The 51,254-nt window shown below is 67.3% G+C and carries 48 protein-coding genes and 3 pseudogenes; 23 read left to right on the top strand and 28 right to left on the bottom strand.

Going from position 1 to position 51,254, the window contains the following annotated elements:
• The first annotated feature begins 342 nt into the window (after positions 1–342).
• From F8M74_RS27845 to F8M74_RS38140, 3 genes are all read left to right on the top strand, one after another.
• Positions 343–684 carry a hypothetical protein gene (locus F8M74_RS27845; protein ID WP_162295122.1) on the top strand — a complete coding sequence of 114 codons (342 nt, stop codon included), beginning with the start codon at positions 343–345 and terminating at the stop codon, positions 682–684.
• Between the two features lie 217 nt (positions 685–901).
• On the top strand, positions 902–1,447 hold the full coding sequence (locus F8M74_RS38145; protein WP_228560744.1) for a GAF domain-containing protein: 546 nt from the start codon (positions 902–904) through the stop codon (positions 1,445–1,447).
• A gap of 12 nt (positions 1,448–1,459) precedes the next feature.
• On the top strand, positions 1,460–2,254 hold the full coding sequence (locus F8M74_RS38140; protein ID WP_228560742.1) for a sensor histidine kinase KdpD: 795 nt from the start codon (positions 1,460–1,462) through the stop codon (positions 2,252–2,254).
• Positions 2,255–2,269: 15 nt separating this feature from the next.
• Here F8M74_RS38140 and F8M74_RS27835 read toward each other — a convergent pair whose 3' ends face one another.
• The 9 genes and pseudogenes from F8M74_RS27835 to F8M74_RS27800 all read right to left on the bottom strand — a co-directional run bounded on the left by F8M74_RS27835 (position 2,270) and on the right by F8M74_RS27800 (position 13,400).
• On the bottom strand, positions 2,270–2,794 hold the full coding sequence (locus tag F8M74_RS27835; RefSeq protein ID WP_203330834.1) for a Mov34/MPN/PAD-1 family protein: 525 nt from the start codon (positions 2,792–2,794) through the stop codon (positions 2,270–2,272).
• Entirely contained in the window at positions 2,776–3,903 is a 1,128-nt protein-coding gene (locus tag F8M74_RS38135) for a ThiF family adenylyltransferase (protein ID WP_228560740.1), read from the bottom strand. Before F8M74_RS38135 ends, F8M74_RS27835 begins: the two co-directional genes overlap by 19 nt.
• 231 nt (positions 3,904–4,134) lie before the next feature.
• Positions 4,135–4,368, bottom strand: a pseudogene (locus tag F8M74_RS38700) (hypothetical protein); the annotation flags it as partial.
• A 166-nt stretch (positions 4,369–4,534) separates the two neighbouring features.
• The gene (locus F8M74_RS27825) at positions 4,535–5,602 is read right to left on the bottom strand and encodes a nucleotidyltransferase (protein ID WP_141257661.1); all 1,068 of its coding nucleotides are present in this window, start codon (positions 5,600–5,602) and stop codon (positions 4,535–4,537) included.
• 31 nt (positions 5,603–5,633) lie between these two features.
• Positions 5,634–7,616, bottom strand: a complete 1,983-nt coding sequence (locus F8M74_RS27820) for an SAVED domain-containing protein (RefSeq protein WP_141257660.1) — start codon at positions 7,614–7,616, stop codon at positions 5,634–5,636.
• A gap of 26 nt (positions 7,617–7,642) precedes the next feature.
• The gene (locus F8M74_RS27815; RefSeq protein ID WP_141257659.1) at positions 7,643–9,106 is read right to left on the bottom strand and encodes a hypothetical protein; all 1,464 of its coding nucleotides are present in this window, start codon (positions 9,104–9,106) and stop codon (positions 7,643–7,645) included.
• Positions 9,107–9,116: 10 nt separating this feature from the next.
• Positions 9,117–9,782 carry a hypothetical protein gene (locus tag F8M74_RS27810; protein WP_141257658.1) on the bottom strand — a complete coding sequence of 222 codons (666 nt, stop codon included), beginning with the start codon at positions 9,780–9,782 and terminating at the stop codon, positions 9,117–9,119.
• Between the two features lie 94 nt (positions 9,783–9,876).
• The gene (locus F8M74_RS27805; RefSeq protein WP_141257666.1) at positions 9,877–12,873 is read right to left on the bottom strand and encodes a CHAT domain-containing protein; all 2,997 of its coding nucleotides are present in this window, start codon (positions 12,871–12,873) and stop codon (positions 9,877–9,879) included.
• Complete coding sequence (locus F8M74_RS27800) at positions 12,873–13,400, bottom strand: RNA polymerase sigma factor (RefSeq protein WP_162295123.1); 528 nt, start codon at positions 13,398–13,400, stop codon at positions 12,873–12,875. Before F8M74_RS27800 ends, F8M74_RS27805 begins: the two co-directional genes overlap by 1 nt.
• 421 nt (positions 13,401–13,821) lie before the next feature.
• Between F8M74_RS27800 and F8M74_RS27795 the strand changes: the two genes are divergently transcribed.
• Together F8M74_RS27795 and F8M74_RS27790 are read left to right on the top strand one after the other, a co-directional pair.
• Positions 13,822–13,992 (top strand): hypothetical protein, encoded by a 171-nt coding sequence (locus tag F8M74_RS27795; RefSeq protein ID WP_153881057.1) that lies wholly within the window; start codon positions 13,822–13,824, stop codon positions 13,990–13,992.
• Between the two features lie 103 nt (positions 13,993–14,095).
• A complete protein-coding gene (locus F8M74_RS27790) occupies positions 14,096–15,274 on the top strand; it encodes an IS256 family transposase (protein WP_141257656.1) in 1,179 nt (392 codons plus the stop codon).
• Between the two features lie 425 nt (positions 15,275–15,699).
• Here the strand turns inward: F8M74_RS27790 and F8M74_RS27785 are convergent, their stop codons facing one another.
• Complete coding sequence (locus tag F8M74_RS27785; protein WP_141257655.1) at positions 15,700–16,944, bottom strand: cytochrome P450; 1,245 nt, start codon at positions 16,942–16,944, stop codon at positions 15,700–15,702.
• Positions 16,945–17,002: 58 nt separating this feature from the next.
• The gene (locus F8M74_RS27780; RefSeq protein WP_141257654.1) at positions 17,003–18,640 is read right to left on the bottom strand and encodes an FAD-dependent oxidoreductase; all 1,638 of its coding nucleotides are present in this window, start codon (positions 18,638–18,640) and stop codon (positions 17,003–17,005) included.
• Positions 18,641–18,900: 260 nt separating this feature from the next.
• On the opposite strand from F8M74_RS27780, the gene F8M74_RS27775 reads away from it, so the two are divergent.
• The 4 genes and pseudogenes from F8M74_RS27775 to F8M74_RS27760 form a co-directional block, all read left to right on the top strand.
• Positions 18,901–19,203: an IS66 family insertion sequence element accessory protein TnpB gene (locus F8M74_RS27775; RefSeq protein ID WP_162295141.1), complete on the top strand. Its 303-nt coding sequence runs from the start codon at positions 18,901–18,903 to the stop codon at positions 19,201–19,203.
• A 3-nt stretch (positions 19,204–19,206) separates the two neighbouring features.
• Positions 19,207–19,572: an IS66 family insertion sequence element accessory protein TnpB gene (tnpB, locus tag F8M74_RS27770; protein WP_141257652.1), complete on the top strand. Its 366-nt coding sequence runs from the start codon at positions 19,207–19,209 to the stop codon at positions 19,570–19,572.
• A 46-nt stretch (positions 19,573–19,618) separates the two neighbouring features.
• Positions 19,619–19,852, top strand: a complete 234-nt coding sequence (locus F8M74_RS27765; RefSeq protein WP_141257651.1) for a hypothetical protein — start codon at positions 19,619–19,621, stop codon at positions 19,850–19,852.
• 44 nt (positions 19,853–19,896) lie between these two features.
• Positions 19,897–20,145: pseudogene (locus tag F8M74_RS27760) on the top strand (efflux RND transporter permease subunit); the annotation flags it as partial.
• An 82-nt stretch (positions 20,146–20,227) separates the two neighbouring features.
• On the opposite strand, the gene F8M74_RS27755 reads toward F8M74_RS27760, so the two are convergent.
• Positions 20,228–21,244 (bottom strand): nitrous oxide reductase family maturation protein NosD, encoded by a 1,017-nt coding sequence (locus F8M74_RS27755; protein WP_141257650.1) that lies wholly within the window; start codon positions 21,242–21,244, stop codon positions 20,228–20,230.
• A gap of 209 nt (positions 21,245–21,453) precedes the next feature.
• Between F8M74_RS27755 and F8M74_RS27750 the strand changes: the two genes are divergently transcribed.
• The gene (locus F8M74_RS27750; protein ID WP_141257649.1) at positions 21,454–22,017 is read left to right on the top strand and encodes an amidohydrolase family protein; all 564 of its coding nucleotides are present in this window, start codon (positions 21,454–21,456) and stop codon (positions 22,015–22,017) included.
• 550 nt (positions 22,018–22,567) lie between these two features.
• On the opposite strand, the gene F8M74_RS27745 is transcribed toward F8M74_RS27750, so the two are convergent.
• The 3 genes from F8M74_RS27745 to F8M74_RS27735 form a co-directional block, all read right to left on the bottom strand.
• The gene (locus tag F8M74_RS27745; RefSeq protein WP_141257647.1) at positions 22,568–23,992 is read right to left on the bottom strand and encodes a DUF1552 domain-containing protein; all 1,425 of its coding nucleotides are present in this window, start codon (positions 23,990–23,992) and stop codon (positions 22,568–22,570) included.
• Complete coding sequence (locus F8M74_RS27740; protein ID WP_228565839.1) at positions 23,989–25,704, bottom strand: DUF1592 domain-containing protein; 1,716 nt, start codon at positions 25,702–25,704, stop codon at positions 23,989–23,991. Before F8M74_RS27740 ends, F8M74_RS27745 begins: the two co-directional genes overlap by 4 nt.
• A 229-nt stretch (positions 25,705–25,933) precedes the next feature.
• A complete protein-coding gene (locus tag F8M74_RS27735; RefSeq protein WP_141259170.1) occupies positions 25,934–27,304 on the bottom strand; it encodes a hypothetical protein in 1,371 nt (456 codons plus the stop codon).
• 282 nt (positions 27,305–27,586) lie between these two features.
• On the opposite strand from F8M74_RS27735, the pseudogene F8M74_RS38695 reads away from it, so the two are divergent.
• The 3 genes and pseudogenes from F8M74_RS38695 to F8M74_RS27720 form a co-directional block, all read left to right on the top strand.
• Positions 27,587–27,658, top strand: a pseudogene (locus F8M74_RS38695) (hypothetical protein); the annotation flags it as partial.
• Between the two features lie 9 nt (positions 27,659–27,667).
• The gene (locus tag F8M74_RS27725) at positions 27,668–28,228 is read left to right on the top strand and encodes a dihydrofolate reductase family protein (RefSeq protein ID WP_141259112.1); all 561 of its coding nucleotides are present in this window, start codon (positions 27,668–27,670) and stop codon (positions 28,226–28,228) included.
• Positions 28,229–28,449: 221 nt separating this feature from the next.
• A complete protein-coding gene (locus tag F8M74_RS27720; RefSeq protein WP_228560767.1) occupies positions 28,450–29,229 on the top strand; it encodes an SDR family NAD(P)-dependent oxidoreductase in 780 nt (259 codons plus the stop codon).
• On the opposite strand, the gene F8M74_RS27715 is transcribed toward F8M74_RS27720, so the two are convergent.
• Positions 29,196–29,843 (bottom strand): RsmE family RNA methyltransferase, encoded by a 648-nt coding sequence (locus tag F8M74_RS27715; protein WP_228560769.1) that lies wholly within the window; start codon positions 29,841–29,843, stop codon positions 29,196–29,198. The genes F8M74_RS27720 and F8M74_RS27715 overlap by 34 nt on opposite strands.
• A gap of 17 nt (positions 29,844–29,860) precedes the next feature.
• Positions 29,861–30,568, bottom strand: coding sequence for a hypothetical protein (locus tag F8M74_RS27710; RefSeq protein ID WP_228560771.1), 708 nt, complete (start codon positions 30,566–30,568; stop codon positions 29,861–29,863).
• Positions 30,569–30,611: 43 nt separating this feature from the next.
• On the opposite strand from F8M74_RS27710, the gene F8M74_RS27705 reads away from it, so the two are divergent.
• Complete coding sequence (locus F8M74_RS27705; protein WP_153881058.1) at positions 30,612–30,785, top strand: hypothetical protein; 174 nt, start codon at positions 30,612–30,614, stop codon at positions 30,783–30,785.
• A 111-nt stretch (positions 30,786–30,896) separates the two neighbouring features.
• On the opposite strand, the gene F8M74_RS27700 is transcribed toward F8M74_RS27705, so the two are convergent.
• From F8M74_RS27700 to F8M74_RS27670, 7 genes are all read right to left on the bottom strand, one after another.
• The gene (locus F8M74_RS27700) at positions 30,897–31,433 is read right to left on the bottom strand and encodes an AAA family ATPase (RefSeq protein ID WP_141258394.1); all 537 of its coding nucleotides are present in this window, start codon (positions 31,431–31,433) and stop codon (positions 30,897–30,899) included.
• A 191-nt stretch (positions 31,434–31,624) separates the two neighbouring features.
• Positions 31,625–32,563, bottom strand: coding sequence for a pirin family protein (locus tag F8M74_RS27695; protein WP_141258396.1), 939 nt, complete (start codon positions 32,561–32,563; stop codon positions 31,625–31,627).
• A gap of 60 nt (positions 32,564–32,623) precedes the next feature.
• The gene (locus F8M74_RS27690) at positions 32,624–33,559 is read right to left on the bottom strand and encodes a LysR family transcriptional regulator (protein ID WP_141258398.1); all 936 of its coding nucleotides are present in this window, start codon (positions 33,557–33,559) and stop codon (positions 32,624–32,626) included.
• 50 nt (positions 33,560–33,609) lie between these two features.
• Positions 33,610–33,789, bottom strand: a complete 180-nt coding sequence (locus F8M74_RS27685; RefSeq protein ID WP_141258400.1) for a hypothetical protein — start codon at positions 33,787–33,789, stop codon at positions 33,610–33,612.
• Between the two features lie 45 nt (positions 33,790–33,834).
• The gene (locus tag F8M74_RS27680) at positions 33,835–35,232 is read right to left on the bottom strand and encodes a DUF1552 domain-containing protein (RefSeq protein WP_141258402.1); all 1,398 of its coding nucleotides are present in this window, start codon (positions 35,230–35,232) and stop codon (positions 33,835–33,837) included.
• Positions 35,233–35,237: 5 nt separating this feature from the next.
• Positions 35,238–37,565, bottom strand: a complete 2,328-nt coding sequence (locus tag F8M74_RS27675) for a DUF1588 domain-containing protein (RefSeq protein ID WP_141258404.1) — start codon at positions 37,563–37,565, stop codon at positions 35,238–35,240.
• 493 nt (positions 37,566–38,058) lie between these two features.
• A complete protein-coding gene (locus F8M74_RS27670) occupies positions 38,059–39,723 on the bottom strand; it encodes an Ig-like domain-containing protein (protein WP_141258406.1) in 1,665 nt (554 codons plus the stop codon).
• A gap of 436 nt (positions 39,724–40,159) precedes the next feature.
• Between F8M74_RS27670 and F8M74_RS27665 the strand changes: the two genes are divergently transcribed.
• Both F8M74_RS27665 and F8M74_RS27660 read left to right on the top strand, forming a co-directional pair.
• Positions 40,160–40,426 carry a hypothetical protein gene (locus F8M74_RS27665; protein WP_225887742.1) on the top strand — a complete coding sequence of 89 codons (267 nt, stop codon included), beginning with the start codon at positions 40,160–40,162 and terminating at the stop codon, positions 40,424–40,426.
• 118 nt (positions 40,427–40,544) lie between these two features.
• A complete protein-coding gene (locus F8M74_RS27660) occupies positions 40,545–41,198 on the top strand; it encodes a hypothetical protein (protein WP_141258410.1) in 654 nt (217 codons plus the stop codon).
• Positions 41,199–41,275: 77 nt separating this feature from the next.
• On the opposite strand, the gene F8M74_RS27655 is transcribed toward F8M74_RS27660, so the two are convergent.
• The 3 genes from F8M74_RS27655 to F8M74_RS27645 are packed head-to-tail and all read right to left on the bottom strand — an operon-like array spanning position 41,276 to position 44,110.
• Positions 41,276–42,388: a hypothetical protein gene (locus tag F8M74_RS27655; protein ID WP_141258412.1), complete on the bottom strand. Its 1,113-nt coding sequence runs from the start codon at positions 42,386–42,388 to the stop codon at positions 41,276–41,278.
• Between the two features lies 1 nt (position 42,389).
• Positions 42,390–43,226, bottom strand: coding sequence for an ABC transporter permease subunit (locus F8M74_RS27650; protein ID WP_011554109.1), 837 nt, complete (start codon positions 43,224–43,226; stop codon positions 42,390–42,392).
• Positions 43,223–44,110 (bottom strand): ABC transporter ATP-binding protein, encoded by an 888-nt coding sequence (locus tag F8M74_RS27645; protein ID WP_141258418.1) that lies wholly within the window; start codon positions 44,108–44,110, stop codon positions 43,223–43,225. Before F8M74_RS27645 ends, F8M74_RS27650 begins: the two co-directional genes overlap by 4 nt.
• 299 nt (positions 44,111–44,409) lie before the next feature.
• Between F8M74_RS27645 and F8M74_RS27640 the strand changes: the two genes are divergently transcribed.
• From F8M74_RS27640 to F8M74_RS27610, 7 genes are all read left to right on the top strand, one after another.
• Positions 44,410–44,619 (top strand): hypothetical protein, encoded by a 210-nt coding sequence (locus F8M74_RS27640; protein ID WP_043613047.1) that lies wholly within the window; start codon positions 44,410–44,412, stop codon positions 44,617–44,619.
• 64 nt (positions 44,620–44,683) lie between these two features.
• Positions 44,684–45,652, top strand: coding sequence for a porphobilinogen synthase (gene hemB, locus F8M74_RS27635; protein ID WP_186817788.1), 969 nt, complete (start codon positions 44,684–44,686; stop codon positions 45,650–45,652).
• A gap of 192 nt (positions 45,653–45,844) precedes the next feature.
• Positions 45,845–46,234 (top strand): hypothetical protein, encoded by a 390-nt coding sequence (locus F8M74_RS27630; RefSeq protein ID WP_228560775.1) that lies wholly within the window; start codon positions 45,845–45,847, stop codon positions 46,232–46,234.
• Complete coding sequence (locus F8M74_RS27625; RefSeq protein ID WP_141616941.1) at positions 46,231–46,875, top strand: RDD family protein; 645 nt, start codon at positions 46,231–46,233, stop codon at positions 46,873–46,875. Before F8M74_RS27630 ends, F8M74_RS27625 begins: the two co-directional genes overlap by 4 nt.
• The gene (locus tag F8M74_RS27620) at positions 46,860–49,049 is read left to right on the top strand and encodes an ATP-grasp domain-containing protein (protein WP_141259066.1); all 2,190 of its coding nucleotides are present in this window, start codon (positions 46,860–46,862) and stop codon (positions 49,047–49,049) included. Before F8M74_RS27625 ends, F8M74_RS27620 begins: the two co-directional genes overlap by 16 nt.
• 110 nt (positions 49,050–49,159) lie before the next feature.
• The gene (locus F8M74_RS27615) at positions 49,160–50,512 is read left to right on the top strand and encodes a P1 family peptidase (RefSeq protein WP_141259067.1); all 1,353 of its coding nucleotides are present in this window, start codon (positions 49,160–49,162) and stop codon (positions 50,510–50,512) included.
• A 42-nt stretch (positions 50,513–50,554) separates the two neighbouring features.
• Complete coding sequence (locus F8M74_RS27610) at positions 50,555–50,674, top strand: hypothetical protein (protein WP_002636551.1); 120 nt, start codon at positions 50,555–50,557, stop codon at positions 50,672–50,674.
• A 31-nt stretch (positions 50,675–50,705) separates the two neighbouring features.
• Here the strand turns inward: F8M74_RS27610 and F8M74_RS27605 are convergent, their stop codons facing one another.
• A complete protein-coding gene (locus F8M74_RS27605) occupies positions 50,706–51,179 on the bottom strand; it encodes a hypothetical protein (protein ID WP_141259068.1) in 474 nt (157 codons plus the stop codon).
• Between the last annotated feature and the right edge of the window lie 75 nt (positions 51,180–51,254).

Here is a 51,254-nt window from a genome sequence, read left to right as displayed (position 1 = left end):
AGCGCCGCTCCAAAGACGATGAGCAGCAACAGTTCGAGCGGGAAGACCACTTTGTGCGCGTGCCGCCTCGGGTCCTCCACCGCCGCAAAACGCGCAAAGAGCAGCAGGGACATCCCATCACTCGAGGCCGTCTCTTCCGTTCTGGTCATGGCAAGGGGGCAACCAATTCCACCTGCCACCTTATGCCCACCCTTGCTCCCGCTGTCCCTAACGATTCCGATCACCTATCGTGCGGGTGCCCTGCCTCTTGGCGTGAGGGGCCTGAGCCAAAACCCGGCGGAGGACCTACCCCGGCGTGTTCCGCTCGAGCTCCAGCCGGGACCCGGTGAGACGCTGGATTTGATGTGTGGCGGCAGGGTGCAGGTGGGACGCAAGGACATCACCGGGCTGGAGCTCCAGCCGCGCCTGTTCTCCCTGGCCGAGCGAAACGTGTATCGCAACCGCTGTGAGCGCGAGGTGTACCTGGTGCAGGGAGATCTGCGCCGAGTGGGGACGCAGTTCGCTGCGGGCAGGTTCGCGCATGTACTGTGCAATCCACCGTACCGGACGCGGGCTTCGGGGCGTAGCAGCGTGTCCATGGAGAAGGCCATTGCGCGGCATGAGCTGGCTTGTGAGCTCCAGGACGTGGTGCGCGCGGCGGACCAGTGCGAGGTTGGCCCCGGCACGAGGGCCACCCCAGGCTGAGTGGTGTTGAGGCGCAAGACAGCCACCACGCCGGCGGCCCCTGCCACGCACCTGATGGGAGCGCAGCCTGGGCAGGCGTGTACCCCAAGGGGGTTCAGGCGTTCTGTCCACCGGCCGGGAGCATCGCTCGGGAGGCCCCGTCAGCGGCCCTCCTCGGCCCCTCCGCTCCAGCCCTCACCCTCAACAGGGCCCCTATCCCGCCTATACGTTCATCGGATTGTCCTTCGCTCGGCCGCGCACCTTCTCGGAGATGGACCGGGCCTTCTTCACGGCGCTGGCGCATGCGTGCGCGCAGGCGTTGGACCGGGTGCACCTCACGGCGGAGGAGCGCCGGGCCCATGCACAGGCCCGCGCCGCCGCCGCCCACCTGCAGCTGCTGGCGGAGGCCTCCAACGCCTTCGACGCGACGAACCGCGACCTGGCGGTGTTGTTGGACACCATCACCCGGCAGGTGGCGCGTTTCATGGCGGATGCCTGCACGCTGTGCCTGTTGTTCGATGATGGCACCCGCCTGGAGGTCGCGGCCCGTCACGCCGTGCTCACGCTCGCGGATGCGCGGCCCTTGCTTCCGGGTGAAGCGCTGAGCGACTTCGTGCTCCAGAGGGGCCGGCCCCTGCTCATCCCCGAGCTGTCCGCGGAGCAGCGGCAGGAGCTGGTGGGGCAGGCGCCATCCGAGGGGGATCCGGCGTACAGCCTCCTCTGCGTGCCCTTGCGCACGCAGGGGCGTGTGGTGGGCACGCTGTCGGTGGGGCGCGCGGGATAGGGGCGGAGCTTCATGCTGGAGGACCAGGAGCTGGTGGAGGAACTGGCGGCGAAGGCGGCGCTCTCCATCGAGAACGCGCGCCTGTTCGCCGAGCAGCAGCGCTCCCAGGAGGAGCTGCGCCGCCGCGCCGAGTTCGAGCAGCAGTTGGTGGGCATCGTCTCGCACGACCTGCGCAATCCGCTGGCGGCCATCTCCATGTCGGCGGGGCTGCTGGAGAAGAAGGGCGTGCTGACGGATTCGCAGAAGCGCATGGTGTGGCGCATTGGTCAGGCCACCGAGCGCGCGGCGCGGATGATTCGCGACCTGCTGGACTTCACCAAGGCGCGGCTGGGCGGCGGCATTGCCTTGCACCGCCAGCCCACGGACCTGCGGGACGTGGTGAGCCAGGTGGTGGACGAGCTGATGGTGGCGAACCCGGAGCGGCGGGTGGAGGTCGACATCCAGGGCGAGGTCCGGGGCGAATGGGATTCGGACCGCATCGCGCAGGTGCTCACGAACCTGCTGGGCAACGCCCTGGCCTACAGCCCCGCGGACGCGCCGGTGCGCGTGGGCACGCGCCTGGAAGGCGAGGCCGCTATGCTCTCCGTCTTCAACGGCGGTGACCCCATTCCGCGCGAGCTGCTACCCCGGCTCTTCGAGCCGCTGACACGGGGCGCGCTGAAGGAAGGCCAGTCCACGCGGAGCATCGGCCTGGGGCTCTACATCGTGCAGGACATCGTGCGAGGCCACGGCGGCGGCGTGGAGGTGGTGTCCTCCGAGCAGCTCGGCACCACGTTCACCGTGCGCCTGCCTCGCGCCGCGGGTTGAGCCGACAGGGCACGTTCATGGGGCGGTGGGGGCCAGTGGTTGCCACCGAGGAAGCGGTACGATTCGCCGCGCGTGCCGGAGTCCCTCCCAGGCATTCATTCCATCCATCCCGATGATGAGGAAGAGGAGCGAATCGCCCTCGAACGAGTCTTCGTTCAGTCGGCGGCGCCAGTCATTGATGTCGACCCCTGAAGGACTCGGCCATGGCTCGGGATGGGTATGCCACTCTCCCAGGTAGAGACAGGTTCCGCCGGATGCGGTCCAGCGCGCATCCATGACCGCTTGATGTCGCTGGGACGCACGATGAAACGAGAAGCGCCCCCGCCGATCTCCCGGTAAGGGGGACGTCACCTCGTCGATGACCGTGTCATTGCAGTCCAGGAGATGACGGCCGAGCATGACGCCGCCCGCCTCCTCTTGATGCGGGGCCATCTGGCGAAAACGCAGGAACTGGGAGTGGGCCTCTGGGCCGACTTTGACTCTGCCGCCGCAGGGGCGCTGGAACACGAGCGTGTCCAGGGTCATGGCGTCCCGCAGCACGCACAGTCCATCCGACGGAAGTCCGTCACTCCCGAAGCCATCTCGAAGTAGGGCGTCACGGAGTATCCCGCGCTCTCGAATGCGCGCCTGTCTCCCTTCCAAGAGATGAGGGTTGCATCCGTATGCTCCTTGCTCAGCACTTGTAAGGCGAGGCGGGATGCCATCTCCGCGGTACGCTGGGCATCGAGGTCGGAGAAGGGCATGTACCGGTTGCCACACCCCAGCGTATCTCGCGTGTAGGTGATGCCAGGCGTCGCGAAGGCCGTGCGGTTTTCAATCGGCCCGCCATCATATGGGCGCGAATGGAGGCACTCCATACAGCCAGGGCTGGAGCTTCCATGGCTTGGAGCATGCGTGAGGAGCGCATGTCCTCCCAATCCGAGCGGCTCCAGCCATGTGAAGAGCACGGGTGGGTGCGCGGAGCTCGACCAGCTCCACGCATTCAGGTCCAACTCCGCGGTGGGATGACCCATCGCGGAGATGATGAGGTCATGCTCCTTGGCCCAGGACTCTCTTTTGCGAAGGAGACTGCCGAGCTCCTCGGCGTGCTCCGTCACGGAGACATAAGGGACGTTGCGCTCGATTTCAGCCTTCAACCCCTGCACCTTGGGTTGGAACAGAGTCCCCATGCCACAGACATGCCGGTACACGTTGTCGGGGCTGAAGGTGTCTTCATCGGCCAATGAAAGATGCCCGATGCCTGCTCGGGCGAGCGCGAACGCGATGTATCCGCCAACCGCCCCGCATCCAGCGAGGAGCACCCGGCGCCGCTGGAGTCCCGTGCTCGCGCCTCCTCTTCGTTCAAGGTATGCACGGTCCATGCGTAACAGCGTGTAGGGCACCACCGCCGCCGTGGCCTTGTTGTCCGTGAGCGGGTGGCCACCGCGCATCGCGCTGAGGCGAACCCCGATGAGGGCGTGCTCCGCCTCGGGTCGTCTCAAGGCGAGCACGACGAAGTTATCGGGCTGAGACCCATGGGATGTGACGAAGTTGGCGATGACCTTCCGATGATTCTCCGGCAGCGCGCGTACGTACTTCTGGAGTCCTTTGACGGAGGACAGGTCCACCAGCCGGAAGTTCGGGTCCACGGAGATCGGATCGAGAGGCACGTAAAGCGCGCTGCCACTGCGCAGTCCTTTGGCATCTCGATGAGGTCGGAGCCGGGCGCAGGTCGCAGCGTCGTCCGCGACGGCTACAGAGGCAGTGCCGGTATAGAAGATGCTGAGCTCTCGAGGTGTGTCACTGATGGTGACTGAACAGAGCGCGGAGCGAATTCGAGAGACCGACTCCCAGTAGGCAAAGGCCTCGCGCAAGTACTCCTGGGGCCGGTTCACCTCGAGCATGCGCTCCAGATGCGCCCGGACGAGCATGAGGCACTCGTCGAGGATTCGTTCAGGACTTCTCAAGTCGAGAAGATTGGCATCGGACGTGAAACACAGTTCGTTACCTCTGACGAGGTGTGGGAGGTCGAGCGGAGGCTCGACTTCCTTCACCAGACGGACCACGGGAAGGCAACGCGGGAACGCTGCTGGCAAGCGTACTTCCAGCGTGAAGACATGCGCTCCCACCGTCATGGACCCTGTGACAGCGGGTTCAAGCCGCGCCTCCGCGCGTCTTTCCGGAGGAGGCGCCAGGCAGACCACCCGGCCGCACGCGTCGAGCAGGCGGCCATCGTAGAGCCGTTCCAGGAAGGCTATCTTCGCCTCGTGGGAGATATCGGTGGGAAAGGGCATGGCTGAATCAGGCTGAAACCGCGCTAGAGACGATGGCGGGGCCGCCTTTGCGGCCCGAGCTGTCCTTCTCGGGGACGGGGAACTCGTCACCGAACTGGTCGCGCATCCGCTTGCATGCCTCGACGACGTCCACCTCGTTCTTGACTTGGTCCAGGCAGTCCCTGAGTTGGATGAGCCGCTCGCGGAAGGTGGTCATCTGGCCCTCGGTCATTTTCGTAAAGATGTCCGCTCCCGGTGCGACAGGAAGTGGAACGGAAAGCCGGTACAACGCGGAGCCGTCCGACTTGGTGCTGGTCATGGTGAATTGGTTCACCAACGTCCCGACGAAGTCCCGCATCGCCTTGAGATCGTCGAAAGTGGTCCCCCTGAGAGCGTCGACGGTGACTTGAGGCTTGAACCAATGGCCTGCCGCGACCGTGAGCCCGATGCCGGATGGCGCATTCTGTCCATCGGTCGCGAATTTCTTGGTCTTCCACCGCTTCAGGGCCCGAATGACGCGGAGAAATTGCGTTTGTTGTTGCGCAGAACTGAACCGTTCCGCGACCCACGCGGTGAGCTTCCTGGGCTCAGACTCTTCCCAGTGGCGATCCTTCTCTCCGGAGCCTCTTTTCCCCTTGGCGATGAACATCCGCCGTGTGGGGCTGTCAGGGTTGTCGTATGCGTAGATGGCGAGGTCGACGTGGAATGCCAGTTCGCCATCCTTCTGGTAACTTACGGTAACGCACGAGCGGCGGACCTCGGAGCCCAACTGGGTATGCCCCTTGAGCGCGTCGTCGACCAGGAGCTTCAAGTCGACGGGGTTGAGGTACTTCGTCGTCGCGCAGTTGAAGGCGAGCCCCACGTCGATGTCGTAGTCCCCCTTCTCCGGATGGATGCCCGTCCCCATTTCGTAGCTGCCCTGGTTGAAACTTTCGAACGTGGGGACGTCCTTCTTCTCAGCCCGCAGGGCTTCGAACTTTTTTCGGAGCTTTTCGATGATGATGTCACGCTTCTCTCGAAGCTCCTTGTTCTCGTCGAATCGCTTGAGACGGATCGCTTCATCGAACTGAATCATCTGAGTTTGGACGACGGCCATGTTGATTCAACTCCTGGATGGGGACAGGGGATCACAACGAGAACAACTTGATTGCGGAACGGCCCTCGCCAGCGGCTTGGAGATGCATGCACCACTTGTAGCGAGGGGGGTCGCGAGCGTCGAAGTTGTAGATGAAGCAATCAGGGAGGCCGGTGAAAGCCAATGCCTGCCCCAGGTGGAACGCGACACTCACGGGCACTGCGGCGAAGACGTGAATGCTGTCGATGCCGCTGTTTCCTGCGATGTGAAAGTCGACGGCCCTACGAATGACGTTCACATACTCCCGAAGTTGAGACGCCCGGCGAACGATGCCGCGCTGGGCCTGTTCCAGAAAAAAGTGAAGGTCCAAGTTCACGTTCGAGGCGGGCAGCACGCGCTCGCACTCCTCCTGCTGAACGATGGCGGAGATGGAAATTCTTACTTGGGCAGCGGTGCCCGAGGCGTGTGAGATGGCCTCAGTCTTGAGCGGAGGCACAGGTTCCTGCTCGTCCTGATGCCACATGAATCGTCCGCTGGACCGGTCATACTCGAGTACATCGACGTGGCGGTTTTTGGCCAAATAGCCCACAAACGCCGCGAACGAGACGTATGGAAACCCAAAGTAGACGATATCCGTGTCCGGCTCTTCGAGCGTTCGCCGGAGCACTCCGTCACGTGCCGCCAGCTTCGCGACCTCTGGCTCCAGATTCTCCCACCTGCGCTCGGAAACCATTGGAGCTTGATTGATACTGACGACCGGCCGAACGCGCTTTCCTGCGAAGAGCGCTGGCGTGTCCTGTGGCGTGGGAGTTCCATGCGCGGTGCTGTAGGCGCTATGCCGGATGAGGACCAGTTCTCGTGGTGGGGCATCATCGAAGCTGGGGGACGGCGGTGCGCTGAAGGGCAGCAGGGCCCGGGCGTCTCCCGCTCTCGCATACAGTTGAATCGAAATCGCGTCGTGAGAAGGCTCTTTGCGCGCGAGTTCGCTCCGCGCCGATGCGAGCGCTGTTCGCATGTTCTCCTGGCAGACGAGCAGCTTTTGGTAGAGGGTCTTGGTGAAGGTGATGGAGCCCCGGCATGTCAAAGGCAGCCGAGATGCAAGCACGGCAGGTATGCCCTGTCGGTGGAGCATCCGGGCGTTGCTCTCCAGCGCGAGTCCTGGAGTGCCCGCGTCTCCCCCTTGGCAGGCGCAGATGGTGACGAGCCGAAGCGCTCTGGAGTCGCAGGACTCGAACAGCAGATGCCGCAGGGCAGCGGCATCTACGAAGTCTGACTCGCTGTCGTCGTCTCGCTTTGGATCGAAGATAAGTCCATGGTACTTCGCGCCGTCTTCATTCCTGCTGCCTCCATGACAAAGCAGGTGGAGTGCCGTAACTGGGCGCGACGCATCTGCCATCTTGGCTGCAAGTCGGCTTTGGTTGACGTGGGGGATGACATCCTGGTCCGGGTCGAAGTACAGACCTGCATCTCGGCAGGTGCCCTCAAGGGCAGTCATGTGCTCGCTGAATGGGACGTTTCCTCCGGCTTCTGAGTAGGCAAAGAGGATTCTGCCGGTGGGCGGTATTTGCAATGCGCTATGAAAATCGGTAGCACATTCGTATTGAATGAGACAGCTCGCCAGTGTTCCCAGTCTGCGTCCCCCTGTCAGATTCAGAAGTTCCCAGGGGAGATGGAAAATCTCGTCGGCACGGTCGGAATAGAGCGTGAGGTGGACGGGCCTGCCTTCAGCCAGGGCCTCGATAACTTTGCTTTCGAGGCGAGGCCAGACCGTGGGCACCAGAATTTGACGGAGCTCCAATCCAAACTGCTCAAGCAGGACGGCCCCTGATGCTCCCGTGCTGAGTGCTTCGAGTTGATGCTGGAGGCGGTCCCATGGGATTTCGATTGAGCTGAGAACTCCACCCGTGTGCTTGAATGAGTACTTCTTGGGGCTCCAGGTAAACGGTTCCTCGTCTCCAAGGAACTCCAACCTGACTTCAAAGGGGGCTTTCGAGGGGTTCACAATCGAGGTCCTCTCCACGAAACGACCGTTCATGGAGAGGACGCACGAGGCGGGTTTTATTACCTTGCGCTTCGATGAGGCTGCGAGCCGAGGTATTTCGATGGAGGCTTTGACACCAAAGGCAACCGAACTGCGGGGTCTCCCAGCAGGACGTAGCTGGCGAGGTCGTGGTACTTGAGCCAGCGGAAGGCCCAGTCCGCTGGGCTTTCCCGTGGGCGCCTCTTCTCATCTTGGGTCACGCGCGCTTGATGAGCGTTCGCGCTCAACCAGCGCCCGAGCTCATTGGCGGCGTCGAGTAGCGGCCTCATCGCGGCCCCGGCACGAACCTGGTGGCCCAGTTGTTCGATGACCTGGTTGAACCGGGCGTACCTGAGGCGTCCCTGGTCGTTGAAGCCAAGCGTCCAGGCCAGGTCCATGTGCCCCACCACGGCCAGGGGGCCGTCTGGATTCGCCAGCGCTGCTTGGGGAAGCGCGGCGACGAAGGGGCGTTCGCCAGGGGCCGGTAGGGCCGTCAGCGGACTTGCTCTCGCGGCCTGGAGCGAAGGCAGGTCTCGTAGCCAGGGTGCATAGGCACTGCGGGCAGGTGTACCCGCGCTGAAGCACGCCAGACCGAACCAGATGCCACCAGGGAGGAAAGGCCGTGACGCGACATCGTCCGCGGTGAGCAGTTGTTCGCGCGTCAGCAGGAGCGAACCCTGTCGCGCTCGTTGCTTTTCCTGGGACTCCCATCGTCCACGCGGAGGTGGACCCAAACCGTGACTCAGGGACAGCAACACAGAGGGGCCTGCCTGGGAGGCAAAGCCTAGGAATCGTGCTACCGCGGAGTCCTTTCTGGTCCCTGTCTCCTCCATCGACAGGGGCGGCTGGGTTTGAATTGCGCACTCGCGATGACGCTGATTCAAGCAGTCGATGCATGGCTGCATCAACAGGTCATGTCCCTGGTTCGTCGCGGAGCTGCCATCCCTGGCAGTGTAGAAGAGCAGGTTCGCGCGCTGCGCGGTTGAAGGCCTGTTCGTCCAGCGCAGAACCTTGTCGACATAGGCCCGGTAGCCTTCGTCCGTGGGGAACGTAAGTCGGCCCACCAGGGAGTCGGTCGCGAGGGCTTGCTGGAGCTCCAGCGAGGTTTCATCCAGGTCCCCCAGGATGAGGAGATAGGAAGGACGGTCCTCTTCGTTCACCTTCTCGGGCCCGAAGGTCCGGTCCTTCCAGGCATGGGCCTCATCAATCGCCATCCCGCCAGCAGGGCGGTAGATCTGGACAGGATGCCCTCCTTGTTCCCGTTGACGCAGCTCCTGGAGTGGCTCGATGAGCTTCAGCAGCCTGTCTCCCACTGGGCCTTTGGGGGCGACGACCCCCCAGCGCTGCACGGCGAGGTCATTTGGACTCGCGAATGAGGAGCGAAGATAATTCGGGGACCCGTTTTCAGCCGGAACGGGAACATCCGGGAGACTCTCCAGGTCGAGTCCCTGGCCCCAAACGGGTTGATGGCTGTCTTCGTGAGACAGCAGCAGTTCGGCGCGCATGGGTGGGGCTCTAGGACGCCGGGGTCAGGTAGCGCGCCAGAATTTCGGGAGCCAGCGGCGGATTCGCGTGCATCTCCACGAAAGACTGCTCTCGCAGGACGTGCGCGATGAGCGATCCCAGGTCTTCGACGATGGAACCCCGGGTCGCGAAGACCACATTGGTGGAAGGCGGCGCGATAACGCCGAGTGCCAGGAACTGTGACGGGTCGCTCAGCGGCGAGAGATAGGTGTGACGCGAGGCGATGTCTCCTCGCGTCCAAAGCGTCGAGTCCCGCAACCGTGAGTAGGGCTCCACGCTGGCATCGGCCGACATTCCACGAACGGGCGTCCCGGGCGGCGCTTCGTACTCATACCCTTCATAGGGAGGCACCGAAGCGTACTGGTCCACGAGCGACCGAGGGAGCGGAGGATAGACGCACAGTTCGACGACGGCCTCCTCGCGCACCATGCGTTCGACGAAGGCGCCCAGGTGCTCCTCGAGATTTCCCTTTGCGACGAAGAGGGCTTCCACCAGGTCCGCTGGCGAGGGCCAAAGCGCCCCAAATGCCACGAAGGACGAGGGCTGAGAGACCGGGACGATGAAGACGCGTCGCGAGGTTGCGTCGCCTTTCGTCCCGAACGACGCCTCCAGTGCGTCCTCGAGTTCATACACCGGAAGTTGCGGGGGCGTGCTCACGTGGGGCTCCTTTCGGGGGATGTCCATTCATCCTTCACCCACCCGAAAGGACGGCCTGACCCCGATTTATTACCTGGGGCCGGAAGCGGTGAACTCACTCGAACAACAAGACACTTTCCAACCAGCTCGTGCCTCTGTCCTTCGACAGCCACGCCTGCCGCTCGTCTCGGAGTGCAATGGCGGGGGCCGTCCCGTTGCGCATGCGCGCGCGGACGTTGTTGAAGAACTCATTGGCATCCACATCCAGGATGTCCGTGGTCGCGGCGAGCACGCCCCGGGCTCCCTGGTCGAAGAGCGCAGCCGGGAAGCTGAGTGGTTCGTGGACGGCATATGTCGTATGCGCGGCCCGACACGCGGCCAACACCACGAAGGGAGCTCCTCTCAGCCGGATGCTTCGGACCAGGGACATCGTCAGCTCCGAGCCCCCCAACTCGGGTGCCATCAGGAGATAGGGGCTGCTGATGACGCTGTTGATATCGCCGTGGGTCACCAGGTCGATTTCCGAGGCGTGTTCCATGGCGCTGAGCACCCGGCTGGGAGTCGCTTGGTTCCCCTTGAGGAGCACGGGCTCTTCGTCCGGTCCAACGTCCGTGAGCCAGGGGTTGAGCCGCGGAGCATTGGGATCGGCGACCGCGACGTCCGAGACGACCAGGTGGCGCTTGATGGACGGCTTCGAAGCCACTCGTTCCGCGGAGCGCCGCGTCAGGTAACTCCACGCGAACTCGGGAGGGAGCAACCCCGCGCGTCCATGCAAGGGAGGCCGTGCGAGTGCTTCCACCTGCTCACAGGCGCGCAGCGGCGCCAGGAGCGACTCTTTCTTCACCAGCCCACCGAGCTGCGCGCCCAGTTGGCTGCGTCGTGAATCGTCGTAGTCGCCCAGGAGGCTCCCATCCGCTCCTCGGACCAGGAGCAGCGTACGTTCCGAGTCCACGGTCGCCAGCAGGAGGCACCGGTCCGGCAAGGCCGCGCCCCGCTCCCGCCTGGCCAGGTCGAGTACCTCGTTGTACGCGCCCCGCTTTCCTGCCTCAAACATCAAGGACGTGAAGTTGTATGTCCGCACGCGCCGCGCCGTGGGGGTGTCCACCGTCGCGTTCGCCACGGACGTGATGAGGTCCTCCAGCATGCGGCGGCCTCGCGCGACATCGCTTTCGATGAAGAACCGGCCGAGTGCATGGTCTGCCAGAAGCCGTTCATCGGGCTTCGTGGCCGAGTCTCTCGCCCGCAGCAGGTGTGCCTCGTCTTCAGGGTGGCGCTTGAGCCGAGCCAGGTCCGACAGGGTGAATGCCCCGCTGCCGGGGAGGGGGCGTCCCGTGGCCAGCGCGGTGTCAATGGACCGGCGTGCTCCATCGATGTTCAGCTTGTTCCACTCGATGTCCGCGAGGTGTTGGTTCACGGCGCGGTGGACTTCAAGGTCCGTTGGGCCAAACGCCAGAAACTCCATGAAGCGGGCGCGTGCCAGGTGCGCCGAGTCGTTCGCGAACTTCGCGGCCTGGGCGAGTTGCCACAGATTGGCGCGTTCCAACTCCCCTTCGCCACCGGAGCGTGCATTCCTCCAGCCGCGTCCGGCATGGTGGAGCGCCTCGGCGAGTTGATGGCGCTGCAGATAGAGGCCTGAAAGCTCGATGTCGAGCTGGATGCAGCGGTACTCCAGGCCCGCCGTCTGGCAGCCGCGTCGATAGGCATCGAGCAGCGTCCGGATGGCTTCGCCACCAGTTTGCTGGGCCATGTCCGCCGCGCGCCTCTGCGCGAGCAGGAGTTCAAACCAGGGATCCTCGGCGGCGGCGCGTTCGAAAAGCGCGTAATCCTCCTGGGTTCTGCCCAGGAGGACCAGCGCGCCGAGTAAAATATCGGGCTCCTGCGCGGAACGGAGTCTGCTCAAGAAATCCGCTTGCCACTGTTTCGAAAGCGCGGCGCGTGGTGCTGGATTCGATGGGGAAGGAGTGGAGAGTTCTCCGTAGGCCTTGGCGAGCTGGGCATAGTCTTGGGCCAGCGGCGCCCGCCGGGAGAAGTCGGTTGTCGCTACCCGGTGCACGTAGTCCTGGAGGATGCTTCCCCTGCCTGCCCTGGCATCCAGTTTCGCCGCTAGCCCCAGCAAGGTCAGGACTCGTTCCGGAGTGGAGGCTGCCCGTACCGCGTCGTAGAAGTAGATACGCGCGCTTGGGGCCTGGATGAAGTCTTCCGGAAGGTTCTGGGGCGGTCCGTCGAGCAGCGCCATTCCCGATGCCTTGAGTACACGCGAATGCGCGTCGCCTCTTTGGACCGAGGTCTCCAGTTCCGCCGCGTTGTTCGCGGCCTCTTCGGCCCAGCCAGGCTCCCCGAGTTCCACCACGTCGCGGAAGGCTTGTGCGGCCACTCTCGCATGTTGCAGTTCGCGCAAGGCCAGGGCCCGGTTCCATAGTGCCTGAGGCATTCGGGGATTCAGGGACAGGGCTGCATCGGCTGCCTGAAGCGCTTGGTCATACTGGCGAAGCACCAGTAGCGCCGCGGACCTGCTCACCTCCCGCTCTGCTGAGGGGGCGAGGCCCTCCAGCATTCCGAGGGCAATCTTCGCGAGCGCCTCGTCGTTCTGGGCAATGAGAAGGGCGGTCCCTTCCTGCGTCTGCGTGGGAGCCGCCAGCGCGTTGAGCTGGCCCTGAAGTCCGGCCAGAGGACCGCTGGTGCCGCCGGACATGGTCCTGTTGACGCGAGCACGCGGCCGATGGATGTCAGCGGCGGCCAGCGGCAACCGGGCTTCCAGTTTGCGCTCGTGCCCTTGCACGAACTGCGTTGGGGATGGCTGTGGGGTATCTCGGGGGAGGAGCTGTACGACAGCCACCATGACCAGGATGCCCGCGGCGAAGGATGCCGCCATTCTCACGCCAGGCCGCACCCAGAACGGTGGCGGTGTGAACGTCCGCTGAGCATCCGCATCGTCGGAATGGGCCCCGAGCGCATTGAGCGCTTCGTTGCCCAGGTACTTGAGCTCCATCAGGGTGGAGAGTTCGTGCTGACACTGCTCGCAATCCGGCAGGTGCTGGCGGAAGGACTCGGCCGCGTCGGGAGGGAGTTCTCCGTCGACGAACAGTTCGACATTGTCACAAGGGAGGGCCATTAGTTTCCCCTCGAGGAGAGCGCCTTGCGCAGCTTCAAACGAATGTCATGCAGTCGCTTGCCCACGGTGCTGACCGGAATGCCGCAGTCGTTGGCAATCTCCTTGTAGGGCTTGCCTTCGGCCATGAGCTTGTAGGTTTTCTGCATCTTCGGACTCAATGCCTGGAGGGCCTCGGTGACCGCCTCGATGGTGATTGCCTCTGACAGGAGAGGAGGCTCGGCGTCCGATACGGAGTGGCTGCGCTCCGGCAAGAGCGGGTCCAACGCATTCCGTTCGCGGACCCGGTTCCGACGGAGCTGGTCCTTGAACGCATTGACGAGCGTTCGCGTCAGGATCCGTCCACTGGCTTCGCGATCTGGAAGAGGCCGCCCATCCCTGTACTGCTTGATGAAGCGAGCGCAGGTCTCCTGGACAAGGTCCTCTGCGTCGTGCGGATTCCCACATAACTTCTTGGCGTGGATGCGAAGCCACTTCCGGTGCTGTTCCGCGAGGTCACCCGCGCTCTGCCCACTTCTCATGGTGCTCATCGAATGTGGGCGTCCCTCCTGCCGCCGCGAATGGCGTTCCAGCATAGGAACAGGTGCCTCAGGGATGCGAGCCTCCAGCTCGGTGGCCCTGCTTTCGGATGGCTGCTCATCCATCGGGTTGAATGCGCAGGGCAGAGAAATGTCGGATGGGGGCATAGAACCTTCTGTCTGCCCCTCTGACGGCCTTCCGCTGATTTGTTACCTGGAAATCGGGCACCCCGTTTGACGAGGCCGTGGGCTCGCAGGGTACGGGGCGGATAAGCCCCAGTCGCTGGAACTGAAGCGTAACTTTTCCGCTGTGCGGTTCAGTCCAAGTGCGTCCGACGGTGGCGCACCCCTGTTGCATCCTGGCTTTTCTATTCTCCGCGCCACTATGGTCTGCCTTCTGAGGTCTTGATTTACCCAGAGGGGGATTCTCAACATGACCGCGTTGTCGACAGCCGCTGTGCTGTTTCTCCTGAAGGCGGGGGCCGCGCCGGCGCCCACCACGACCATCGACTTCCTGTACTCCGTCAGCCCTTATCCCGCGCCGGAGGCGAAGTACGTCGCCTGTGACACGCCCGAGGCTCGGCTCGGGGTCGTGTCCCTATAGGTGTGTAGATGGCGAGGAGGGACGAGCGGAGAAGAGGGAAGCTCCTCGGTGAAACCAACCGAGACGGTCTCCCCCTGGCAGGGGAGCCGAGGAGTTCCCCGACGTGGACGTTAGCGAGTTTGAGTCTCCCGCGCACGAAGAGGTGCAGACCGACCTGCGGGCGCTGTTCCGCGGAGCCATCCGGATGACGCTGGAGGCGCTGCTGGAGGAAGAGGTACGGGAACTGGTAGGGGCTGGCTGGTGGCAGCGGATGGTGGGCGGGGTGGACGTGCGCAATGGCAGCTACCTGCGCACGCTGGTGACGACGGCGGGGGCCGTGGACGTGGCAGTGCCACGCACCCGGCACAGTGGTAGCGCGGGGGAAGTGCTGGGCCGCTACAAGCGTCGCAGCGGGGAGCTCGACGAGGCGATTACCAGCGCGTACGTGCAGGGCGTCTCCACGAGGAAGATGGGCAAGGTGACGCGGGCCCTCATGGGGGAGGCCGTCTCGCGCTCGACGGTGAGCCGGGTGACACGGACGCTGGAAGAGAAGGTGGAGGGATTGCGCACCCAGCCCCTCACCCAGTCCTTCCCCTACCTCTACCTGGACGCCACCTTCCTGGACGCCAGGTGGGCACGCACGGTGCAGAACGTCTCGGCCCTGGTGGCCAACGGAGTGGGCGAGGATGGGCACCGGCACCTGTTGGCCGTGACGCTGGGGGGCAGCGAGTCGCAGGACTCGTGGTTGGAGCTGCTTCGCCAGTTGCTTGAGCGCGGGCTGAGGGGCGTGCGGCTTGTCATCGCCGACGGACATGCGGGGCTGGCCGCCGCGGCCCGACAGGCGCTGCCCGAGGCACAGCTGCAGCGCTGCACGGTGCACCTCACCCGGAATGTCCTCGCCAAGGCCCCTTGGCGGCTTCGTGGACGGCTGGGCAAGGAGACGTCGGCCATTTTCGAGGCCCCCCACCTCAAGGACGCCAGGAAGCGACTGGAGGCGCTCCAGGCCGGCCTGGGCCGCCAGGTCCCCGAGGCCATGGACTGCCTGCGCGAGGGCTTCGCTGCCGCCACCTGCTTCTTCGCCTTCCCCAAGGCCCACTGGAAACGGCTTCGCAGCACCAACGGCCTGGAGCGTCTCCACGGCGAGGTGAAACGCCGCATCCGCTCCGTCGGAGCCTTCCCGGACCGCGCCAGTGCGCTGCGCCTCATCATCGCCGTCGCACTTGAAGTCACCGGCATCTGGGACGACCGCCGCTATCTCGACATGACTCTGCTGAATTCAACTCCAGACACCACCGCTGCTTAACCCCGCCAAGGAGCCTTCCTCCCCCGAACCCCCTCCGGACCAACTACACACGATTCGGGACTTGACCACGCGATGTTGATGTGAATGAAGGACGCAGGGGCGCACCTGCTCGGCCGTCCACGGCTCTTCAAGCGTGCCCTGGCTGGCAAGATATTGAGCGGAGGCAGCGCAGATTTTCATGCCGGAGCCTGTTAGCAACCAGCCTCCGCCGGTGAGAGTTGGAGGCGGCGGGAATCGAACCCGCGCCGGGCGGTGCGAAACCTCTAGCAGAATCGCGCCCTTACCTCGTAACCGCCCGGAATGCTTAGGAGTCGGTATCCCGCCGCGTCCCGTCTCGTCCTGTTCCAGCCCATTCCGCACGTTCCTGCGACATACGTGCAACATGGCGAAGCCCGTCGCCTTTGGTCAGTGAGCCGGGGCAGACGCTATCGCACGCCCGCCGCCCGGATGCCGTCGACCTCGACGAGGAGGTGGAGGGGACCTCGCAAGGTCGGGTTGGGCCGGTAGGGGGGCGGGTCGGCAACGAGCCTGGGGTGCTCAAGGCGGCAGGCGAGTTCGGTCAAGGCAATCTGTGCCTCCAACCGGGCAAGCGGTGCACCAAAGCAGTAGTGAATGCCACTGCCGAAGCCCAGGTGCGAGTTGTTGGGCCGGTCGGGCATGAAGCGGTCGGGGTCGTCGAAGCGCTCTGGGTCGCGGCTGCCCGCAGCGAGCATCAGCACGAGCGGCGAGCCCTGGGGAATGGTGGTGCCGGCAATGTCGATGTCGGCCAGAGTGACGCGGTCAGGCAGGAACTGCACCGGTGGTTCATAGCGCAGCAGCTCCTCGACCAGCGGGATGCTCAGCTCGGGCTCACGGCGCAGCCGCTCGAACACGCCGGGGTGGCGCAGCAGGGTGAGCATGCCATTGGCGATGAGGTTGACGGTGGTCTCATGGCCAGCGACGAGCAGCAACGCGGCGGTGCTCAACACCTCTTCCCGCGACATCCGCCCGTCGGGGCCGTTATCCGTCAGGAACCCGGAGAGCAGGTCGCCGCCGGGCTGGCGCAGGTGGGCATCGGCGAGCGCAGCGAGGTACTGCCCCAACTCCGCGTTCGTCCGGTCGCGCTTGGCCTTTCGCTGCTCGAGCGTCCCTGTGGTGGGGTCAAGGGTCTCGATGCCCGCGTCGGCCAACTCGTGAAAGCGCGCTTCGTCCTCACGAGGGACTCCCAGCAGCTTGCAGATGACAGTCACAGGGAATGGGTAGGCCACGTCGCCGACGATATCGACCTGGTTCTTGCCCGCGAGCGCGTCAAGCAGGCCCGTGGTGGTCTCGACCAGCCAGGGCCGAAGGGCATCAATGCGTCTGGGGGTGTGCGGCGGCCCGAAGGGCCTCATCGCCAGCTTCCGGAGCCGGTCGTGGTCGGGAGGGTCGCGCCGGATGAAGGGCTCTGGCAGCCCTGGAGGGCCCTCCTGGGGGGAGGGCGTGGCACCGGCCTGCCGGACGAGGTTGCGTATGTCGGAGCTGACCCGTGGGTCGTGGAGCAACGCGACAATCTCATCGTAGGTGCTGACGATGTACGTGCCGTCGGCCTCGCGCGCCACGGGAGTCTTCCGCAACTCGGCGTAGAGCGGGTAGGGGTTGGCCCGGTTGGCCGGGTCGAGGATCTGCTCGAAGATGCTGGCCTGTGCCATGAAGCGGTCTCCTTGAGTCCGTTGGAGGGGTGGGGTGACGCGGCTGCCGACACTCGGCTCAAAGGTGCCGGTACACCCACCGGACCCGCCGCTCGTAGGGTTCACGGCCGGTGACCATGACGGTGGCCTCGTGCTCGGACACGGCCCGTTTCGGAAATTCGGGAGGGACGGGCCGCATCTCAGCGGGCTGATGGACGGTGCGGAAGGCGGGCGGGAACGGCGCGGCCGCATCGATTAAGCCCTGGTAGAACTCCAGCCATTTGGGCTGGTCGAAAGCGACCGCGGCGGTGACACGCCCCTTGTAGCCGTAGACGGCGACGAATCGGCGCTCGGCGAGTGAGCCCTGGGTGATGACGAGCGCGTCCGAGAAGGTCGGCACACCCACCGATTTGATGCTGACGCCGAATTGTGTGGACCAGAAGGTGGGGATGGCCAGGTGTGGCCAGCGGTCCGCTTCCGGGCTGAGCATGTTGTGGGCCGCAATTTTAGCCTGGGTGACCGCGTTGCCCCAGTGCTCGAGGGACAGGAACTGGTAGTCGTAAATCGGGTGAGGGCAGCGGGCCACGTCCCCGGCGACGAAGATGTTCCCGGTCACCAGGCCGTTGATGTCGAACGCGTGGCAGGCCGCATCACAGGCCACCCCCCATCGAGTCACCGCCAGCCCCGAGCCGCGCAGCCACTCCACGTTGCGGATCGCCCCTAGCGCGACCACGGCCACGTCGACGTTCAGTGTCGAGCCGTCGGAGAAGTGGGCGCGCCGCAGCCTCCCGTTTGCATCCCCCTCCAGCCGCGTGACGGTGACGCCGCAGCGCAGGTCGACGCCATGGTCGCGTTGCAAGGCGGCTGCGACCGCCCCGACAACCCCGCCGAGCGCCCCCACCAGTGGAGTGGCCCCCCGCTCCGTGACGGTCACCGGCAGACCCAGCTCGCGGCACGCGGAGGCGACCTCCGAGCCGGTGAACCCGCCGCCGATGACCAGAACCCGGCCGGGTCTGGCGGCCAGACGGCGCTGCAGCCGGGCCGCATCGTCGCGGGTGCGCACCACCTCTACGCCCTCCAGCGACGCCTCCGCGTCGTTGGGCCACGGCCGGGCACGCGCCCCCGTCGCAATCAGCAACCGGTCGAACTGGACCCTGTTCCCATCAGCAAGGAGGACCTGCCTGCCGGCCAGGTCCAGTCCCATGGCACGGACTCCCAGGTGCCAGTCCGCATCGAGCTCGTCGCTGTAAGGCAATAGGGTGTGGTCTGCCCTCACCCAACCTGTCAGGACCTGCTTGGAGAGCGGCGGCCGGTCGTACGGGTCGTAGGCCTCATCCCCGATGAGGGTCAACGACCCAGCAAAGCCTTGGGTGCGGAGCATGAGGGCGGCAGTCAACCCGGCCAGGGATGCGCCGACGATAACGATGCGGCCACCGCGCTTGAACGCCGCTTCCGCGTCGGTGAGACGCACGGGCCCCCTGGGCTTCCGTCGCTGTGCAGGCTCTTTCTGCATCGCCGCCAGGGTGCCCATCCCGCCAATGTGGATGGCCTGGACGGGGCACGCCGCAGCGGCTCGCTTGATCTGCTCACGAAGGGCGTCGTCGGGGTTGGAGTCGTACAGCAGCGCATCCCCGCTCTGCATCCTGAACACGCTCGGCGCAAGGAAGGCGCACTGCGCATACCCCTGGCAGCGGGTGAGGTCGACGACGACTCTCATGGGCACACGGCCTCCTCAAAGGGGTGGCATTTCGCATGGGAGGCGCACGGGAGGAATGGGCCGGAAGTTCGAAGGGAATGGCCGGTGGTGTCCAGCGAGCGGCGTATGAATGCAATCTCCTCGCGCGTGAGCAGCCTGCTCTCCGCGTGTTTCCAAGTGGACCCGCACCTCTACTGGCAGCAGGTCGATCCGTATCCGTCCGGCCAAGGACGTGCTGAGAGACGTTGAGTGAGGAGTCGGCGCCGTGGACCCTGGCGTGCATGTCGAAGCTGGAATGGTGGCGGGGGGCTGAGGCCTTCGAGGCGAGCGGACTGACGCAAAAGGTATTCTCCGCGCAGCGAGGCGTGCGGCTGAGCACGCTGCAGTCGTGGGGGTATCGGCGGCGACGTCAGCAGACTGAGCATGCTGAGACGGTGCGCCTGCTGCTGGTGGAGGTGGCTGGCGTGTCGCAGCCGAGCACGGCGCTGCTGGAGGTGGAGCTGGCCAGCGGTGCGCGCCTGCGATTCGCCTCCGGCACCGACGTGGAGTACGTGGCCCGCCTCGTCGCGGCGCTGGGGCGGTGAGGAATGTTCGCCCTGCCTGCCTCGGTGCGCGTGGTGCTGGCGACTGGGCTGGTGGACATGCGCAAGTCGATAGACGGCCTCATGGCGCTGGTGCGCGCCGCGTGGGGCGAGGACGTCTACTCGGGCCACCTCTTCGCCTTCGTCTCGCGCAAGGGCGACAGAGTCAAAGTGTTGACGTGGAGCCGAGGCGGCTTCGTGCTGCAGTACAAGCGACTGGAGGCGGGGAGATTCCGGCTGCCGCCGGTGGACGCGGGCGCGCAGACGGTGCACCTGGACGCGACGCAGTTGGCGATGCTGCTGGACGGCATTGACCTGGCCCAGGTGCGGCGTCAGCCCGCCTGGACGCCTCCCGGGCGCACGGGGACCTGACAGGCCTGGTCCGGGACGAGGTGCGGCGGCGGCGTGTTGAGGCTGCGTGCCGCGCGAGTTACCTCAAGAGCACTTCTGCCCCTGGCGCGAGGAGGCGGAGGAACTCAAGGAGCGCCTGACGTCGCTGGAAGCGAAGATGGCGACGCTGGAGCGCCACGTCTTCGGCCGCAGGGCGGAGAAGTTGCCGACGGTGTCCGCTGAGCTGCGAGGGGATGCGGTGTCGACGGCGGCCCGGGCCGAGGCCGCGAAGCAGAAGCGCCAGCAGCGGGCGGCCCGGTAAGCCGAGGAGGCCCCGGCGCGAGAGATTCGCCACGCGGTTCAAGCGTTCTGGCCACCGCGACGATGATGGCGGCGCTGGCGCTGGGCGCGGAGACGCGCGCGCCCATGTCCATCGCCGTGCTCGGCGGCCTGTCCGTGTCCACCGTGCTCAGCCTGCTGGTGGTGCCCGCCTTCTACGTCATCGCGGACCGGATGAAGACGCGGGTGGGAGCGAGGCTGGGGAAGAAGCCGGATGCCGAGTCGGGCCCGCACCCGCCTCGCACCAACGAGCCCCGGCCGGCGACGCACGGCTGAGAGGCGGAACGGAGCTTCCGTTCCACGCACGCCGCCAGCGCCCCCGTGAGTCCAACCGGGTGGGGCTGGCGGCGTCCTCGTCTCAGGGGGCCACGAGCCCCAGGCCCTCGAAGGTGACGTCGACGTCACCCAGGCAGTCGGCGAGCTTCAGCGGCGAGTCGGGGCGGAGGCGGAAGTCGCCCGCGTCGGCGTCCCTGAAGAGCGGCTCCAGCACCACGTTGCCGTTCTCACCCAGGACGACGCGCGGCGGGACGGCGTGGGTCTCCGCGACGTGCTGGTCATTCTGGAAGAAGACGTTGCAGCGGATGTCCCCCGTCTGCATGTACATGTGGCTGAGGCCCACGGCCGAGCCGGCGATGACGTTGCGCCGGATGTCGACCTGGCCCGCCTGCACGCCGAGGGCGAGCGAGGTGTTCTTCCAGAAGATGTTCTCTTCGACGACCGCCGCGTCCTGGAGGTGGTTGAAGGCGAGCGCGTAGTCATTCCTCCAGAAGAGGTTGCGGCGCACGTCCGCGAGCGCGTGGAAGTAGAGCAGCACCCCGGTGCCGTTGCCCTCGAAGATGTTGTTCGTCACGAGCGCGGACGTCGTCGCGTCATGGCCGTCCGCGAAGATGGCGGAGGCGTACCAGTTGCCGCCGCACCAGCGGTCCAGGTCGGACGTCATCGTGCACCACGTGTCGGAGCCCACGTTCCGGAAGGTGAAGCCGGAGATCTCCACGTCGCTGGCGCCGGAGTAGTCGATGAGGTTGAAGGGCTCGCCCAGGCCGTCCCAGAGGGTGATGGGCGCGCCCGCGCCGATGAGCCGGATGCCGCTCTTGAGGACGACGTGCTCGGAGTAGACGCCCGGCGCGACGTACACCGTGTCCCCGTGCTGTGCGGCGTCGATGGCGGCCTGGATGGTGTCGTAGTGCTTGGGCACCACGAGGGTGCGCGGCCCGCGGGGCTCGGGCTGCTCCGGGGCCGCTCCTGCGGGCTGCTGCACGTCAGGTGTGTCGAGTGCCGCGCCCTCGGCGTGGAGAGACTCGTTGCCCGTGGGGCTTCCACAGGCGGCCAGGCAGAGCGTGAGCAGCGTGAGTGAGCCAGGGTGCTTCCAGGACATGGTTCCCCCTCCCAATGGAGTCACGAGACAGCCGGCCCCTGTCGCACCACGAAGTGTTACCCGAATCCGAAGCGGAATGGCTCCTCGAAGATCTGAGGCTCGCGGCCGTTGAACCCTCAGAGTTCTGAGAGAGTGTGTCGTGTCCTGAACGCGCCGCACGCTACGCTGCGCCGCGTCCCTGATTCCCTTCGGAGGCTTCGTGAAGCGGCTTGCCCCTGGAGAACGAGGGCAGCGGCTTCGCCGACGTGGCCCTGCGCGACGCCATCCGCCAGGGGCTCGTGGAGGGGCCTCGCATGCTGGTGGCCACCCGTGGCATCGCGACGGTGGGCGCCTACCACCCGTTTGGCACCTCTCCCGACGTGAAGGACCTGCCCACGGGAGCGCAGTTCGTCAGCGGGGTGGAGGAGGCCCGCCGCGCCGCACGTGAGCAATTGGGGCAGGGCGTGGACTTGCTGAAGGTCTACGCGGACTGGGCCACGCCCACGCTCACCGTCGACGAGCTGCGCGTCATCATCGGCGAGGTGCACAAGGCGAAGCGCAAGGTGGCCGTCCACGCGATGACGCCCGAGGGCATCCGCAATGCACTCGCCGCGGGCGCGGACTCCATCGAGCATGGCCACAACGCGGACCGCGCGGCCCTGGAGCTCATCCGCCAGAAGGGTGTCTTCCTGGTGCCCACGGTCGGCATCCTCGAAGCCCTGGTGGATCGCGCCCCAGACGCGGCCATGCGGACCCGCTTCGTGGCGCGCCTGGCTGGGGCCGGAAGACGGTAGCGCTCGCGCATCAGCTGGCATACGTGAAGGGGGCCCCCGGGTTCTGGAGCACCTGGGCTTGCCCACGGCCTGTGCGAGGTTGGCCCCGGCACGAGGGCCACCCCAAGCCGCGTGGTGTTGAGGTGCAAGATAGCCACCAGGCTGGCGGCTCCTGCCACGCACCTGATGGGAGCGCGGCCTGGGCAGGCGTGTACCCCAAGGGGTTCCTGTCCACCGGCCAGGGGCATCGCACGGGAGGCCCCGTCAGCGGCCCTCCTCGGCCCCTCCGCTCCAGCCCTCACCCTCAACAGGGCCTCTATCCCGCCTATACGTCGTCCGCCATGTCTCCCCTGAATCCGGTCGCTGCGTCACGAGCGCATCAGCCGCATGACGCTACTGGGCCGGGCGTGCGGTCCGGGCTGAGGTGATGCTGAATCGCTCCTCCGAAGATTCGTAACGCTTCGCCGTGCTCTGTCCCGGTGCGCTTGCCCCAACTCCACGGACAGCGTGGTCACGCTGCCTGAACGACCTGCTCCAGCGCAGGACACTGGAGCAGGTCGCAATCGTCCACTCAGGCGATGAGCTCGGAGAGCACGCCCTTGGTCAGCGACGGGTCGCCGAAGTCGTCCAGGTTCCCGCCGGCCGCGTTCCTCAGCCCCACGGCGGTGCCAATCGTGTTCAGCATCCGGTTGTGGTTGGGATTGCCGCCGCCCGACGCCTCGACGTAGACGCCCTGCTTGAAGAAGCCATTGCAGCTCCCCGCCAGGACGAAGGGCACATTGCGCGCCGAGTGAGCCGGCCCGTTGCCCAGGTCGTTGTACCAGACAGCCACGCCGTGCTCGATGAGTCGCTTTCCGTCCGGCATCTGGTAGGCCACCAACCGGTCCAGGAGGTGCTTGAAGGCGCTCGCGAACTGCACGTCCACGTGGTGGTGCAGCAGGTCCGAACCCGTGATGATGCCGCCGCTGGAGTCGTGCGACGAGCGACGGTGGGACACGTAATGGAAGTTCTCCATCAATTGCCCCGTGTCCGGGTTGCGGTAGCGCGTGTCGCCGTCGTTGCCATTGCCCACCTGGATGACGGCCGCGCGGTTGGTGCCGCACGCCATCGCCATCACGGCGATGTCCATGTGCAGCCTGGCGGTGGCGAGCACCTCGGTACCGTCCGTGCTGTCATAGCCGGGCGACTGCTGCTGGAGGATGAGCTCCTGGTCCGCGCGCATGCGGCAGCTCAGGGCGACCTCCAGGTCCCGGACGTTGGACAGGTGCAGGTCCAAGCGCTCATGGTCGGACGCGCTCAGCTCGGGACGCTGCTGGAGCGCCTGGAGCTGGGCCTTCACCAGGTCGTTCACGCTGCGCTGCCGGACGAGGAGCTGCTCGCGAGCCTCGGGAGTCAGTCCTCCCGGGCCGCCAATCATCGTCTGGTACGCATTCCACGGGTCATGCAGCGCGGCCCGGCGCACGTTGCTGCTCCGGTAGGAGAGGCAGGGCCCCCCGAGCCAGCCGCCACGCCGGCCCGCGTAGAAGACGAGCGAGTCACGCTGCTGCGGATTGAGCTCGCGGCCGATGCGGTGGTCGATGGACTCGCCCGCGGACTCGGAGCCGCCGCCCGCGCCCTCCACCACGGGGCCCTGCGCCGTCAGCCCCTGCATGGCGCCGCGGGCGTGGCCGTCCCCGTAGTTGTAGTCCTTCATGTTGACGTTGCGCACCAGCAGCAGGCGCGCGCGGTGGTCATCGAGCACGCCCACGGCCCGCCCGGCCATGCTCTCCGCGGTGAGCGCACCCAGGGTGCGCGGCCAGAAGCGCTCCGGCTCTGCGCCGAGCTCCGACGTCGTCTGGGCCGAGGCGACGCCGTTGGCCTGCCGGAAGAAGATGGCGTACGGCAGCCCCCCCGAGTCCGCCGCGCGGGCGGTCCTCGGCATCAGCCCCTCGAGAAACGGCAGGCTCAGCATCGTCCCGCCCAGGCCCTTCAACACCATCCGGCGACTCAGCTTCATGGCAGCTCCCCCGGGTGGCGATTCACGAAGCCCTCGCTGGTGACGACCTCCACGACGAGGTCGACGATGGACAGGTTGCCCGCCTTCGACAGCTTTCCGAGCCGCTCCACCAGCGGCACATCCTCGTGGGCGGACGGGCGCCCGTGGAGGTACTCCACCCAGTGCTTCGCGTAGCACGCATGCACCGCTTCATTGGCCGCGAGTGCGTCCGCCAGGTCGAGCGCGTCGCGCACCGACACCGTCTCTCCGTTGATGTTGGGAGACGCGCTGGCGTCCACCGGATGTCCGTTGTCCGTGGTGCGGTAGCCGCCGATGGCGTCGAAGTTCTCGAAGGGGAAGCCGAGCGGGTTGATGAGGTTCGAGTGGCAGCTGGCGCACGCAGTCCCTGGCGCTTCGGTGTGCGAGGCGACGACCTCACGATTGGTGCGGCCCTGGGGGGCGGGGAGCGGCGGGATGTTGGCCGGCGGCGCGCCAATCTTCCGGCAGATGATGCGCTCGGACACGAAGACGCCGCGGTGGATGGGGTCCGGGTCCACCGACGTTGCGTGCGAGGCCAGGAAGCCCACCTGGGTGAGCACGCCCTTGCGCTCGCGCGAGTCCAGCGTCACGGGGACGAAGTCGGCGGTGAACGTGCCACTCAGCCCGTAGACGCGCGCCAGCTCGTCGTTGACGAAGGTGGCCGGCGAGGTGAGCAGGTCGCTGTAGCCGCCCTTGCGGGAGAAGACGACGTCCTGGACGAAAAGGGTCGTCTCCTGAGCCGCGTACTCCCCGAGGCGCTCGGACACCTGCGGGTAGCGCGTGAGGGAGGGCCGGATGGCGGCATAGCGGGGCACGTCGAAGAGGGTGCGGTGGAAGGCCTCCACCACCTTGTTCGAGCGCGCGTCCTGGAGCATGCGCCGTGCCTGTGTGGCGACGCCCTCGCGGGAGTGCAGGGTGCCCTCGCTCGCGGCGGCGAACAGGGCGTCGTCCGGCATGGCGCTCCAGAGGCCGTAGCTCAGTCGCGAAGCCACTTCGTAGTCGTCGAGCGGCACCCGGTCCTGCACGGCCTGCGTGCTGCGCTCCACGCGGTAGAGGAAGTGGGGCGACTGAAGGAAGGCTTCAATCACCAGCCGGATGCCACCCTCGAAGGCCGACATGTCCGCGTAGGCCTGGGGCCCCTGGCGGTACAGCCCGAGGTAGCTCTCCACCTCTTCGGACGTCAGCGGGCGCCGATGCGCGCGCAGGCCGAAGGACTCCACGAAGGCGCGGGCGCGCTCCTCGCCGGTGGCGGCCGACGGAGGCAAAAGGCGCGCGAGCTTCGTCGCGTCCGTCGTCACCTGGCCGGCGAGTTCAGCGGCGGCGCGCTGGTAGGCGCCCCAGAGGGCCTCGTCGACGGAGAGGGCGCGCGCATCGTTGTCGAAGAGGAAGCCGCTCTGGGCGGGGTCCGCGCGGAAGGTGCCCGCCAGCGTGGTGGGCGGTGCGTCCAGCCTGAGCAGCTCCTGCACGCTGTTCGTCCACTGCACGTGCGTCAGGCGCGCCATTCGCACGGACGGGGCTGGCTTCTCGATGGCGGTGGGCGGGGGCGTACCGGGGCCGGGCCCTCCACCGGGGCCCTCCGGGTTGGAGATGGTTCCTTCGCAGCCAGCAGCCCCGCTCAAGACCAGCCCGAGCACCACCGGGCGCCACCACCATCCCCGCTCCGCTGGCTCTCGTGACAACCGTTGTGACCGCATCCTCGGCACGAGCGCCTCCATCATTGGGAGACATACCAATCAGATGGATGATGCGTTCCTGTCAATGTAGCCGCGACTCGCACGCGCATCGGTCGAATGGCCCGATGACACGGACACTGAAAAACTCGTGTCACGCGTGCATACGCGTTGCATCTTTCGTGTGGGCCTCGCGGAAAGTGAGGAGGAGGCGCCACATGCGTGGGGGATAGACCCCCTCAATGCGGTGGTGTTACAGCCTGAGGTACACGCCGAGCTGACCGCTGAAGTACAGGTCCTTGGCGCCGCCGGCGAAGACCGGGGCTCCCTCCGCGGCGTCGGCGGTGAAGGAGTAGCTCCGCAGCTCTCCGCCCAGCCGCAGACCCAAAATGCGCGTCAGGGCGAACTCCACGGCGAGCTCGCCATCGAGTCCGGAGCCGCTCAGCTCCGGGAGGTAGTCGTCCGAGGACAGCTCGCCGCCGCTCAGCACGTGCTGGTAGCCCACGCGCGCGGCGATGGCCCATCGCTCGGTGAGTGCCTTGCGCAGGCCCAGCTCCACGTGCGCGAAGCGGTAGTCCACGTCGGGCAGGGCGAAGGTGCTCTCCGGCGGGAGCTCCACCGCGAAGGAGTGGGTGCCGTATAGCGCGCCCACCGAGACCTCCAGCCACGGCAGCGGCAGGCGGAGGCGCAGGCCTCCCTCCAGGAGCTGCGCGGTGGTGCCGTACTCGGAGCCATCCGGGAGCCGCGTGGACAGCCCGAGGGCGCGTGAGCCCCGCGCCACGATACCCAGGTTGTGCACCATCCCATCCGTGAAGTGGGAGATCGGGAAGTAGCTCACCGAGAGGCTCGCCGCCGCGGCGCTGTTGAGGCTGTATTCGGGCAGCGCGTTGGCGTTGCTGCCCGAGAAGTTGAAGCGGCGGAACAGCCCCTGTCCGGACAGCAGCGCCTCCAGGATGGGGCCGTCCAGGTTGCGAAGGCCGGCTGCCTTCGGCTCGGGCTTCACCAGCGGCTCCTCCTTCTTCACGGTGGGCGGAGGAGGCTTCACCACCGCCGGGCGCGGCGCCTCCGCGATGGGGGTCGGGGGCGCGACCTCCGGCTCGGAGACAGGCGTCGGAGGCGTGACGGCGGCAGGCGGGAGGCTCTGCTCCGGGCCCGCCTTCAGGGCCGCGCCCAGCTTGGGCTCGAGTTCGCGCCGCACGTCGGGGAAGGCGCGGTTGGTGCGGACGTCCCAGCGCTCCTCCGCGAGGAGGGTGCCGTCCTTGCCGGAGTAGGCGCGGACCTCCACGTCCCAGCGCTTCGTCCCCTTCACGGAGGCGAGGATCAGCACGTCCGCGCCGAGCTTCTTTGCCAGCGCCTGCCGCTGCTCATCCGTCTTCGGACCGCCGCGGATGCGCTTCACCTGGGCATCCACCTTCTTCGCGGGCAGCACCTCTCGCCCGCGTCCCTTCTTGCCAAACTCCTGCGTCAGCACCCTGCGCAGCGCATCCGCCTGGCGGCCCTCCGGGCGCAGCACCGCGACTCGGGTCTTCTGCGCTTGCGTCTTCTTCGCCTGTGCGGCCTCGGCCGGGCGGTACGACACGACCAGCGCCAGCACCAGCAACACCCATCCCGCGATGCGGCTCACAGGGCCACCTCCTTGGAGCGAACAGACGAGGTGGTAGCGGCCGGGAGGGCAGGGACGAAGGGGCGGGAACACATGGGGGCTCGGCTTCCAGTGTCGAGACGGGGGCTGCCTCAGCCCCAAGCAATTGAGGGGCCAACATCCCGGAGCTTGGAGCTTATCTCGGTAGGCGCGCGTGGAACCAGGTGATGATGCCCACTGCGAGGTGCAGCATTCCCAGGGCCCAGCGGCTCGTCATGCGAATCATTCACGTCATGACGCGTGTTCTGACGCAGGTTCGCGACGCCTTCGCTCCTGGCGCACATCCTCTGCGACAAGTTCTGCGACGGCCTGCCGTTCCATCGCCAGGAGTGTTAGACCCGCCGCATGGGACTCCTGACCTTCAGCATCAACGTCACCCTGGACGGCTGCGTTGACCACCAGGAAGGAATCGCCGACGACGAGACACACGCCTTTTTCACCCGCCTCATGGACGAGTGCGGGGCGATGCTGTGGGGCCGCGTCACCTACGAGATGATGGAGAGCTACTGGCCGGCGGTCGCCCGCGGCGACGAGGAGGCGCCGCCGGCGATGCGCGAGTGGGCGGTCAAGCTGGAGGCCAAGCCGAAGTACGTGGCGTCGTCGACACGAAAGGACTTCCCGTGGACCAACAGCCACCACATCGCTGGCGACCTGCGCACGGGCGTGCAGAAGCTCAAGGACGCGACCCCCGCCGGCGTGCTCCTCGGTAGCGGCAAGCTCGCGACCGATCTGGACCGGCTGGATCTGATCGACGAGTACAAGTTCCTCGTCCACCCCAGGATCGCCGGCCACGGCCCGACCCTGTACCAGCAGAGCGGGCTGCCCAGCACGCGACGGCTCGAGCTGGTCTCGGCGAAGCCGCTCCGCAGCGGCGCGGTCGCCATGCACTACCGGCGCGCGCGCTGACTCTCCCTGGCGGGAAACGGGGCAACAAGAGCGGCCCTCTTCGTGGAAAAGTCTCGTGCGTGGCCGTGAGCGGTGTTCCCTGACGATGGCGATGCGGGTGTCTGCCACGGCAGCCGAGGACGATTTCCCTGAAATGGACGAAGAGCTCCTGGCTGCCATCATCCCGCGTGACTCACCAGCAGCCAGGAGGCAGCGTGAATCTCATATCAAACAGTGCCATCGTGACGGGAGCTGCACAGGGCATCGGGCGGGGAATCGCCGAGCGACTGATGCGGGATGGGGCCAACGTGCTTGTCTTTGGCCGGACTCAGGCGAAGGTGGAGGAGACCGCCAGGGACCTCAACCGCATGTTCGACGGGAATGCGCGCGCCGTGCCTTTCACGGGTGACGTCCGCCGGCCGGAGGATGTCGCCCGGAGTCTCGAGGTCGCCACGCGCGAGCTGGGCCTGCCAGGAATTCTGGTGAACAACGCGGGGACCGCCACGCTGGCGCCGCTGCTCGACCTGCCGGACGAGGACTTCGACCAGGTGATGGCCATCAACCTGAAGGGGCCCTTCCTGTTCATGAAGGCCTTCGCGCGGGCGCTCGTGCAGGCCAAGAAGCCCGGCGTGGTGGTCAACATCTCCTCCCTGAACCAGCTCGCGGTGACGGATGGGTTGTCGCACTACTGCGCGTCGAAGGCGGGACTGGCGAACCTCTCGAAGGTCGCCGCGTCGGAGCTCGGGCGGCATGGAATCCGGGTGAATGTAGTGGCCCCTGGAGCCATCCAGACACCGCTGGCGGAGAGTGTCGGACTCATCGAGGTCATGGGTCATGAGTTCCTGGCTCGCACGCCGCTGGGCAAGCCGTGTGGAATGCCGTCGGATGTCGCGGGCGTGGTCTCCTTCCTGTGCGGCGAGGACGCGGCGTGGATCACCGGGGAGACCATCTCCGTCGATGGTGGAAACCACATCCGTGGCCTGCACAGCTACTGGGACATGCTGAGCCGCGCCGCGAAGTAGCGGCGCGGCTCTGATTCCCGGCCCGGATGAATTCGTCGTGGGCCGTGGGTGCGGCCCCAGGCGGTGCTCAAGCTTCTCGGCTCTCTCCGGAACGCGACCACATCAGCCGAGGCGTGAATCAGGAGCGCGAGCTGTCCCAGCAACAGGGGCACGGCGACTTCGACTCGCAGGATTCGGGGGCCGAGGCTGAAGGGAGTGAAGCCTCGGGCCTGGATGAGTTCAACTTCAAAGGGAACCCAGCCGCCCTCCGGCCCGATGGCCAAGACCGCGTTTTCCGCTGGGAGGGGAGCGAGTGCTTCCACCGGCGTGCTTGCCGGAGGGTGGGGGATGAGGCGCACCGGGCTGTCCGAACAGAGCGCATCGAGCTCGTCTTCGATAAATGGTCGGAAGCGCGAGCGCACCAGGATCTCCGGCAGCACCTTGTCGCGCGCCTGCTCGAGCCCGAGGACCAGTAGCTCATGAACGAATTCGTCGGCCATGACCTTGGAATCGAAGTAGCTCTTCTCCACCCGCGCGGCGTTGACGAGGATCACGCGATCCACGCCAAGGCTGGCGACCGGTGGCGAGACGTGCGCGTGCCCAGGCCGGCGTGGACGAGGCGGCGCTCGGTCCACGCCGGTGGGCTCCCTGGTCAGCGGTCGTCGCTGTCGCGGCCTGCGGAGGCCGGCACTGCCGGGGAGACTTCGACCCTGTTGCCGGAGAGCACCCACCCACGCTGGCTCGGAGCGAAGCGCGGCGCGAGGTAGCCGTCGTTGATCTCCCGGGTCACCGCGAAGCGGTTGTAGGTCGTGGCCGGAAGGTAGAGGCACGAGCTGTCACTGTCCGTGCACTCGTCGCTCGGCGTCGCAGGGAAGCACTTCGCGTTGCAGGTGTCGATGTCGCCCTCGGCTGCCTGGATGATGCCGTCACCATTCGTGTCCGCGACGGTGATCGCCGCCTTGTAGGCCGCCATGAGCCGCTGCTCGAGGTTGGTCACACCCGGTTGGAAGGAGTCGAGTCGCTGGAACACGTTCAGGAACACCTCCCGCGCGACGCCGCTCGGAATGAAGCGCTGGCGGAACTCGCGCTGAGAGTCTTCCTCTGCGTCGAATCGATCCGGATCGCGCGGGAGGGACGGGTTGTCGCCGAACTCGATGGTCCGCTGCGGGTCCTTGTTGAGGCCGATCCGATTGCCCGGAACGATCGATGCCTTCCGGCCGATCTTGCCTTCCTGATACGTGTTCGCCGGGTCCGTCGCCGATTGGTCGGGGAAGCCGCCGGTGAAGGGCAGCTCGTAGAGGGGGGTGGATCCAGTTGGTCGTGTAGTTGAATTCCCAGTACTGAGTACCTGGGGCAACACCTACACGCACCTCGTGCAAGACAATGCCTGGGATGAATACAGCATGACCTTCAACAACCAGCCGGACGTCTCCGGTGCGCCGTTGGGGGCGTCGGATGCGACAGAACGACGCATCTCCCTGCGCATCTCCAGCAGTGGGTACATCAGCTATTACCATTCACGCGAGGCCGAGGACGCCTCCAAGCGCCCGCAGCTCGAAGTGGCGTACACGCCGTGATTCACGGGCGGGATCCAGACGCGAGAAGGGTTCGCGTCTGGATCCTTGCCTGAGCGGGGCAAGGGGACGGGGGGGGCCGAGCCTGCGGGCCGTCCGTCAAACGCCTCCCGGTCAGCGGATTGCCCGTGCAAGGACCTGTTTCACCCGCGCGTCCGCCGTGCCGTGGACGGTGAGCACCTCCACGCCCAGCTCGTACGGGTCGTCGAGCAGCACCCTGGACACCGTCTCGTCTACCGCGGTCCTCATGTGGATGTCTTCACGGGCCCGGAGCCGGATGCGATCCGGTGCCTCGATGGGCACGAAGACGATGAGGTCGAGCGTCTGGATGGCGGAGCGGACCCGGGGATGCCATTCCTCCAGGTCGAACGCCTCCGCGTCCTCATGCGCCTGGAGATAACCCAGGAAGTCGACAGGGCAGCGGTCGAACAGGATGTCGCGTGAGTCTTTCTCGGCTTGAAGCAGCTCGGCCGAGAACCGGAGCTGTTCGATGAAGTCCTCCAGGGAGGGGGGAGACGCGAACTCGTAACCCTCTTCCTCAAGGAGGAGGTACGGCTCTTCCGCGAGCCGGTACCCCTCGAGCTCTTCTCCGAGCAAGTCAATCAGCGTCGACTTGCCCACCCGGTGTGAACCCGTCACGGCGATGCGCATGCCTGCTCATACCGCATCCCCGAGGATCACGTCCCTCGGGGCGCGGGCATGCGCGAGGGCCACCCCAGGCCGCGTGGTGTTGAGGCGCAAGATAGCCACCAGGCCGGCGGCCCCTGCCGTTGACGCCCCCGGGACGGTGTGTCCCGGAGGCGCCAGCACCCCTTGCGTGACGTCAGCCGCCGCGCGCCCCGTTACTCAGGAATCCCGCCGAAGGCGCCCGACTCGAAGTCGTGGATGGCCTGGATGATCTCCCGGTGGTTGTTCATCACGAACGGCCCGGTGTGGGCGATGGGCTCGTGGATGGGCTCGCCCGCGAGGACGATGAAGTGCGTGTCTTCTTCGGCCCGGAGGGAGAGGGTCTCCCCGTCGTTGGCGAACACCGCGAGCTCACCGCTCCGGATGCTCTCCGCGTCCACCGTCACGCGGCCGTTGGCGACGAGCACCAGGGCGTTGTGGTTCGAGGGCAGCGACAGGTGGAAGTCCTCGCCCGCGCGCACCTTCACGTCGAGCATGGAGATGGGCGTGAAGGTCCTGGCGGGACCCTTCGCGTCACCGTAGCTCCCGGCGATGATGCGCACCCGGCTGTGCTCCGTGACCTCCCCGCCTCCTTGAACGGGGACCACCGGAATCTGCTCCGTCGTGATGGGCTGGTAGCCCGGAGCGGACATCTTGTGCTTACGAGGCAGGTTCACCCAGAGCTGGAGCATGTGGAACGTGCCCCCGCGCCGGGAGAAGTCGTGCTCGTGGTACTCCTCGTGGAGGATGCCGGACGCTGCGGTCATCCACTGCACGTCCCCGGGACCGATGACGCCAGAGTGGCCCACGTTGTCGCGGTGCGCGACGTGACCCTCGAACGCGAGCGTCACCGTCTCGAAGCCACGGTGCGGATGCCAGCCGACGCCCCGCTGGCCCTTCGCCAGCGCGGGGTAGTCATGGGGCGGATGGTAGTCGAGCAGCAGGAACGGACTGGTCCGCTCCTGGCGCAGGCCGCCGCTCGGCACGAGGGTATGGACGCGGAATCCGTCACCCACCCAGTGCGGCTCGCCGCCACCATGGACACTCTCCAGGGTGCGGGGGCGGGAAGTGGCTCGAGGAGAAGTGGGAACGCTGACTTGGGTCGTGGTGCTCATGGTTCCAAACCTAAGAGCCGAGCCCCGTCTGTAAATCGCTTCAGGTCGTGATGCTTTTCATCACGTCGTGTGATGGTCCGCGCCCCCGAGCGCGAGCTGGCACAGCGAGGTGAGCCGGTTCGAGGCCCACGTCGCCACCGGGCCCAGCGGCGTGCCCTTGCGGCGCACCAGGGCGAGCGGGCGCTGGGGTGGGGGACCTCCCTCCCAGGCCGCCAGTCGCAGCGCCACCAGCCGTCCTGCGGCGAGGTCGTCGCGGACGAGGTGCTCGGGCTCGAGGCCCCAGCCGATGCCGCCGACGAGGAGTGAGTGCTTGGTCATCAGGTCTGCGACACGCCAGAGGCGCGAGCCGATGACGCCCCGGTCTGCCGTGCCCGTCTTGCCCTCCGGCAGCCGCTCGCTCAGGACGATTTGGATGGCGGAGGCGAGGTGCGCCTCCGTGAGGACGCCCTTCACCGCCGCGAGCGGATGCGAGGGCGCGGCGACGGGAATCATCTTGAGGAGCGCGATGGGGCGCTGCTCCAGGCCGGTGAGGTCCAGGTCCGCGCCGGCGATACCCAGCGTCGCGCGCCGCTCGCGCACGCGCTCCGTCACCGCGGAAAGCAGCTCCACCTCCAGCGCCAGCTCCACACCCGGGTGCGTGCGCGCCAGCTCCCGCACGAAGTCCAGCAGTGCGTCGGTGGGGAACATGGCGTCCACCACCAGCGACAGCTTCGTCTCCTCGCCGCTCTTGAGCCGGCCCATCACCGCCTGGAACGAGGCGATGTCCTCGTGGAGTCGCTGTGCCGCCGCGACGACGGCTTCTCCCTTCGCCGTCAGACGCGGGACGCGCCCGCTCCGGTCGAAGAGCCGCAGGCCGAGCTGCTTCTCCAGCCGCTGCATGGCCTGACTGACGGCGGGCTGCCCCTGGCCGAGCTTCCGGGCCGCCGCGGAGAAGCTTCCCTCCTCGGCCACCGCGCGGAGCGTACGGAGTTGGTCGATGGTGACGCTTTCGAGCACCGCGCGACTGCATCACATCGACGGCGATGATGCACGCGCGCGTCCTCGCGCTACTTCTTCGAGGACAGCCAGGAGACGATGAGCGAGGCCAGCGTCGCGGCGGCGGTGCTCTCCGGGAGGGCGCCCCGGTGCATCTCGCGGGAGATGGCCTCCGCCGCGCCGATGATGTCCACGCCGCGCTGTCGCAGCGTGTCCCGGGGCTGCTTACAGGAGTGGCACCAGCGAGACATGCCTGCCAAAAATGACGTGGAACCCGCCCAGCCCGCTCTCACGGCTCAGCCATACAGCTCGCTCAGCGGTCCCGGCGCGATGCGCGTGCTGCCCTCCTGCCCGAAGGTGTTGAAGTCTGCGTCTCCGAACGCGTGGCCGAGCGTGTTGAAGAGGTTCGAGACCTGCCGGTTCCGGGCCGCGTCGTACTTTGGGTACACGACCGTGCGTCCGTCGGTCTTCAGGCCCAGCGCGTTGCCGCCCACCACGAGCTTCGGCCACTCACGCGAGGTCGAGTGGTGCTGCTCGCCGTTGTCGGACATGAAGACGATCGCGGTGTGATCCAACATCGAGCCGCTCGCGCCGACCTCGGGCGTGGCGGCCAGCGTCCTCGCCAGGTTCGCCACCAGTTGCACGTGACGGCGGGTGACCTCGGCGACGCGATCCCAGTTCTGCCCCGCATCCAGGCCGTGCTGCAGGTTGTGTCGCGGGATGTCGGTCACGTCCGGGCCGTAGGCCACGTCGAAGCCCGAGGTACCCGTCGCCAGTACCACCGTGTTCGTCAGCCCGCCCAGGAGGGACGCCGTGGCGATCTGGAACTGCGCCTCGAACCACTTCAGCGAGTCGGGCGGTGAGCCCGCGCTGGTGATGAGCGGGTTGTCCTTCGGTGCCAGTGGCAGGTAGGGCCGCACGCGTTCCGCCATGCCTTCGAGCTGATCCTCCCGCGTGCGCAGCGACTCGAGCGAGGAGACGTAGCGCTCCAGTTTCAGCCGCTCGTTGGAGTTGCCGCTGAACTCCGCCAGTGCCTTCCGCGAGTCGGCCAGCGCGAAGTCGAAGAGCATCTTGCGATCGCGCCCGTTCGTCGAGCCGCCGAGCAGCGAGCCGAAGGTGCTGTCGAACGCAAGCGACGGGTTGACGATGATGCCCGCGGGCTTGCGGGGGCCGAGCGCACAGGTCTCGTACACGATCGACACGCGCGCGGAGCTGGTGCCCAGGCGCAGCACGTCGAACGGTGCACCCCGGCGCAGGCGAGGTGCGATCACCGCGTCGAAGGTCGCGCCCGCGCCGTTCACCGCGCAGCTCAGCCCGCCCGTCCCGCTGGAGTGCCCGCCGCCCGCGATGAGGTTCGAGAGCCCCAGCAGCACGGCGGAGCGGTTCACCAGGTCGATGTTGCCGGAAGACGCCGCCAACGGCCCGAGGCTGATCGCGCTGGCGAGATCGTCGCCCTCACGCACCAGCGGCGTGTCCTTGTACGCGTCCCAGAAGATGCGGTCGGAGGTGTTGGCGCGCCCCCCCAGCGCCGCGCGGGTGCCCGTGCTCAGGAGCGCGCGGGGGTAGACGCCATTGCACTCGAGGACCAGCACCAGGCGCGCCGGCAACGCGGACGCCTGGGCGTAGACGTCGTGGAAGTAGGGCGCGAAGAGGCCGGCGGCCATGCCCTTCAGGACGGTTCGTCGCGAGAACATGGCAGTCACTCTCCAGCCTGCGGCACACGCCGCGTCTTCCAGGTGTCGCTGGTCATCAGCGTGGTCAGCATCTTGGAGAACGAGCCGTTGTTCTCATCATAGGCCTGCTCCATCTGCGTCAGCGTACAGGCGTCGCTCGGGTTCTCCGGGCGGCCCATGAAGTAGCGGAAGGCCTGTCGCATGAAGCAGCGTTTCACGTGCCGCGAGGTCGCCAGGCGCTCGCTCAACTCCACCGCGTCGCGCACCGGGCCGTCCAGCCCGGGTTCGGGCATCGACGTGAGCGTCGAGCTTCCGTCCGGCGTGGTCCAGCCTCCGCTGGGCGAGCGATCCCGCGCGCGCAGGAAGCCCGCGTGGTTGTAGATCTCGAAGGGCAGGCCGAGCGGCTCCATCAGGCGGTGACAGCCCTGACACTGCGAACCGGCCGTCGCCTCCTGCAGGCGGCGGCGCGCGTTCTTGTCGGCAGCGTGAGCGCCAACCTGGGCTGCCACCTGCACGCTGCTGAGCGGTGGGACGAAGCCGCACAGGAGGTTCTCGCGCACCCATTTGCCGCGGTGGACGATGGACGGATCGTCCTCGAAGTTGCCGCCGTGCGCGGCCAGCCACACCGGGTGGGTCAGCACGCCCGCGCGCTCGGTGGCAGGCAGCGTCTTCCAGCGGCCCGTGACGGTCGCCGGGAGGATCGCGCTGACGTTGTAGGGGTGGGAGAGGCCCTTGTGCGAGTCGTACGCCGCGTGCTGCATGGAGGGCACGTAGAAGGTGCGCGTGGTGAGCAGGTTCGCCAGCACGTCCTGATCCTCGACGACCACCCGCGCGATCAGGTCGTCGAACTGCTGGATGAAGGTCGGCTCCAGCGGATGGAAGTTGGTGAGCAGGTTGTCGTACGAGACCGAGCTGATGTAGCCGAGCCCCTCGAGTTCGAAGCGCGAGGTCGCCGCCGGGGACTCCTTGAACACCGCGGCCACGTGCTCGTAGCCGAGCCACTCGCGGAAGAAGCCCGCGACGCCGTCACCCAGCCAGTACTGCCCGCGCTTGGAGCGCTGCGTCTCGTTGTAGTCCTGCACCAGATCGAAGCGCGGTGTCCCGTTCTGGTGGGCGTCGACGCCGCCCAGGTACTTCTCGATCAGGGCGGTGGTCGTCGCATCCTGCTTGAGCGAGCCATCCTTCGCGGCGGTCGCCACGTCCGCCAGATGCCCCTCGAGGGGCGCGGAGTAGTACGGCCACACGAAGCTCGGCGTCGCCGAGGGCGCGCGCCCCGCCAGCGCGTAGGCCAGCTGCGAGCCCAGCTCGAGGCTGGTCAGCTCCACGCGACCGTCGGCCGGCTCGCCGCCCATCTCGCGGCGGAACATGGCGCCGGTCATCATCCACGCGGCGTTGGAGATCCGCGTGATGGAGTCCGCGCGGTTTCGCGGGGAGTAGCTCGGCTCCTGCGCGATGACCTCGGTCGCGAAGGCGGTGAGGCGGGTGAGCTCATCCTCGGTGGGCGGGCGGAAGAAGACGCCGAACTCGAGCATCTGGCCGAGGTGGAAGCGCTTGCAGGAGTCGCTCGGGTTCGCGTCGTCGAACATGCACCTGAAGCGGCTGTTGGTGTAGACACGCTCCATCCGGTTGCCGTCCGGGTAGTTCATCGTCCACGGCGCGGCGGCCTCGCCGACCACCGGCAGGAAGAGCTCCACCGTGGCCTCGTCCAGCGTCTCGTCCGTGGCCCAGGAGCTGTACTGCTCGATGGCGCTGGGATCGAGCGGGTTGTCGTAGAAGCTGAACCCGGTCCAGCTGCGCTCGACCGAGCCACCGACGTTGCGGGTGAACTCGCGCCGGTTCAAGCGGCGGATGCGCGTCGGCGTATCCGAGCGCACGCCTTCGGTGCAGATGAAGAGCGCAGACTGATCGAGCAGGTTGGGCTCGGGCACCACGGTCACGGGCGGGCCGCCCGTGCCACTGCAGAGGGGCATCCCCTCCCCGATCCAGGTCTCGAGCGCGGCGAGGTCGGCTGCGCTCGCGCGTTCATGCGGGGCCGGCGGCATCGGAGACGCGTCGTCGCGCATGCGGATGAGCGCGCGCTGGGCGTTGCTGAGCCCTCCATCCATCACCGAACTCACCCGCATGTCGTGCAGGGTGCGCAGCGGCATCGTCGCCCCCTGGGTCGGCAGCGCGCCGTGACAGCTGGCGCAGCGCTCGGCGAGCACCGACTGCACCACGCACGCGGCGCCCAGGTTCCCCCCGGGCCCACCGGGCTCCCCTGGATTGTTTGGGCCTCCGGTGTTGGTGTTTGGCTCGTTGGAGCCCTTGCACGCAACGAGGCTCAACAGTCCGGCCAGCAGGAGGACGCGGTTCATCCGGCCAGACTGGCACGGACGGCAGGTGGGATAGCAAGCAGTCCATGCAAAACGGGCTCAGACCTGTCTGGGCATGGCGGCGGGCGTCGCCCAAGCGCCCCCACCTGGCAGCATCCGTATTTCTTCCCCCGCGCCGGAAGCATCGCGGCACCATCTTTCACTAGGTGCGGCAGGTGAAGACCGGAGACACCACGGCGCTGGGCGAGACGGCGATGTCGGAGCGCAGCCGCACCCTGGAGCCGCGCACCGCCCGAGCCGACCGCGTAGAACGCTTGAAGCCCGGAAGCTCACGCCGGACCACGCCTTCTCGCCCAGTCGTGTTGCAACGCTCGCCGAGCACGGCACCCAACCGTCTTCAACATCTCACGCCACGTCATTCGCCGGACGGTTACGAAGAGAGGCCGCGCCAGCAGGTCTGGCGCGGCCCTTCGACGGGGCACCCGGCCGAGGTGAGACCAGGGGGGCTACCGGGGCGTCAGTGCCCGCCTGTGGCTCACGGAACGGTGACCGTCACTGCGTTGCTGCGTTGGCTGTTGCCCACGCGGTCATACGCGATGGCGACAATGACGTGCGTGCCGGACTTGCCCGTCGTGTCCCACGTACGGGTGAAGGGCGCGGTGGTCGAATAGGGTGTCTGGATGACACCGTCGATCTCGAAGGCGACGTAGTAGAGCGATTGGCTGTCACTCGCATTGGCAGCCAGCGTGACGACACCACTGACGACGTCTCCGTCGGCCGGTGCGGTCAGGACGGACGTGGGCGGCGCGTTGTCGACGATCAGCGAACGGGTGTGCGTCGCGACATTGCCTGCCCTGTCAGTCGCGCGGAGGGTCAGGCTGTAGGATCGATTGGCCAGCACCCGCGTGTCCCACGCGAAGGTGTACCCAAGGCTGGTGGGGCTCGTCAGCGAGCCCTTGAGGTACCCCTCCTGGAAGAACTCGGCCAGGACCACGCCTGAGAGGGACTGGTCCGTCACGGACCAGCCCACGGTGATGTTGCCGCGCACATAGTTCAGGGTCTGCGGGTTGTACTGGGGCGTGCCCGAAAGAATGATGGGAGCGAAGTTGTCCACCATGACGCTCACCGGGTCGGAGATGCCTATGTTGCCGTCCGCGTCGAAGGCCTGGGCTGTCAGCGCCTGGGTGCCGGAGGGGGACGTCGTCGTGTCCCAGTCCACGATGAAAGGGGGCTGGGTGTCGGAGGCGATGAGGGTGGACCCTGAGAAGAAGTCCACGCGCGTGACGCCGACGTCATCGTAGGCGCTCGCCGTCAGGGTGATGGTGCCGCGCACGGCACTGCCCGGGCTCGGCGAGAGGAGCGTCACGGTAGGGGCTGCGCTATCGGTGCACAGCAGGTTTCCGAAGTCCTTCGCGAGGCGCCGCGCGTCGGTGGATTTCGAGCGCGCTGAGTCGAGGACCGATTCCGTCGTGCGCACCTGGAGCCGTCCTGGGGCGGCGGTGAATCGGTCGGTGACGGCCTGGAGGGTGGTGTTGAATGCCTCCGTACCCGGAGTCTGCGTGGCGAGTGCATGCCATTGCCGGGCCCAGTGGAGCGCGTCCGAGGGCTTGGATGCCGGCAGGTCGTACACGAGGGTGGCGGTGAGGGGTAGTGGCTTGCCGTCCGCATCGATTGCATCGAAGACCAGGTGGCCCTCGCCAGCGCTGTGCCGGTCCGAATTGTGGGTGTCCACGTGGTTGACGATGGCCTTCAGCCGCAGCGGCGCCTTCGTCATGTCCAGGGTGCCATCCGCGAGTCTTGGCCACGCTTCGAGGAGCTGGGGCACGAGCGCGCGGGTGACCGCGTCCTGTTCCGCACCCCGCTGGAGCCCGTCGCGGACGAACTCGGAGGGAGCGACGTCGCCGCTCATCTCCGCCAGTCGTCGGCCGAAGCTCCACGCGCCGTCCGCGGCCCCGCGCACCTTGGGCATCGCTCCGGACCAGGCCGTACGCACCGGGTCATTCAGCACGGTCGCATCCTGGATGAGCAGCTCCCGCTCCGGCTTGATGGAGGAGAGGCAATCCAGAGGAGCGCTTGTCTGCAGGAGCTCGGCCTGGGAGCTCTCCGACGCGTCCGGGACATCACCACAACCGATGGATGCCAGGGCCGCCGCGCCAAGCAGTGCGGAAAGGCCACGGGCCCCTTTCGAAACGATGCGCATGTGGATTCTCCCTTGAGGAGGCTGTGCTCGCATGGAATTGGGAGCGGCAGCGCGCAACGATATATCAAACAATCGGCTGGGGCGCGCCAGGGGAGGGGAGTGGATGTCGCGGCCGAGCCCTGGTGGGCCCGTCCTATTAGTGCCTGTCATTGCGGGGTGTAATTCTTCAGGGAAAGCCAGCCGCGAGGACTGTCTCTGTCATGGGGCGGTGAGCAAGAGCGGCCGGGTCACGCCCTATTCCCATGTACGGACATCCCTCGGCGCCGGCTGAAGGGGCCGGAGCGTCGGCGTGACGCGTCCCGGGGCGTGATAGAGAACGGGCATGGATGCGACGGTCGCGCTGTGCCCCCTTCATCCCGAGAGGCCCGCGGAGGGGACGTGCAGCCGCTGCGGCACCTTCTTGTGTGAAGGCTGCCGCAGGTGGCAGGTGGGGCGCATGCTCTGCCTTCACTGCCACACCGTCGCGCTGGGAGAGAAACCCTCCAAACGCGCCACGCTGGCGCTCATCTTCGCCACGGTGGGGTTCATCGGGTTCGTACCGGGTCTCGTGGGGCTCGTGCTGGGCTACCAGGAGCTGGCGGCCATCCGGCGCGGTGCCGCTCCTGGCTCAGGGGAGGGATGGGCCGTGCTCGCTCGCAACGTCGGCTGGTTCCATGTTGCCATGCTGGTCATCATCGGCCTCGGGGTGGCCCTGCGAGGCTGAGCCGGCCCCGGGGCTTCGCCATGGCGCCGCCTGAAATCGCCCGTGACTTTGCAATGTCATCCATAGGACAGCTAGCTTCGCCCCCTGACCCTGTTTGGGTCGACGGAGGGGGATTCACATGGGGTCGAAGAAGCTGGCACTGGAGGCGGGTGGCCCGCCTCGCTTGGAGTTGTCGTGGGGCTGGGGGTGGAAGCAGTTCACCGTCACCCTGGATGGAAAGGTCGTGGGCACGCTGGACGGCGGGGCTGCCGAGCTCAAGCGGGGCGTGTTCTTCAAGCTCCCTGACGGGAGCTCGCTGAACGTCCTGCTCCAGAGCGGCGTCTTTCGCACGGGCCTGGCGGTGTCTCGCGACGGGGAGGCACTTCCAGGTTCTGACACGGACCCGGCGCAGCAGGTCAAGAGCGCGGCGAACCTGCTCTATTTCCTGGCGGGCCTGAACACCTTGCTCGGTGTCATCGCGCTGCTGGTGGAGAGCGAGGTCCTGGAGGCCGCGGGGATGGGGCTGGGCTCCATCCTCTTTGGCCTGGTGGTCGCGGTGCTTGGCTTCTTCACCTACCGGGGCACCCGGGTGGCGCCCATTCTCGCCGGCATCCTGTACATCGCCGACGCGCTCTTCACGGTGGTGGACACCCTCTCAGGAGGAGGGCGCCCGCCCATCTTCGCCCTCATCATCCGTGCCTACATCGTCATCACGCTGTTCACCGCGGCGAAGGCCGCGGCGGAGCTGCGCCGTCGCGACCAAGAAGGCGCAGGCGTGTCGCTTCAGCCCTGATTCCAGGAACGACGACGCCCCCTGGCCAGGGAAGGCCAAGGGGCGTCGTGGACAGCGCGAAAACGACGACTTCCGGCCTATCGCTCAGCCGCCTCCGCCGCACTCCGCTCTTCCTTGCAGAACGCCAGTCGCTGCTTGATGACGTCGAGCGGCACCGCCATCTCCAGCTTGAAGGACGTGCCATCCGGCTGGACGCGCGCGAAGTCGAGCAGCTGCGCCAGGTCCTTCTCGCCTTCTGCCTGCGCCTTGATGCGCGCCATGCTCAGCGCAGCGCCCAGCGTCTTGCCCAGGTCCGTGACTTCGTCGCCATTCGCGCCGCGGACCTCGGCGACCATCGCCACATCGCCGCTCGCGTCCACGTGGAGTTCCACGTTCTGGGCCACCCGGCGGATGCGGTCCGCCAGCTCTGCCTGCTCCTTGGGCAACAGCCGCGCGAGCTGGTCCACGGACAGCACGCCATACATCTCCCCGTAGGTGCTGCCCTCGGAGATGGCGGGGGGCTCGTCCGGACCGCGGCCCTCCACCCGGTCCACCACCGCCTTCACCTCGTCCGGCGACTTTCCAATCACCAGCAGCTCGTTGTTCCACGTCGCCACAGCGGCTTCGCTCCGGCCACGCGCCGTGCTCCCGTCCGGCCGCGTTACCGTCATGTCGCCCGGCTCGTACACCCGGGCGCCTTCGCCGTAGTCCATGGACACGCGCTCACCCAGCAACTCCTTGAACTTCGCGTTGCCGAAGTTGCCCGACAGCATCATCCCTTCATCGGTGATGACCAGCCGGTCCAGGTCCTGGAGCGGGTCCACGCCACTGAGGTTCCGCAGTTCCTGCAGCCGCTTTCCACCATCCCGCATCAGGCAGTCCAGCAGCAGTTCACCAATGGGCGAGTGTCGCAGCGCGTTCGCCTCGATGACCACCGCCGTCTTGCCCTCGCCGCGGGGCAGGGCGGCCAGCAGGGGGTCCCTGGGGCGCGCGCGCTCCTGCGTGCCCGCGTCCACCTGCACGGGCAGGACATGCGTCCGGCGCCGTTCCGCGCGCTCCCGCTCGGGTGCCCGCATCCGCCGGGGGAATTCCACCTTCGGCGTCTCCATGGCGGGCTCTTCACCCTGCCCGGTGAACATCAACACCGCGGCCACCACGAACAGCATCGCCGCCACGACGAGCCACAGCCGGCGGCGTCCACGGTTGTCCATGTCAGTAGTCCTTTCCCTCGAAGCGCCAGAACCCCACCGCCAACGCTCCGAATCCAAACACCAGCACCCCGAGCAACAGCAAGCCCAGCGAGCGCACCTCCAACGGCGTGGACGCGGCGATGTCGCCCGCGGCCACGGCCAGCGCGGACAGCCGTGGCAACACCAGCGTCACCGCCCGGAAGGCTTCGCGTCCAAATCCTTCCTCGAAGAAGGGCGTCATCTGCTGCCGGTAGCCCGCGATGATTCCTCCCACCAGGAAGACGAAGCCGGAGGCCGCGCACAGCGCCGCGCTGCGCACCAGCGTCGCCGCCGTCAGCATCACCGCGTACACCGCCGCGAAGCCCACGCACGCGAGCAATCCCGCGATGAGCGGCCCCGCCGTCCAGTACCCCGCCTTCACGCCGAAGATGAGCACCAGCCCCGTCGTCCCATACAGCGTCCCGCCCAGCGCCAGCACCATCACGCCCAGGAACGTCCCCGCCAGCAGGTGCCAGCGCTGGATGGGCAGCGCGAGCAGGTGCTCGATGCGCCCTGGTGACATCAGCGACGGCGCGAAGTCCGAGCACGCGACGATGCCGAACAGGATGCCGCCGTAGAACACCAGGAACGCCGCGGCCTGGTACACCGGTCGCAGGGCCACGTCGACGGAGCGGATGCTCGAGCGAATCTCCTCGCCGAACAGCCGAGACGCTGCGAGCGCTCCGTCCACCACTTCGATGCGCAAGCTCAGCGCCACCACGGTCAGCACCAGGGTGATGCCCACCATGAACGCCAGGATGAACTTGCGCGACATCGCCTCACGGAGCACGTAGCCCGCGATTCCCAGGACGGGCTTCACGCCGCGGCCTCCACTGTTCCCATCAGCACCGACTCCAAGTCCGTTCCGTCACGCCGCAGCTCCACCATCAATGCCCCCGCCGCGCGCGCCCGGTCCAATGCCCCGTTGAGCGCCGCCGGGTCCTCCGCCTCGACGACGTATTGTCCCTCCGCGACGCCTCGGACGAAGCCTGCCGTCACCAGGGCCTCCGTGTTGGCGCCCGGGGCGAAGCGCACCAGCCACCGCACGCCGCCGCGCGCCAGGTCCTCCAGCCGGCCCTCGCGCACCACGCGGCCTCCCGCGAGGATGGCGACGCGGTCACAGACACGCTCGGTCTCCGCCAGCAGGTGGGAGTTGAGGAACAATGTCGTGCCTCGCTGCACCTCGTCTTGGAGGATGCGCCGTACCTCCATCCGCCCCATGGGGTCGATTCCGTCCGTGGGCTCGTCCAGCACCAGCAGGGAAGGGGTGCCCACCAGCGCCGCGGCCAGGCCCAGCCGCTGACGCATGCCCTTGGAGTATCCGCCAATGCGCCGGCCCACCGCGTCCGACAGGCCCACGCGCTCCAGGAGGCGCAGGTTCCCCGCCGGGTCCACGGGGAGGCCCTTCAGCCGCGTCACCGTCGCCAGGAAGGCGGGCGCCGTCCAGGTGCCGGGCAGGTGCAGTCGCTCGGGCAGGTAGCCGATGCGGGCGCGGATGCGCGGGTCCTCGGGCGAGCCCCCCAGCACTCGGATGGACCCCTCCGTGGGCTGGACGATGCCGAGGATGCTCTTGATGAAGGTCGTCTTGCCCGCACCGTTGGGGCCGATGAGGCCGAAGGCGCTTCCTTCCGGCACCGTCAGGTCCATGCCTCGGAGGGCCTCGTTGCCTCCCTTCCGGAAGGCCCGGTGGTACGTCTTCCTCAATCCCCTCACTTCGATGGCGGGTTCCTGGCTTGTCACGGTCGGGACTGTAGACGACTGGACGGTCCATCCATTGCGTCAGGTTGCTGGGCGGTCGTCCGGACGGGCGGAACGGTCTCCTGGCCGCGCCCTGCGACGCTCCGTTCGCGCCCGTGGGAAAGCCGCTTCGCACGCCTGCGGTGCCTGCCGCGCCGCGGTAGCTCGTTGTTCCGGGGACTTGGCGGCTTGCAGACTCTTTGGAGCTCCACGGTCCGGCCCATGCATCGCCCGGCGGCAAACTCAAGCCACGAGGAGCACCAGACATGACGTACGAGGACCGCATCGAACAGCAGCTGCTGGATGCCCGCCGCGAGCTGGAGCAGGCCGACAAGGACCTGGCGACCGGGACGGAGGCGGCACGCGTGCGCTACGCCCGCGCCCTGCACGAAGCGGACATCGCCGAGCGCCGCGCTCTGCGGCACGCTCGGGAGGCTCGGAACCATCAGAAGAGCTGGAGGCTCGTCGCAGGCTGAGCAGGCGGGCCGGGGGCCCAAAACGATGAAGGCACGGCGCCGCCGGTTTATACCGGCGACCGCCATGGCCTATCCCATCCACCGACCCCGCCGCCTGCGCCGCAACGCCGTCCTGCGTGACATGGTGCGCGAGACGCGCCTCGACCCGGGCGACTTCATCTACCCCCTCTTCGTCGTGGAAGGCCGGGACGTGCGCCGTCCCATCGTCTCCATGCCGGGGATCTTCAACCTGTCGCTGGAGCATGTCGTCGCCGAGGCCAGGCACGCCCGGAAGCTGGGCGTGCCCGCCGTCCTCCTGTTCGGCATCCCCAACCACAAGGACGCCCGCGGCACCCAGGCCTACGCCGACGACGGCATCGTCCAGCGCGCCATCCAGGAGATCAAGGCGGCCGAGCCGGACCTCCAGGTCATCGTCGACGTCTGCCTGTGCGAGTTCACCGACCACGGCCACTGCGGCGTGTTGGAAGGCGGCCACGTCGTCAATGACGCCACGCTGCCGCTGCTGGCGAAGATGTCCGTGAGCTGCGCCAAGGCGGGCGCGGACATCATCGCTCCGTCGGACATGATGGATGGCCGCGTGGCCGCCATCCGCGCCGCCCTGGACGAGACGGGCTTCGGCGAGCTGCCCATCATGGCGTACTCGGCCAAGTTCGCGTCCGGATACTACGGGCCGTTCCGCGAGGCTGCCCAGAACACGCCGACCTCCGGTGACCGCCGGGGCTACCAGATGGACCCCGGCAACTTCCGCGAGGCCCTCAAGGAAGTGGCCCTGGACGTGGAGGAGGGCGCGGACATGATCATGGTCAAGCCCGCGCTGGCCTACCTGGACGTCATCCGCGCCGTGCGCGAGCGCTGGGAGCTGCCCGTCGTCTCCTACAACGTGTCCGGCGAGTACTCGATGCTCAAGGCCGCCGGGCAGAACGGGTGGATCGACTACGAGCGGGTGATGCTGGAGACGCTCACGTCCATGAAGCGCGCCGGCTCCGACCTCATCATCACCTACCACGCCCTGGAGGCGGCGAAGCTCCTGTAGGCAACAGCCGGGCGGGCTCGCGGCGGGTTGATTCTTGATCCGCCGCGCGCGTTGCGTCCAAATGAGCGTCGCACGATGCCAACCAAAAAGCGGCCTGGACGAAAGTCCCAGAAGCCCCCGCCCCAACGCCGGTCCACCGCGAAGAAGCGGTCCGGCGCCGGTCGCGCGGCCCGTGAAACCCCCGCAGGACCCTTGCAGTACAAAGTGGTCGAGCTGTCCACAGTGGACGAGGGCGCCCTGGAGCGCACCCTCAACGAGTGGGCGGCCAAGGGCTGGAATCTCGACGGCATCCAGTTCGCGATGCGCGAGTCCTCCAAGCGCCCGGCCATGGCTTTCGTCCTCTTCACGCGCCAGGGCGGCCCCGCCAGGCATGATGAAGACGCGGCGCGCGGGCGGCTGATGCGGATGTCGGAGACGGGCAGCCCCACCGCGGCGCTCGCGGCCGCGTACACGCGCGAGCACGCCGAGTGGGCCGCGCCGATGATTTCTCCTTTGAGCGCCCACGAACGGCTGGCGCGGCTGGCGGGGCTGGATGAGCCCGAGCCGCGCGAGGAAGGCCTCACGCTGGAGCCGGAGGAGTGAGCACCGCGCGAAGCCGCGTGTTCATGACGGCAAGCCGGCAAGGTGGCCGCGCCTTGCGGTTGGTGTCCGGAGACGCGCAACCCGACTCTCCTTATCCCAAGGCCTCGCTCTGGCTGCGCGGCGGCGCGCGGGCGGTGGACGTGTCGGTGGCGTGGGGCCTGTACGTCGTGGGGGGGGCGGCGGGCGCGGTGGTGGCGCTGCTGTTCCTGCTGCTGGCGGACGGGATGCTCCAGGGCCAGAGCGTGGGCAAGCGCATCTTCGGCGTGAAGGTGATGCACCTGCCCACGCGTTCGGCGGCGCGGCACCGCGACAGCACCCTGCGCAACGCACCGCTGGCGCTCATCGTGCTGCTGGGAATGATGCCCGCGCCGCATGGGACGGTGGCCGCGGCCGCGGGGCTCATTGTCATCGGCAGCGTGGAAGCATGGCGCGTGCTGAGGGACCCGCTGGGCTGGCGGCTGGGCGACACCTGGGCGCAGACGCAGGTGGTCGACGGGAAGGTCGTCGCGGGCGTAACCGTTGCAGCTCGCACGCCGGTCGCGCATGAGCGCGCCTCCGGCAGGCTCATGTCCGCGGCGAAGGTGCGCCGTGGACGCTCGTCGTTCAGGAAGCGAAGGGGGTACCCATGCGCATCGCGCTGACCCACAACCTCAGGCTGTCTGATTTGGAAGAAGAGGCGGAGTTCGACACGCAGGAGACGGTCAACGCGCTCGCGGCGGCCATCGAGCGCATCGGCCACCGGCTGGAGCGCTTCGAGGTGAGCGGCCCGGCCTCGCGCACCGTGGCGCGGCTGGAGGCCTACAGCCCGGACCTCATCTTCAACACCGCCGAGGGCCGCCGCGGCCGCTTCCGCGAGGCCTTCTATCCGGCCCTCTTCGACGAGCTGGGCTTCCCGTTCACGGGCTCGGACGCGTACGCGCTGGCGGTGACGCTCGACAAGCAGCTCACCAAGCTGGTGCTGTCCAAGCAGGGCATCCGCACCCCCGGCTGGCAGTACGTGGAGAAGCTCAGCGAGCTGTCCGCGGAGAACCTGCGCTTCCCCGTCATCGTGAAGCCCAACTTCGAGGGCTCGTCCAAGGGCATCAGCCAGGACTCCATCGCGGAGACGCTGGACGAGGTTCGAGCCAAGGTGGCCGCCGCGCTGGAGAAGTACCCGTCCGGCGTGCTGGTGGAGGAGTACATCTCCGGCCGCGACCTCGCCGTGCCGTTCCTGGAGTCGGTGGACAATGACTACGACGGCGTGCTCTCCCCGGTGGAGTACGTCATCGACCCGGCCGTCACGCAGGGCCGCAAGTACGCCATCTACGACTACGCGCTGAAGACGTCGCGGGAGGGCACGGTCAGCGTGCGCGCCCCGGCGCAGATTCCGCCTCGCACGGCGGAGGACATCCGGCGGATGGCGCAGAAGGTGTACCGGGCGCTCGACTGCCGCGACCTGGGGCGCATCGACGTGCGCCTCAGTGACGCGGGCGTGCCGTACTTCCTGGAGATCAACGCGCTCCCCAGCCTGGAGCCGCGCGCGGGCATCTACGCGGCTGCGGAGCTGGACGGCCTGCACCTGGATGGGGTCATCAACTCCATCATCACCAGCGCGGCAAAGCGGTACAAAATCAAGGACTCGTCGCGTCGCCAGGGCAAGCCGGCGCGCAAGAGCGGTCCGCTGCGCGTGGGCTTCAGCTTCAACGTGAAGCGCGTGAAGCCCATGGCCACGGCGGAGACGGTGGAGGACAGCGAGGCCGAGTACGACTCGCCGAACACGCTCCAGGCCATCCGCGAGGCGATTGCGTCGTGGGGCCACGAGGTCATCGACCTGGAGGCAACGGCCGAGCTTCCCTCGGTGCTGTCGAGCACGCCGCTGGACGTGGTGTTCAACATCGCGGAGGGCTTCAAGGGCCGCAACCGGGAGAGCCAGGTCCCGGCGCTGCTGGAGCTGCTGGACATCCCGTACACGGGCTCGGACCCGGCCACGCTGTCCATCGCCCTGGACAAGGGCCTGGCGAAGAAGATTGTCCGGCAGGCTGGCATCCTCACGCCCAACTTCCAGCTCATGGCGACGGGCAAGGAGCGCCTCAACAAGGAGTTCACCACCTTCCCGCTCATCGTGAAGCCGGTGGCGGAGGGCAGCTCCAAGGGCGTCGTCACCAAGAGCGTCTGCCACAGCGAGGCGGAGCTGCGCGAGGTGGTGCGCGAGATTGCCGGCAAGTACCAGCAGCCCGCGCTCATCGAGGAGTACATCCGCGGCCGTGAGTTCACCGTGGGCCTGCTGGGCGAGCGGCGTCCCCGCGTCCTGCCGCCCATGGAGATCGTCTTCCTGGACCGGGAGGAGAAGAACCCCGTCTACAGCTTCCAGCACAAGCTCGATTGGACGGACCGCATCCGCTACGACGCGCCGGCGAAGCTGGAGCCCGCGCTGCTGGAGCGGCTGCGCACGGCGGCGCGCAACTCGTTCATGGCGCTGGGATGCCGCGACGTCGCGCGCATCGACTTCCGCATGGATGACAAGGGGCGCATCTACTTCATCGAGTGCAACCCGCTGCCGGGCCTGACGCCGGGCTGGAGCGACCTGGTGCTCATCGCCCAGGGCGCCGGCATGGACTACCGGGGGCTCATCGGCGAAATCATGGCCCCCGCCATCCGCCGCTACAAGGAGCGCGAGGCGCGCCGCGCCGCCAGCGAGCATCCCGCTTCGGTGTTGCGCAAGAGCGTACCCCTGGAGGAGGGGACTCCCGCCGCCGCGCAGCCCGTGGCCGCGACGGCCCCCGCACCGGCGTCCCCAGCGCCGGAGCCGTCTCCGCGCCTGGACGCGAAGGCCTGAGTCCCACGCGACGCCCTGGCCGCCTCGTCCCTTGCCTCCTCTTCGAGGGGGCGGGCGGGGCCGGCTGGAGTGGTTGACTGTGGGGAGTGGTCGGTTAGTGTCCTCCCTCTATGGTGCACATCCCCGAGGAGACGGGTCCCCGCGTCCGGGCCCGTGAGCTGGGCCTGCCGCTGGGGCGCTTCAAGCCCGGCAAGTTCAACGCCATCACCGACGTGGAGGGGGTGCTCGTCGGGCACAGCACGTTGATACGTGGCGAGGGCCCGCTTCGCCCCGGGCACGGTCCGGTGCGTACGGGGGTCACCGCCATCCTCCCCAACCAGGGGAACATCTTCATGGAGCGCATGACGGGGGGCGGCTTCGTGCTCAACGGCGCGGGCGAGGTCGCCGGCATGACGCAGCTCATGGAATGGGGCCTCATCGAGACGCCCATCCTCCTCACCAACACCATGGCGGTGGGTGCGGTGTCGGACGGCGTGGCGCGTTACCTGGTGGACCGCTACCCCGGCATCGGCGACGAGCACGACGTCATCATCCCCGTGGTGGGGGAGTGTGACGATTCCTGGCTCAACGACATTTCCGGGCGCCACGTGCGCGAGGAGCATGTCTTCGAGGCCATCAACAACGCCTCCACTGGCCCCGTGGCCGAGGGGAACGTGGGTGGCGGCACTGGCATGGTGACGTGCGACTTCAAGGGGGGAATCGGCACGTCGTCCCGCAAGCTGCCGGAGGTGCTGGGCGGCTACACGCTGGGTGTGCTGGTGATGTCCAACTTCGGGAAGATGCACAACCTGCGGGTGGGCGGCCTGCCCGTGGGCGAGGTGCTGGCGGAGAAGTTCAAGGGCACGCCCAAGCGCGGCCAGACGTACGGCTCCATCATCGCGGTGGTGGCCACGGACGCGCCGTTGCTGAGCCATCAAATCAACCGCCTCTGCAAGCGCGTGGCGCTGGGCATTGGCCGCGTGGGCAGCTACGCGGCGCACGGCTCCGGGGAGATTGTCGTCGGCTTCTCCACGGCGAACATCATCCCCCGGCGCACGCAGAAGATGGTCTACAAGCTGAAGCTCCTCCTGGATCAGCGCCTGGACCCCCTCTATGAGGCGGTCATGGAGGCCACCGAGGAGGCCATCCTGAACGCCATGTGCATGGCCACGTCCATGACGGGCGCCAACGGCAACCACTGCCCGGCGCTCCCCCTGGACGAGGTCCGGCGCTTCCTGGACGCCTACAAGCCGATTTTCGCGTCCGTGAAGAAGCGTCCCCAGCAGTCGAGCGCCCCGGCGGCCAAGGAGCGGCCCAGCAACGAGGACCGGGAGGGGGACGTGAAGGCGTCCACCGCCCGGCCGACCCAGGTCCGGAGCGCCGAGGGAATCCCGTTTCCCACCCGTCCGGCACCGGACGACACCGGCGAGCCGGGGGGGCCCGAGGGTTCCTCTTCCGGGAGCCCGGCGGGTTCTGATAGTTAAGCCCCTCTTTTCACGTCTCCGTACGGAGCACAGGAGTCAAAGATGGCCCGCAGCAAGAGCAAGCACCGTCGCGTGCAGATGAAGATCAAGCAGGCCTGGAAGAAGCGGGCCAAGAAGAACAAGGCCGAGGCCAAGGCCGCCGCGGAGTCGAAGAAGAAGTAGTCGTTCCGACCGCGCTCGTGCGGCCCGTGGCTCAGTCCCGGGTCGCCGAGAACGGACTGCTGACGTTGCAGCGCTGTCCCCCCGTGTCGGACGCGCGCACGTAGCTGCCCGTGAGGACGCCGGTAATGGACGCCGTCCCGCCATCCGTCAGCGGCGCCTGGTAGCTGCCGGTGAGCGTCAGGGTGTCCGTCCGGTTCGCCGAGGGCACTCCCGTTCCCGTCATCAGGAAGGTCCCCTGGGAAGTGATGGTGCCCCGGACGGGGACGCCCGCAACCCGGCTGGTGAGGTTTTCGCCCGAGCGGGCGATATCCAGCACTTCACCCGTGGGAACCTGCACCCCCAGGAGCGCGCACTCCGGAGGCACGCCCGCGCCTGTGTCGAATTGCAGCCGGTAGCGGCCTTCGACCGCGGGGCATTCCGTGCAGCGGGGGGCTTCTCCGCCACAGCCTCCGGTGGTGAGCAGGAGCAACCCGGCGAAGAAGGGGGCGAAACGTCCAGAAGTCATGACTTGGTTCTCCTTGAGACGGAAGCCGGACTTCCCGGTGGGACGGCCGGTTCCTACGTTGGGCAAGGGCGGCGT

This window comes from Myxococcus sp. CA023, assembly GCF_010998615.1.
Lineage (GTDB): Bacteria > Myxococcota > Myxococcia > Myxococcales > Myxococcaceae > Myxococcus.
Note: the sequence above shows the minus strand (reverse complement) of the source record. Positions and strands in the feature narration are given on the sequence as shown.

Excerpts from the sequence above, each read along its gene's own strand:
- F8M74_RS27845 (WP_162295122.1), top strand. The coding sequence starts at position 343 with ATGTGTGGCGGCAGGGTGCAGGTGGGACGCAAGGACATCACCGGGCTG.
- F8M74_RS38140 (WP_228560742.1), top strand. The coding sequence starts at position 1,460 with ATGCTGGAGGACCAGGAGCTGGTGGAGGAACTGGCGGCGAAGGCGGCG.
- F8M74_RS27825 (WP_141257661.1), bottom strand. The coding sequence starts at position 5,602 with ATGGCCGTCGTCCAAACTCAGATGATTCAGTTCGATGAAGCGATCCGT.
- F8M74_RS27820 (WP_141257660.1), bottom strand. The coding sequence starts at position 7,616 with ATGAACGGTCGTTTCGTGGAGAGGACCTCGATTGTGAACCCCTCGAAA.
- F8M74_RS27815 (WP_141257659.1), bottom strand. The coding sequence starts at position 9,106 with ATGCGCGCCGAACTGCTGCTGTCTCACGAAGACAGCCATCAACCCGTT.
- F8M74_RS27805 (WP_141257666.1), bottom strand. The coding sequence starts at position 12,873 with ATGGCCCTCCCTTGTGACAATGTCGAACTGTTCGTCGACGGAGAACTC.
- F8M74_RS27800 (WP_162295123.1), bottom strand. The coding sequence starts at position 13,400 with ATGAGCACCATGAGAAGTGGGCAGAGCGCGGGTGACCTCGCGGAACAG.
- F8M74_RS27795 (WP_153881057.1), top strand. The coding sequence starts at position 13,822 with ATGACCGCGTTGTCGACAGCCGCTGTGCTGTTTCTCCTGAAGGCGGGG.
- F8M74_RS27785 (WP_141257655.1), bottom strand. The coding sequence starts at position 16,944 with ATGGCACAGGCCAGCATCTTCGAGCAGATCCTCGACCCGGCCAACCGG.
- F8M74_RS27780 (WP_141257654.1), bottom strand. The coding sequence starts at position 18,640 with ATGAGAGTCGTCGTCGACCTCACCCGCTGCCAGGGGTATGCGCAGTGC.
- F8M74_RS27775 (WP_162295141.1), top strand. The coding sequence starts at position 18,901 with ATGTCGAAGCTGGAATGGTGGCGGGGGGCTGAGGCCTTCGAGGCGAGC.
- tnpB (WP_141257652.1), top strand. The coding sequence starts at position 19,207 with ATGTTCGCCCTGCCTGCCTCGGTGCGCGTGGTGCTGGCGACTGGGCTG.
- F8M74_RS27755 (WP_141257650.1), bottom strand. The coding sequence starts at position 21,244 with ATGTCCTGGAAGCACCCTGGCTCACTCACGCTGCTCACGCTCTGCCTG.
- F8M74_RS27745 (WP_141257647.1), bottom strand. The coding sequence starts at position 23,992 with ATGAAGCTGAGTCGCCGGATGGTGTTGAAGGGCCTGGGCGGGACGATG.
- F8M74_RS27740 (WP_228565839.1), bottom strand. The coding sequence starts at position 25,704 with ATGCGGTCACAACGGTTGTCACGAGAGCCAGCGGAGCGGGGATGGTGG.
- F8M74_RS27725 (WP_141259112.1), top strand. The coding sequence starts at position 27,668 with ATGGGACTCCTGACCTTCAGCATCAACGTCACCCTGGACGGCTGCGTT.
- F8M74_RS27705 (WP_153881058.1), top strand. The coding sequence starts at position 30,612 with ATGACCTTCAACAACCAGCCGGACGTCTCCGGTGCGCCGTTGGGGGCG.
- F8M74_RS27700 (WP_141258394.1), bottom strand. The coding sequence starts at position 31,433 with ATGCGCATCGCCGTGACGGGTTCACACCGGGTGGGCAAGTCGACGCTG.
- F8M74_RS27695 (WP_141258396.1), bottom strand. The coding sequence starts at position 32,563 with ATGAGCACCACGACCCAAGTCAGCGTTCCCACTTCTCCTCGAGCCACT.
- F8M74_RS27685 (WP_141258400.1), bottom strand. The coding sequence starts at position 33,789 with ATGTCTCGCTGGTGCCACTCCTGTAAGCAGCCCCGGGACACGCTGCGA.
- F8M74_RS27680 (WP_141258402.1), bottom strand. The coding sequence starts at position 35,232 with ATGTTCTCGCGACGAACCGTCCTGAAGGGCATGGCCGCCGGCCTCTTC.
- F8M74_RS27675 (WP_141258404.1), bottom strand. The coding sequence starts at position 37,565 with ATGAACCGCGTCCTCCTGCTGGCCGGACTGTTGAGCCTCGTTGCGTGC.
- F8M74_RS27670 (WP_141258406.1), bottom strand. The coding sequence starts at position 39,723 with ATGCGCATCGTTTCGAAAGGGGCCCGTGGCCTTTCCGCACTGCTTGGC.
- F8M74_RS27665 (WP_225887742.1), top strand. The coding sequence starts at position 40,160 with ATGCTCTGCCTTCACTGCCACACCGTCGCGCTGGGAGAGAAACCCTCC.
- F8M74_RS27660 (WP_141258410.1), top strand. The coding sequence starts at position 40,545 with ATGGGGTCGAAGAAGCTGGCACTGGAGGCGGGTGGCCCGCCTCGCTTG.
- F8M74_RS27655 (WP_141258412.1), bottom strand. The coding sequence starts at position 42,388 with ATGGACAACCGTGGACGCCGCCGGCTGTGGCTCGTCGTGGCGGCGATG.
- F8M74_RS27640 (WP_043613047.1), top strand. The coding sequence starts at position 44,410 with ATGACGTACGAGGACCGCATCGAACAGCAGCTGCTGGATGCCCGCCGC.
- hemB (WP_186817788.1), top strand. The coding sequence starts at position 44,684 with ATGGCCTATCCCATCCACCGACCCCGCCGCCTGCGCCGCAACGCCGTC.
- F8M74_RS27620 (WP_141259066.1), top strand. The coding sequence starts at position 46,860 with ATGCGCATCGCGCTGACCCACAACCTCAGGCTGTCTGATTTGGAAGAA.
- F8M74_RS27615 (WP_141259067.1), top strand. The coding sequence starts at position 49,160 with ATGGTGCACATCCCCGAGGAGACGGGTCCCCGCGTCCGGGCCCGTGAG.
- F8M74_RS27610 (WP_002636551.1), top strand. The coding sequence starts at position 50,555 with ATGGCCCGCAGCAAGAGCAAGCACCGTCGCGTGCAGATGAAGATCAAG.
- F8M74_RS27605 (WP_141259068.1), bottom strand. The coding sequence starts at position 51,179 with ATGACTTCTGGACGTTTCGCCCCCTTCTTCGCCGGGTTGCTCCTGCTC.